Here is a 57671-nt window from a genome sequence, read left to right on the forward strand (position 1 = left end):
CCTATAACTACATTTTTACCATCATAAGCTATAGGTCTTTTTATAAGCATTCCGTCACTTGATAATATATCTAAAAGCTTTTCATCTGATTCGGTTTTAACGATATCTTTTAAACCAAGTTCTCTATATTTTACTCCACTAGTGTTAAAAAACTTTTTAAGCTCATATCCACTTACTTCATACATTTCTTTTAGTTCTTCTTTACTTGGTGGATTTTTAACTATTTCTATATTTTCAAATTCTAAATTATTTTCCTCAAGCCAAGCCTTGGCCTTTCTTACGCTAGATCATTTTGAATATCCATAAAATTTTATCATCTTTATCATCCTTTCTATTATATATCTATATACCCTCAAATAAATAATCTAATCTAATTTATTCCAAGGTACAACTTCGACTTCTCCAAACCATCTTTCTTTAAGTCTATTCGAGTACTCACCTTTATAGCCTATAAAAGAAAGAACTATAAGCTCAATATACTTTGTCCCTATTTGGATTATATTCCACATATCTTCTACTGTTAAATTAGCTCTATTATCTTTTCTAACCGGATGAACTATCTTGTTTCTAAAATATATTACAAGATCTACTCCATCATCAAACTTACCTCTTATCCAATCATCAAATAATTCAAGCTCATCACTTCCATGAGGTATATTACAAGCATTTAAAACCAATTTAATATTTTTAGAAGCATTATTTTGATCAAATTGCTCATCGTCTAATAAACCTTCTTTTTCTACAAGAATTATATATGAAAGAGCTTCTAAGGCAATTTGAATCGATATTATATTATTTTCTAAGGTTATATCTCCAAGTGATTCTATATACCAATCTATAACATGTTTTATAGCTGGTCCATAATAACCATCCTCTAATTTATTACACATAAGTGACAAATACTTTTCTATGTTATGATGATTTGAAATAGTGTCTGTCCAAGTTGGAACAAATCTAAAAGGTGTAACTATATTTTCTATCCATAGTCTATATGTATTATTATTATTTTTATATCCCTTAGCAAGACATATGCCTATATACCTACCACACATAAAACTAAGTGCTGTAGATATTCTATCTAAGCAATTTATAATACTATTAGTTTTAAAAGGTCTATTATCTTTTCGCCTAATGCGACCTATATGAGTTATTAGGAAACCTGATTTAGATTTTAGTTCATCATTAAGCTCTCTTCTATAATCATATCTTTTATCTATAGTAATATGAAAATCACCTATATCAAACTTTATTCTGCCTGCAAATAATTTATCAACATGCTTTATCAAATCACCTGGAAACTTATCTAAATTAACTATATTAAAATCAACATAATCTACAAAAGAATTTTTCGATTTTATATGATTGTCATTTATATAACCCTCCATATTAAAATCATTTCTAGAATTTATAGTTATTGAGATTGGTTTATATCCATACATCTCAAGTATTGCATTGTCATAATCTAATTCTAAATCAACATCCTCGTCTTCAACGAATAGTATTTGTGCTTTAAAATTTATAGATATGGGAGGAGTCATTTTGTAATAGATTATACCACTACATCTATATTTTCTGTCTAAGTAAATACAGAAACGTCCTTCATAAATGCTTATATCTTCATCTATTTTGTACCTTAAATATTCAGAAGATATTGCATTTTTAATTACTTTAGCCATTTACCCACCCCTGTAATATTATAGTATATATTATTATATCATAATAAGTAGTTTAATATATAGATTTAAATTTTTAATATTATGGTATATAATTAATAAAATATGAAAATAAGAGGTGAATGACTTGATAACTATAATATCTCCTGCAACTACTATGAATTTTGATAAAGATAGTAATTTAGAAAACTCTTCTAATCCAGTATTTAAAGAAGACGTAAATTATCTTATAAGTATACTAAAAGAACTAAATATAAAAGAAATAAGCGATTTAATGAATTTAAGTGAAGATTTATCTAAATTAAATTATGATAGATATCAAAACTTATTAGATTCTAATAATAAAAAGCTTCAAAGTATACTTGCTTTTGACGGAGAAGTATTTAATTCTATGAATACTTCAGATTTTAATGAATATGATTTTAACTTTGCAAATGACCATCTAAGGATTTTATCTGGTTTATATGGAATATTATCCCCTTTAGATTTAATAGAGCCTTATAGACTTGAAATGAAAGCTAAACTTGAAAATAAAAATGGAAAAGATCTATATAAGTTCTGGAAAAGTAAAATAACAGATTACATCATTAAAGAATTAGAAACTCATGAAAATAAAGTACTAATAAATTTAGCCTCATCAGAATATCTAAAATGTATAGACTTAAAACCTATAAAAAAAGATTTTAAGTTTATAGATGTAGTATTTAAAGATTATGATTTAAAAACAAATACATATAAAGTAAAAGGACTTTATGCTAAAAAAGCTCGTGGATATATGTGTAGATTCATAATAAAAAATAAAATAGATTCTGTTGATGATTTATTAAAGTTTAATATTGAAGGTTACACTTATAATGATGAACTATCGAACGGGGAAGTAATAACATTTACAAGAAAAAATATATAAATAGAAAGAGTGTCTATTATTATATTAACCATATTTAGACACTCCCTTTTTGTCTTTTTAGTTTTCTAAAGTATAATCGTACGTTTACTTCTAATCCTATTAATATAGACCAACTACTTAAATAAAGCCATGTTATTAAAACTATAATTCCACCAATACTGCCATAGATAACTTCATAATTTGAATAATTGTTAGTATAGTAAGAATAGAAAAAAGATATTAAAAACCATGCTAATGTAGCTATTATAGACCCAGGTATTACATCTTTTGTTTTTATATTCTTATTTGGTGTGTACTTATATAAATTAATCATTATAATTACAAGTGTAGATACACCTACTACATATCTAAGAATATTCCAAAGATATATAAATATCTTATCTAATCCTATAAGATTAAATATAAAGTATCCTATGGATTCTCCAAAAACCAATAGTATTATAGATGAAAAAATAAGAACAAAAATACTTATAGTAAAAATAAAACTAATTATAAATACTTTTATAAATGATCTTGTTTCTTTAACATTATAAGATTTATTCATCCATCGAATTAATGATCTAATACCCCTTGACGATGTCCATAAGGTAAAAATAAAACTTAATATTAAAAATCCTAAACTTTTATTCTCAATTGCTGAATTTATTATAGACAATATTATATAAAATGCACTTTCTGGAATAACATTTTTTATTATTAAAATAGACTTATTTAAATGAAACGTTGGTATATAAACTATAATACTTATAGTAAATATTAAAAATGGAAACATAGATAATAATAAATAAAAAGACAGTTCAGCAGCTTTGGAATTTATTTCACTATAATTAAATTTTCTAGAAACACTCCTAATATATTCTGCATTTAATTTCTTCATATATTACCCCTATAAAATTTGTATCTATATTATACATAGTATTTTAGATTGTATATATTAATTACTTATATTTTAAATTAATTTATATTATAAATTAGACTCTCTATTTACTTATATATCATTTAAAATAAAAGAGTTCTATTTAGTGAAAAGCAACACTATATAGAACTCTTACTACATATTATTATATTAAACTATTAACAGAAAAGCTTACTAGCAGCTTCTTTGTTTTCTATAACTAGACTATTAACAGTAGAATCTATGTATTTATTTATATTATTAAGCTTATTAGTAGCTTCATTTTCATCTATACCTTTTACGGCTATATAGAATTTAAGCTTCGGTTCAGTTCCAGAAGGTCTTATAGCAACCCAAGATCCATCTTCTAAGAAGAACTTTAACACATCAGCTTTAGGAAGACCATCTACACCCTTTGAGTAATCTTTCATATCAATCACTTTAAAGTCTCCCATAGAACTTACTTCATTTTCTCTAAAGTAGCTTATAATATCTTTTATTTTAGCTAAACCTTCTATACCTTTTAATGTTATTGATATAGTTTTTTCTTTAAAGAATCCATATTTTTCATATAAAGACATTAAACCTTCATATAAGCTCATACCTTTTGAGTAGTAATAAGCAGCCATTTCAGATATTAAAACTGAAGCAACTACACCATCTTTATCTCTAGCATGAGTTCCAACTAAGTATCCATAACTTTCTTCATATCCGAATAAGTAAGTTTTTTCATTATTATTTTCTTCAAATGACTTAATCTTTTCACCTATAAATTTAAATCCAGTTAAAACATTTAATACTTCTACATTATTAGCTTTAGCAATATCAGCACCAAACTCAGATGTAACTATAGTTTTTATAAGTGTAGAGTTTTCTTTTAACTCACCTTTTTCTTTTAATCCTTCTATTATGTAGTCAGTTAAAAGTCCTCCTATTTGGTTTCCAGTTAAAAGTGCATAATCTCCAGTAGTAGTCTTAACAGCTACACCAACTCTATCACAATCAGGATCAGTTGCTATAACTAAATCAGCACCATTTTCTTTAGCTAATTCTATACCTCTAGTTAAAGCTTTTTGCTCTTCTGGGTTAGGATATTCTATACCAGCAAAGTTAGGGTCTGGATTTTCCTCTTCTTTAACAACTAATATATTTTCAAATCCAACCTCTGATAAAGCACGTCTTATTGGTTTATTACCAGTACCGCAAAGTGGAGTAAACACTATTTTAAATTCTTTTCCTACTTTTTCTATTAACTCTTTTCTTATAACTTGTTTTTTAACAGCTTCAATAAATTCAGTATCTGCTTTTTCATCTAATGTCACAACTAAATTTTTATTTTCTTCTGTTATAGTAGGTATTGTACTATAATCATGTATGCTGTTTATTTCTTCTGTTATAGCATTTGCAATATGTGGCATAACTTGAGCTCCATCTTCCCAGTATACTTTGTATCCATTATATTCTGGTGGATTGTGACTAGCAGTTATAACTATACCAGCTATAGTATTTAAGTTTCTAACTGCAAAAGATAACTCAGGAGTAGTTCTTAAAGAGTCAAATATATATGCTTTTATACCACAAGCCGCTAATGTATTTGCTGCTTCTATACAAAACTCTCTAGACATATGTCTATTATCGTGAGCTATTACAACACCTCTATTTTTTTCTTCTTCAGTAGTGTTCTTTATTATGTAATTAGCAAGACCAAAAGTAGCTCTTCTTACTGTATATATATTAATTCTATTAGTTCCAGCAGCTATAACACCTCTTAATCCTGCTGTACCAAATTCTAAATCCTTGTAAAATCTATCTTCAATTTCTTTTTCATTACCTTCTAAATTTAATAGTTCTTCCTTAGTTTCTTTGTCAAAGTATGGATTATTTCTCCATTCATTATACTTATCCATATAGTTCATTATAAAAATGCCCCCCTTAAATTACTTATATTTTGATGTTATCTATTTATGTATATTTTATACTGTTTTAATATTTTAGTAAAGATTTACTTATATAGTCAATAACTGGTACTTACTTTTAATTTAATATGTATATGTCAATTGTTCGTCTTCCCCAGCTATATGCATCTGTTTCACTTCCCATAAAGATATCTATTTTATTTCCTTTTATAGCTCCACCACAATCTTCTGCAGTAAATGTCATATTAAATTTTGGAATATATACCTTAGTTCCATAAGGAATTACTTTTGGATCAACAGCTATTGTTCCCCATTTAGGTTTTGTACCTGTTGCAGTTATTGTGCCTGTTGCATAAGCTGTTGAAACAACACTCATTTGCCTCGAGTTACTTCCCCTTGAAGCTACCATAATCTCTTCTTTTATTCCCTTTTTTATAACTTTATTAGTTGGACTCTTTACTACTTTTTCTGATACTAGATTTTTATCAACTAATTTACCATCTTCATAAATTAGTTCATATATCATTTCTTTTTCTCCATCTTTTCCTTCCTGATCTATTTTAGTTTCTCCTTTTGATAAATTATCATCTTCATTTATAGTTATTTCAAACGGTATTTTTTCATACTCTTTTTTCTCTTTTATATCAACATTTACTATATTTATTTCCATATAGTCTTTTAGCTCATCATTTAAATTAGGTGTTATCTTGTCATTATTATCGTATTTTATACCTTTTTCATCTAATAAGTCCTTTATATTTTTTTTAAATGATGATGTGATTATAACTTTATCATTTACAATTATTTTGATTTGTTCTTTTTTTAGTGTCCAATATGAAAACAATGATATTATCAGTATTAAAACAGAAAATAAAAATACAACTATTTTATGTTTCTCCTTAATCCTCATATTCTCCTCCTTAAAATTCATATTATTTTCAAATTTATCCGTGCTATAGCTTGTTTTTAAATATATATTAATAAATTAAAAAAATATGTAACAAATTTGTAACGCATATAAAAAAATAAAGAGAATAGAATTACCTATTCTCTTTAAAACTATTTTTAAAATATATTCGTCATAACTACATTTCTAAGAATGTATTTAAGTTTATAACATTTTAGTATACCACTTTATAGTATCTAGTATCCCTTTTTCAAAACTATATACAGGCTTCCAATTAAGAGCTGTTTTTATTTTTGTTGAATCTATAGCATATCTTAAATCATGACCTGGTCTATCATTCACATATTTTATAAGTTTTTCTGATTTTCCAAGTTCCTTTAAAATTATTTTTACAACATCTATATTTGATTTTTCATTATTTCCACCTATATTATATATTTCTCCAATTTTCCCTTCGTGTATTATTAAATCAATAGCCGTACAATGATCATATACATGTAACCAATCCCTTACATTGAGTCCATTACCATATACAGGAAGATTATCATTATTTATAGCTTTAGATATCATTAATGGAATTAACTTTTCTAAGTGTTGGTAAGGTCCATAGTTATTAGAGCATCTGGATATGGTTATAGGTAAGCTATATGTTCTATAGTAAGATTTTACTAGCATATCAGCTGATGCTTTTGAAGCCGAATATGGTGAACTTGGATTTAATGGAGTCTTCTCAGTAAATAGGATACTTTTATCATCTAGTGGTAATTCTCCATAAACTTCATCTGTAGATATTTGATGAAATCTTTTTATATTGTATTTTCTACAAGCATCTAATAATACTTGAGTACCCAATATATTGGTTATAGTAAAAATTTGTGGGTTTAATATTGAATTATCTACATGAGATTCAGCTGCAAAATTTATTACTATATCAAATTTTTCGTTTTCAAATAATTTAAATATAAATTCTTGGTCTACTATATCTCCATGTATGAATCTGTAGTTTTTATTATCTTCAATATCTTTTAAGTTATCTAAATTAGCAGCATATGTTAGCTTATCTAAATTGATAACTTGATAATCATTGTACTTTGATAATATATAATGTATGAAGTTAGACCCTATAAAACCAGCTCCACCAGTTATCAATACCTTTTTCATATTAATAAATCCCTTCTTCGTATTAAATAGTCTTTTAATGCATCTTCCCAATGAGGCAAAGGTTTAAATCCATACTCAATTAATTTATCTTTACTTAATTTACTATTCAGTGGTCTTTTAGCTCTAGATGCATATTCATTACTGTTTATTGCCTTTATATCAATATTTATATTAGCTAATTTAAATATAGTATCTGCAAACTCATACCAACTACAATATCCTTCATTAGTCGCATGATATAATCCATATTTACTAGTTTCAAGCATATCTACTAGAAGCCTTGATAAATCTTTTGTATATGTTGGAGATCCTATTTGATCATTTACTATACTCAATTGATTATTGGCTTTAGAAAGGCGTAACATAGTTTCTATAAAGTTCTTTCCATTAATATTAAATACCCAAGATGTTCTAACTATATAGTATTTATCTAGTATCTCCTGCACATATTTCTCACCAGCTAGCTTACTTTCTCCATATATATTGATAGGGTTTGTTTCATCATTTTCTGTATATTCACCATCCTTTGTTCCATCAAATACATAATCTGTACTTATATAAATCATTGGGATATCTAATATTTTAGCGCATTTAACTATATGTTTCGTTGCAGTTGCATTTATTTTTATACATAAGTCTTTTTCATCTTCAGCTTTGTCTACTTGTGTGTATGCAGCACAATGTACTATAGCTTCACAGTTACTATTTAATATATAATTTCTAATACTATCTTCACTACATAAATTAAATTCAGAGCGATTTGGTGATAGTGTAGAATAACCTCTTTTTAATAATTCTTTTACAACATCGCTTCCTAATTGACCAGTAGATCCTGTAACTAATATATTATTCATTGTAATCAATCTCCGTTGTATTTAAATGGACTATTGAATTCTTTAAAAGTAGAATGGAGTTTATCTTTATCTGATAGTATTATTTCATTTATATCCTTTATTGGCCAATTTATATTTAATGTAGGGTCATTCCAAAGTATTCCAGATTCAGCATTATGATTATAGAAATCAGTGCATTTATATACAAAGGTTGCCGTATCAGATAATACTAAAAATCCATGAGCAAACCCTTCTGGTATATAAAGCTGTCTTTTATTTTCTTCTGAGAGTATTACACCCTCATATTGACCATATGTGGGTGATCCTTTTCTTAGGTCTACTGCTACGTCATATACCTCTCCTTGTGTTACTCTTACTAGTTTTCCTTGAGTATTTTGTGTTTGAAAGTGTAGTCCTCTTAGGACCCATTTTTTAGATTTAGATTCATTATCTTGGACAAAATTCATTTTTAGACCTGCTTCAAAAAAATCTTTTTTGTTGTATGATTCAAAAAAGTATCCTCTATTGTCTCCATATATATTTGTCTCTATTATATATAGATGTTTTATTTTAGTCTGTATAAAATTAAACTTATTCATATTAATACTCCTATATGGATTTTATTGTTTTTTAATATAATATATTTCAATCTTTATTATTTTTATATTAAATCACATCTTTTTTTTAACTCATCAATATATTTTTCCATAATCGGATCATAAACTTTATTACAATCTTTATCTATTCTTGTAAAAAATTCTTGAATATACTCCTCATTAATATGTTTCCCATTTTTTCTTCTACACTTCTCAATACAGTCTTCCCTTGATTTAATGTAATAATGATTTATACGAATTTTATTACAAGTTGAATTCTTGAAAAAGCAACTTTCAATGCGTTTTCCATTTTCACTTACACAATAAAAAGGTTCTCTATATATAGCTGAGTGTGGCTCTATATTAAATGCAATAGTAACTCTTGGATTACATATTGTTTTTATATGCTTATTTAAATCATAATTATCATATGCTCTGTACTTATAATTTTCAACTACTAGCCCATCTATTTTTTTTTCATTATATGAAGATCCGTACACTCTCCAATTAATTCCTATACCCCCACAATTTTCATACCTATAAAATATGTCATCAATAACTTCTATTATATTCTTTCTATTTACAGGTACAATAAACTCATCTACGTCAATAAAACCCATATATTTAGTATCATATTTGTATTTATATAAAGAATCATTATACGCTGCCAATTGAGCTTCTAGCCGAGTAGAGTAAACTCCTTTCGTAGGCCAATAAGTGTAAGTTACAATTCCTTGACTTATATAACTAGATAATTTTTTATATAAATCGTCACTACTTTCATTGTCATAAATATAAAAATGAGTTACTCCTATCATTCTGTGAAATTCAATCCATTCTTTAATATAAAAAGCTTCATTTTTTACTATTAAAGTAAGTGATAAAATATCATTATTAACAATTATATTTTCTTGTACTTTATCTAATAAACTACCCGTTATATTGTCTAATACTATTAAAACATTATCTTTATTATCTTCATTAATTATATGAAGCAAATCGTCATTATATTTATTTAAGATATCTATAATTGTATTATTCTTCAAGCAAGAATATTCTTCTAAATATTGTTTAAATTTAGTAATAATCTTTTGTATATTATCAACAGCTATATTAATTGATAGATTATTGTTGATTAATAAATTTCGTTCTTTCTTAATGGATGATTTTATGCTTAATGTTAGATTAATGATATCATCATATACTTCTTTAATCAAATAGTAAAACTCCTTTCAAATAAATTTTAAATATGTTTTATAAATACTTACATTAAATTAATATCATATTTTTCTACTAATTAGTACGTCTATATACTCTGCTCTTATTCCTAAGTCTATGTTGTCTATAGTAAATATTTGAGTAACCATACCACTTGATTTATATATTAAATCTACTATATCATATCCATAATGAAATGTTACTGGACTACCTTTTGGATTTATAGGATTTCCATGATATTCTTCTTCTTTTAAAAATATAATATTATTATTATCATCTAATTTAGCCCAACATTCAGTAGTTCTTTCCTTATTAATCAATGGAACCGTAAATATATGTGCTCCTCCTGGTTTTAAAGTTCGTGCTATTTCCCTAAAAGCACTTTGTGGATTAAATATATGTTCCATAACATCTTGAGTTATAACCAAATCAAAGCTTTCATCTTTAAATGTCTGTGATTCTAAATTTTCATTCCTATATCCATTAATTATTTTACCTTTATCACTTTCACCATAATATTGAGAAGCTATATAATTAGGACATTTATTTTGTAACTTTAAACTAGCACCTCTTTTGCATGGTGATGATTCATGTATGTCTAATAAATTATAATTCGGATAAAATTTTTCAATTAAATACATTAACGCTCGTTCTCTAGGTATAGATTTGCAATTTGAGCATATATAATTATCTCTATACCAACTATTTGTAGCTATAAATTTTACATTTTTATCGCAACATACACAGTATCCATCATTCTCAAAATAATATTTCATATCACTAGCACTCCTAAACCTTTAGATATTTTTTTACTATAGTTCTGTATAATTGTACTTTATTGGAGATCTCTTTAGATAAATCATATTTATTTGAAATATAATTTTGAATAGCTACTATTTCATTAAAGTGAATTTTATTATTTACTGTTTTAACAATACTATCTTCATGTCTACGATGATAATTTAGAGATTTACTACAGAAATAAATATTTCCTATTTCTAATAAGTTTATATAAAATAGCCAATCTCCTGCTACTTTATAGTTGTCTATTTCTGAGCATATTACATTTATATTATTAACTTTTTTAAATACCACAGCAGAGATATTAGGAATTGTATTTTTTATAGACATACATTGTTTTATTTCATCTACTCCATTATTAACATAGTCTGTAGACCATTTATGAATATCTACATCATTAGTATAATACAAGTACTCATTTGCAATTATACTTCCAGCTTCATTGATTTGCTTAGATTGAGAATATGAAATAACAACATTATCATACTCAAATCCTTTCATTATATTTTCTAAGAAATATCTATCACTTAAGTCGTCTGCTTCAGCTATCCAAATATAATCACCCTTTGCTTTTGAAATGCCTTTTTTCCACTGACTAAATACATTGCCTGAGTTTTCTAAGTTCAAATCTATAATTATATTATTATAGCTTTTATCTATATAGTTAATTACCTTTTCATTACTATTATCTGTGGACGCATCATCTAGATAAATAATTTCATATATAGGATAAGTTTGATTATCTATACTCTTAAGCCTTTCTATTATATAATGTTCATAGTTATAGTTAGGAACTATAACTGATACCTTCTCATATTTATGTTCAAGTAATTCTAGTAATTTATAAATATAGTCATAAAAATTAAATTTTTCTTCTACTATACCCATACATTTTTGTCCCATAAGATTTAATTTAGTTTTATCAAATATATTTTCCATTATTATTTTCTCAGTCATAATTAAATCTTCAAAATCAACAATAAATCCAGTGTCATTATGCTTTACTATATCTACAAATCCACCTGCATTATTAAATCCAACTAAAGGTAATCCATAATACATACTTTCTAATACTACAGAAGGGAATGGATCTTCTCTTGAAGTTAAAAGATATAAATCAGAACTTAAATAATATTTTTCTAGATCATTAGTAAAATTTTCAAATATTAAATTTTTATTTCTAAGACTTTCACTGCTACAAACTTTAGATACATAATTAGTATCTATAGGACCTATCCAAATAAAATATATATTTTTATTTTTTTTGCTAATTTCATTAGCTATATCTATGAATAAATCTATTCCTTTTCTTTTATCTCCATACCCAACACCTAATACAATCTTTGAATTTTGACTTATATTTAACTTTTCTTTTAAATCTTTTGTACATATTTTTTTATCTTTATATTCTCTTTTATTATTGAATACACCTTGAGGTATAATTTTAGACTTATTTTCAATATTTTTATCTACTATATCTTTAAATTCATCTTTAACATATTTAGAAGGAAATATTATTGTATCTGAGTAAATTGATATATTACGTGCTTTTTCTTCAGCATTATATGCTTTTATTGTTCCACTCAATTCATGTATCAAAGTTATAACTTTATAATTTTCATTTTTTAGTAGTTTAACTAGATCACCAGAAATAACAGTGTTGCATATTGCTATATCAACTCCTGAGTTTCTTAATTTTTTAATTATACTGTGAGCCTTTTCTAAATTATTATCTACATTATAAAAATCACCGTATTTTTTAAACTCATCTTCAAACCAACCGCCATTTATAGCTATTATACTAATATCATACTTGAATTTTTCTTTTAAATACTTAATGATATTTAATGATAATAATTGAGCTCCACCATATTTAGTGTCATGAGATACATAAAGTATTTTTTTATTTAATTTTCTAGTTTCTAAAATAGCTTCTTTCGTTGAATTTAAATAAGAGTATCCATACTTTACATCTGGTTCAAGATATGCTCCTTCGCCCCATTCATTCCATGCATTTATAAATACAAATTGCTCATCTTTATTTTTTTTAGTTTTAGTGTAGATAATAATATCTTTAAGCCACTGTTTATATAATTCAGGAGAGGAATTATAAAATATTGTTGATTTATTACCTCTTCTAGGTGTGTTATCCCATGATGGTATTATTGTTTTAAATAAATTATATTTTTCTTTATCCTCTTTTAAGTATAATTTATTATTTACATAGTAACTATAGTCTACTATATTACCTTTAAAATTTGGATTTTTAAATGAAACTTGGCTAGAGATATAATTGTATTTATACATTCCATTTGGCGGAAATTCAACAGCAGCATCTAGTCCATACTTTGTTGGATTTTTACAAGCAAATCCTTGTGCTCCTATTAAATAAATTCCCTTATAGCCATGATCTTCCATCCATTTTCTCCATCTAACTATAGTATCTTCTGGATTTGGAAATAGTTCTATTCGATATACTATTAATACTGGTTTTTCATCTATTTTTATATATCTAGTATCGTTAAAATATTTACTTATATCTTCTATAAAATTAATATCATCTTCTGGTGAGTGCTTTTGTGCTATTAATACTTCATTATCTAAACCATCCCATCTTCTAGTCCAATTCTCATTTGCCCAACATAAGCAAAATGGAATATCTAAATCTTTATTTTCTATAAGCATATTTACAGGCTTTTCTAATAATCTCTTCCCTGCAAACCAATAGTGATGAAAACAAAAACCATATACTCCGTATTGTTTTGCCAATTCTATTTGTCTTTTCATTACTTCTTTATTTGTTAAGTTATAATATCCAAGTTCTCCTGGGATATGAGGCTGATAGTGACCTTTAAATTGTGGGATGGCTTTTTTTACATTTGTCCATTCTGTAAATCCTTCTCCCCACCACTTATCATTTTCTGGTATTTGATGAAATTGAGGTAGATAAAATGCAATTAACTTGACATCATCTGATTTTAATCTAAATATAGTACTATTTTCACTAATAGATCTATTTCCAAGGTTACTTTCTTCATTTAGAATGGAATTTAATAATTTTAAACTTGGTTCATCATTTACTTTAATTTTATTAAAGCTTTCTGTATCTTTTGAATCCTTTCCTCTGTTTAATATTTTCATAACTCAATCCTCACCTTTTATTATTCATTTTTGTAAAGATATAGAATAAACAATATATTAACTTTTTTATATATTTTATAACTCAATACATACTATATTTTATTAAATAAAAACAAATCTATAAGAAAATATAAGTTTATTTATTTTTAATAGGATTATTTTCATTATTACTTCTTAATAAAAGTAAACTTTCTTTTTGCTCTATAAATTTCCTTATTCCAGATTCTATATCCGTATTACATGTATAATTTAATATTTTTTTAGCTTTGTTTATATCTAATACATTAGATTTAACATCTATAGCTCTAGAGGGTAAATATTCTACATTTGCGTGTTTTTCAGTAATTTTTTCTATTGTTTTTAATATATCATTAATAGAGTGTCCGACTCCACTCCCTATATTAAATATAGGACATACATCTTGTTTAAATTTATATGAAATAACAGATTCTATTGCTTTACAAACATCATCAATTTCAACATAGTCTCTTACTGTATTTCCATCTCCATATATAATTACTTCTTTATCCTTCATAATTCTATCTAAGAAAACTGAAATTATACCTATATTTTTTTGTGGATTTTGCCATACTCCATATGGATTAGATACTCTTAATATAATATTTTCCATATTATATATTTCATTGTACATTAATAATATTTTTTCAATAGTTAATTTAATTATCCCATAATTATTTATAGGATTAGTCTGCATATCCTCAGAGTACTTTTTTATATTTATATTTCCATTTCCATAAATAGTTCCACCAGATGATATAAATACTATCCTTTTTATACTATTATTTTTGCATAACTCACATAATTCAATTGCCTTTTTTATATCTTTTTCATATCCACTATATATATCACACATAGATGTTTGAGGTGATACACTGCTTATTAAATGTACTACACAATCTACATTGTTTACGTATTTTCCTAAATTATTATCCTCAAAAAAATTTCCTTCTACGATTTGACACTTTTCTAGAATATTAGTATCTAAAATTTTTTCAGATATATTTCTATCATAAATTATAATTTGATTATTTGTAGTTAGCAGTAATCTAGCCAAGTTTTGACCTATAAAACCTGCTCCACCTAACAAAATATATTTTCCCATCTAATAACCTCACTAAAAAATTTATAGTAATTTTTCTTAATTATATTTAATGTATTTTATGAAAATTAAATATTAATACTTTTAAGCTTTTTAATTTTATACATATAGTCCGAAGCTTTCTTTAAATTTTCAAAAGTCCCAGCATCAAACCAAGCTACATCTTTATCTAAAATTTCAACCTTTAACTTATTAGCTATTAAATACTCATTATTTATTGAAGTTATTTCTAATTCTCCTCTATCAGATGGTTTAATACTTTTAGCTATCTTTATAACATCATTATCATAAAAGTATAGTCCTGGAACTATATAATTAGATTTTGGTTTTTCTGGTTTTTCTTCTATTGATAAAACATTGAATTTATCATCAAATTCAACTACACCAAAAGATTTAGGATCATCTACTAAGTAGCCAAATATAGTAGCTCCTTCTGTAAGCTTAGAACATTTTTCTAATATTGAAAGTAAGTTTCCGCCATTAAATATATTATCACCTAATATCAAACATACACTATCACCGCCTATAAATGTTTCACCAATTATAAATGCCTCTGCTAAACCATTAGGTTCTTGTTGGATTTCATATTTAAGATTAACACCAAAGTCATTTCCATCTCCTAACAAATCTTGAAACATCAATATATCTCTTGGTGTAGATATTATAAGAATATCTTTTATCCCAGCTAATATTAAAGTAGATAATGGATAATATATCATGGGTTTATCATATACAGGTAATAGTTGCTTTGATATCACTTTAGTTAAAGGATAAAGTCTTGTTCCAGATCCACCCGCTAATATTATGCCTTTCATAAATTGTCACCTTCATTAAATTATATTTTTATGCTTACATCTATCTTCCTATTGAGTAGTATTTAATATCTAATTTTGCTACTTCATTTAAGTTATAGCAATTTCTACCATCTAGTACTATAGGATTTTTCATTAAATTTTTATATTTATTTAAATCGTAATTAACAATTTCATCCCACTCAGTCATTATTAAACATAACTGAGAATCTTTTATAGCATCATCAATGGTATTTGTATAAATTATTTTCGGTTCGTTTTTAAATATTTTTTTACAATTATCGGTTCCTATAGGATCATATACTCTAACATTTGCTCCATTATCAATTAAGTATTTAATATTTGATATAGATGGTGCCTCTCTCATATCATCTGTTCCAGGTTTAAATGTAACTCCTAAGATGGCAACATTTAAACCATCGAAGCTTTTTACAATCTTATTAGCCTTCTCTATAAGTTTAAGTTTTTGGGATTCATTTACATCTATAGCTGCTTTTATAGTTCTTAATTCATAATCACAATTATTTGCTATGTTATAAAGAGCTTTTGTATCCTTTGGGAAACAAGAACCACCATATCCTATACCTGCATTAAAAAATTTATCTCCTATTCTAATATCAAATTTCATACCTTTTACTACATCATCTATATTAGCTCCAACTTTTTCACATAAATTTGCTATATCATTTATATATGATATTTTTAATGCTAAAAAGTTATTAGATGCATACTTTATCATTTCACTACTTTCTCGATTTACGCATACTATAGGAATATTAAACGGTTTGTATATTTTTCTTAATATTTCTTCTGCATATTTACTTTTTACTCCAATAATTATCCTTGAAGCATTTAAAGTATCTTCTACTGCTGTTCCTTGTGATAAAAATTCTGGATTTGATGCTACCTCTACAGATATATTATTGTTTAATTTTTCATTGATATATTTTTCTATACTATTACATGTACCTATAGGAACAGTAGATTTTACTACTACTAATGTATCTTTATTTATAGTACTAGCAATTTTATCACATGCATCAAATAAATATTCTAAGTTTGCAGAACCATCATCCCTTTCTGGAGTTCCTACTGCTAATATTATTACATCTGCATCTTTATATGCATATTTATAGTCTGTAGTAAAATCTAAATTTCCTTTTTTATAATTTTTGTTTATTAACTCTTCTAATCTATTTTCATATATTGGTGATATTCCTTTTTTTAAATTATTAATTTTAATATCATCTATATCAACGCAAATAATATTTCCTGCATCTATTTCAGCCAAACATGTACCTGTTACTAATCCTACATATCCAGTACCAACTATAGCAATTTTCATTAAAATCCCTCCATGTAAGTATAAAATTGTCTGTTAATGAGATTTTAACCCATTTTTTCTTAAATTTTTCTTTATTTTTCCTAAGTATTTTCTTATAATCTAAGTCGTTATTCTTAAAAGAAATATTCCCAAAATGATGTATAAAAGTATCCTTACTAAGTACAAGTTTATACTTAGCTTCTAATATTCTCATACAATAATCATCATCTTCAAAATTTCCTGGAAAAAATTGCTCATCTAATAATCCAACTTTATTTATAACTTCTCTTTTTATTAATAAGCAAAAACCAATAAGTTTATCTCTTGATTCATATTTTCTTGAGTCTTGTATATTAAACTCACTTGCAAAATCTAACATAGATGTTATATCACTATAACCAACTTCTATTCTTTGTTTATTCGAAACATGATTTGATAAGCAACTAACAGCACCAATTTCAGAATTTGACCATAAACAGCTATCTAAGTTATACAACCAGTTCGGAGTAGCTATCACATCATTATTAAGAAGTAATATATTTTCTCCTTTAGATATCTCTATACCTTGATTCCACCCTTTTGCTACTCCATAGTTTTCATTATTTAATATTAACTTAATATCATCTTGTTCTTTTAACCATGCTACAGTACCATCTGTCGAATTATTGTCAACTACGATTAATTCATATCTATTTTTGTATGTGAATTTTCTTATGCTTTCAATACATAGCTTAGTGTATTTTAGTTGGTTATAGGTGAGTATTATTATACTAGTTAAATGTATATTATTTTCTTTGCTTATATCGATTAAATATGGGTAGTTCAAGAGTTTATTAATATCAATCATACAAAAAACCTCGCTATTGGATAGTTTTCTTTTTATTATATGATATAAAATTTTAATTTGACACTTATTCTATTTCACAACATTTCAAAATATATCACTTTTTATCTGACTTAAGCATACTATATTATAAACTTACTTAGTAAAATTCTACAGAAAGTTAATTTATTTTACTTAAAAATTCTATTAAATTAGATTTATTTTAACATCTCGCATATTGTATTTAGTAAAAATATATACTCATCCTTATATGTTGTTGATATAGAAACAAACTTCTAATAAATATTGCTATAAATTATACTTTCTCAAATACGGTTAATATAGATTTATATAATAATAATTAAATTCAAATTAAGCACATTTATAAATAAGTTAATACTTTTATTTTAGAAAGGATTAGATATGTATAAAAACGGATTTTCTATTATAACTGTAACTAATCGAGACTATTGTATAGAAAACATGATTAATAACTTTTTAAGACAAGAATTTAACGATAAAGAACTAATTATAGTAATTAACAATGATAAAATTAATATAGAGGATATATATAAATATATAAATAAAGAATTAAATATATTTGTTTATAAATTACCTGAAAAGACTTCTTTAGGAGCATGCTTAAACTTTGGTATCAATAAATCAAATTATAATATTATATCAAAATTTGATGATGACGATTATTATGGGCCTTATTATTTAGATGAAGCTAATAAGGCTTTTTTAAGAGAAGGATGCTATGTTTTAGGTAAGCAAAAGACTTACTACTACTTAGAACAATATAAAAAACTTATTTTAAAAAGGGTTGCAACAGAGAATGCATATTCTCAAAATTTAATGGGATCTACTATATGTTTTAAAAGAAAAGTTTTTGATAATATAAAATTTAAGGATATTTCTATTAGAGAAGATTATAATTTTAATAACGAATGTTTAAAATATGGCTATATGCTTTATTCAACTTCATCTTATAATCACTTAGTATTTAAGCATGCAGATATAAGTAAACATACATTTAAATCCAATATAAATACGTTAATAAATAAATGTATTGAAATTAAATCTAATATTGAATTTGAAGATTGTTTTGACATAATAAATAAAAAAGCTATCTAAATATAGATAGCTTCAGATTGTAGACAAAATAGCCATTTTTAACTTATATAAAATGGCTATTTTCTTTTTTATAAAGATTTTTAGTGATAATATACTAAAAATAGGCGTGAGCCTTAGATTATTGGATGTATCTTTCCACATCCAATTAGCTAATTTTTTTAGATTCATGCATGAGAAAATAAGACTCACCTCCATCTCAATTTTCGACAAGCCTCTTAATTTTGTATATCTCATACCATGTTTCTCTTTTGCATCTGCAAAAACTCGTTCAATTGTTTCTTTACGTTTACTGTAAACTTTTTTTACATATGGCTTATGTCTAAGATGATCAGCTTCTTCTAAATAATTTTGCCATATATGCCTTGTAACTAACTTTTGTTTATTTTTACTATTAGTGCAAATATTTAAGTGTTCACAAGATTTGCAATCACTTGGATTAGATTTATACTCTCTATACCCATCTCTATTGGTAGTTGAATATTTTAAAATTTTATTATTAGGACAAATATAACAGTCATAATACTCATCATATACATATTCATATTTCTTAAAAAATCCTTTTTTAGTCATAGGTCTTTTATATGGAATAGCAGGAATTATACCATCATCTAAAATAGTTTTACAAATATAAGGAGTTATATATCCAGCATCTATAGCTATCGCTGTTGTATGTTGTTTACTATTATTTTTTATCTTTTGATATAAATCGGAAAAAGCTACGCTATCATGTATGTTACCAGATGTAATATGAAAATCTAATATGAAATTATTGTTATCACAAGCTGTATGCGCTAGATATGCGAAGCATTTTTCTTTTTCATTTTTGAAGAACATGCCACTATCCTTATCTGTATTACTCTCTATTTTTTCCTTTTTTTTTACCTCTTCATTTTTCACTTCACATAATGGACTTTTTCCATGTTTTAATCTATCTTCATTTATCTCTTTTTCTAGTTTTTCTTGATAATGCTTAGCTTGAATATCTACCTCTACTTTAGTATATTTTTTCTTATTAGCACTAGCTTTTATATGTGTTGAATCTATATAGATATTAGAAGAATCTACAAATCCACATTTTGTAGCTCTCGCTAAAATTTCTTTAAATATTGATTCAAATAAATCTGTATTTTTAAATCGTCTTTCATAGTTTTTATTAAAAGTTGAGAAATGAGGAATTTTTTCAGTTAATGAGTAACCTAAAAACCATCTATACGCTACATTTACTTCTATTTCTCTAATTGTTTGCCTCATTGAAGGTATGCCAAATAAATATTGAATTAAAACTATTTTTATTAAAACAACAGGATCTATACTTGGAGCTCCTAACGGAGAGTATAAATCTTTTACTTTATCATAAATAAAACTAAAATCTATTGCATTTTCTATTTTTCTTACTAAATGGTTTTCAGGAACCAATCCATCTAATATAACATTTATTTCATCATCTCTAAAATTTTCTTTTCTTATAGTTAACATATTTATCACCTCATAAAGAGTATTGACAAAAATAAAAGAGCGTAGACTTTGTCTACGCTCTGAAGCTATCTAAATATAGATAGCTTTTTTTATCATTTTTAGTTATTTTCTGAAACTGAAGCACCATTAAATACTTCTTTATCTAACTTTTTAAGAGACTTTCCAACTATTACAGCTGTAGTAGTTGAACCATTTACATTTAACATTGTACGTCCCATATCAAGTATTGGATCTATTGCAAGTATTCCACCAGCTAGTGGGAAGTATGATCCGATACCTACACCTGATAAAACTACTGAAACTGCCATTGTTGCTGTTCCTGGAAGTCCTGCTATACCTAGCGAACTTATAGTTATAACAACTAAAAGCATTGCATAGAAGCTTGCATTCATTTCAACACCAGCCATATTAGCTATTGTTACTGCCATTAATGCTGGATATATACCAGCACATCCGTTCATACCCATATTAGCACCTAAACTTGCAGTGAAACTTGCAACACCTTCTTCAACACCTTGCTTATCAGTTAAAGCCTCTATTGTAACAGGTAATGTACCTAAACTTGATCTAGATGTAAATGCAAGAAGTAATGGCTCTGCAGCATTTTTTATATAAGTTATTGGATTTAATCCATTTAGTGCTATTATTATTAAATGTATAACAAACATTATAGCAACTGATATGTATAATGCTACTATGAACTGAACAACAGATATCATAGATGCTAATCCACGAGCTGTTATAGTATTTGCTAGTAAAGCAACTACTGCATATGGCATAAACTTAATTACTGTCATAGCAACTGATACTATTATCTTATAGAATGCTTCTACTAAATCTATAAATGGCTTTATAATATCTAAGTACTTTTTGCTTAATCTCTTTACTGCAAGTCCTAAGAATGTAGCAAATATTATTATAGCAACTATATTTCCATCAGCCATAGATGCAACAGGATTTGATGGTAATAATCCTCTTAAAGTATCAACTAAAGGAGTTATTTCTCTAAGCTCTGTATCTGCAGTAGCTACTACATCTGTTCCTACACCTAGTTTCATAACATTCCCTACTACTATACCAACTACTGCAGCAAGTGCAGTTGTCATAAGTAACATTCCTAATGATTTAAATGTTAATTTTCCTAAGTCATCACCTTCACCCATATTTATGATAACTCTTAATATTGATACAAATACCATTGGAACAACTAACATCTTTAATAGATCCATAAATCCTGAACCAAATAATCCATACCATTTAGTAACTTCTTGTAACCAAGTAACTTCTGCTGGATTTTCTGGAAGTCCTGCTACTAATTGTATAATAACCCCTAATATAAGTCCTATTATTGTTGCATATATTGTTCTTGTAGAAAATTTAACTTTTTTCTTTTCGAACTGCTTAACAATAAAAAATGTTCCTATAAGTACAGCTATAAAAATAACAGTTTTTAAATCTGTAATCATAAGGAATTGTGATAAGAATGAACTCTCTCCCATTTTATAATCTTCCTCCGTGTATATGAAATTTTTATGTCAATTTAGTCTTTTGACAAAAACTATGATATATTATTAACTTAACAAAGTCAATACATTTTATTACTTTTTTTTACTTTTTTAGTATAAAAAACACATCTATATTCTATATTAACTAAATTTTATATGTATAATACTCATTTTTACTTTATTTTTTATTATAAACTTGTTTTATTTTTACTTTCTTTTTTTTAAATTTCTTTTTTTTCTATGTCTAGATTTTCTAACTAATGTTGACTCTACCTCTTCAGATGTTTCCTCTGTAGTAGTGTCTATACTAGTACTTTGTGCAGCTTGACTTGCAGCTAATCGACCCTTTTTTATAAGTAGTAGAGCTAGATCAGCAGATATCATTCCAAGAAAAGTTACTAATATTTCTAAATCTTCTACGCTTACTTCTTCTGCTATGGCATATGATATTGTTGATGATAATAATACAAAGTCTGCATAACTAAAGCTGTTTAAACCTGTATTTATATTTTGAGAGATATTATCAGAAGCGCCCGTACTAGCACTTGTACTAGCTATACCTGCACCAGTTTGGCGATTGTTACTTTTAATATCCATAATAATCCTCCCTTCTTACCTATTTACATTAGTAAATTATATGCACTGTATTACAATACTTTCATAAAAAAATCTCTATAAATATTTATTTATAGAGATTTTTTAACCAAAAGTTCTTAGGATCTTGATTTTCATTTATTGGTAAAATATCATACCCTTCTTCAATTAAGTAATTTATTAAAGAGTCTAATGCTTCTACTGTTTGTTTTTTTTCATGTATCAATAGTACTATTTCATTTTTATTTTTAGAATATGTTTTTGCATTTTCTACTATTTCACTAGATGAAGATTTCCAATCTTGTGTATCTATATTCCAATCCCATATCTTATATCCTGCATTTACTAAGTTATTATAACTCTCTTTAGATGCATATGGTTTACTTCCATATGGTAATCTAACTAAGTTTGAATATCTTCCAGTAATTTCATAAAAAGTTTGATTGTTTAAATCAAATTCTTCTTTTGCAGAAATACCTGTTTTATACAACTTATGAATATCATGTGATACACTATGAAGGCCAGCTGTATTTCCACTTTCTACTATTTTCTTTACTTTCTCTGGATAAATATTCATATTTCTATCTATCAAGAAGAAAGTTCCTTTGACTTTATATTTATCTAATATTCTTAATATATCATCTGTGTACTTTGATGGACCATCATCTATTGTTATATAAGCTACTTTTCTAGAATTATATGATTCATTTATAGTTTCTTTTTCTTGACTATTTGTTGTAGTTTTATATTTAACAGAATATGCATCACAATAAGAACTATTAGAACTTATAAAAAAGATTACTGCTATACTTAGCATTATTAAAACTTTACTTTTCTTAGTTTTCATAAGTATCCCTCCAGTGTTTATTTAGCTTTTATGTCTTCTTACGAATTTATTTATTTCTCATTTATATTATTAGTCAAATTTCTTCTTTTATCATTTATTTGCTAAATAAAAATATATAAATAAATGGAAATTCATAATATCTCATTTTAACTATATAAGATAATTTATATATAATAAAAAATTCGCTTCGCTCATTTCGCCAACGATATATTCTTTCTACCGCTACAGATACATCCGTTGCTCAAAAATGTTATTTTTTACGTTTATAAAGTCATTGATATTACTTATATTCATAGGTTATTCACAAATATAGTTATGATGTAATTTCCGTATACGTAAAAAAATAGGAAAACATCGTTTATAGTTGTTTTCCTATTTTTCCTATTTATTATTTAGTGTATTTGTACTCATATAACAAAATCACACTTAGTTTATTTTATAAAGTCTTGCTTCCCAAGGTTTTAATTCAAAATTATTTAAGTCTTTATGAGCATCTACATTATAATTAGATAATATTAAATTTTCATACTTTAACGTTAATTTCTCATATTTATAATTAGAAGATTCGCTTTTTAAATTGCATATTACTAAGAATTTTTCATCATTTAATATTCTTTCATATGCAAATATATTTGTATCATCCTCTAGTATAAGATTGTATTTACCATATATTAGACATTCACTACTCTTCTTAATTTTTATCATTTTTTTATAAAAGTTAAGTATTGAGTCATCATCTTCAAGTTGTTCTTTTACATTTATATATCTATAATTAGGATTTACATGAATCCATGGATTAGATTTACTAAATCCCGCATTTAAACTATCATCCCACTGCATAGGTGTACGAGTATTATCTCTTGATGTATTCCATATATGTTCTAATGCATCTTTTGGACTCATCCCTTGATTTATAAGCTGATTATATTCATTTATGGATCTAATATCATCATATTCGTTTATATCATTAAATTTAACATTTGTCATACCAATTTCTTGTCCTTGATATATAAATGGTGTCCCTTTATGCATAAAGTATAGTAATCCTAACGCTTTAGCACTTTCTTTTAAAAATCTAGTATCATCACCCCAAGATGATACTACCCTAGTTATATCATGATTTTCTATAAATAATGCATTCCATCCATCATTTTCAAGATTAACTTGCCACTTATTCCATACTTTTTTTAAATTTGGTAAATTAAACTCTGAGCTATTCCATAAATCTATATGCTCAAACTGAAATAGCATATTAAACTTTCCATCATTTTCTCCAACCCAATCAGTAGCTTGTTCAGCTTTTACACCATTTGCTTCTCCTACAGTCATTATATCATATTTACTAAATGTATTTTCTTTTAACTCTCTTAGATAGTCATGTATTCCTTCAACATTCATATGTTTATCAAAAGATGGCACATATTTTAAATTATCAGGATTGTCCATATCAACTAATCCTTCCTCTTTATTTATATGACTTATAGCATCTACTCTGAATCCATCTATTCCTTTATCTAACCACCAATTTATCATCTTATATATTTCATTTCTCATATCTTCATTTTCCCAGTTTAAATCTGGTTGCTTTTTACTAAACAGATGTAAATAGTATTCCTTTGTATTTTCATCATATTCCCATGCTGATCCTTTGAATATACTTTCCCAATTGTTTGGTTCTTTATTATCTTTTCCTTCTCTCCAAATATACCAATCTCTCTTTGGATTTTGTTTAGATGACCTAGACTCTATAAACCAAGGATGCTCATCGCTTGTATGATTTATTACTAGATCTATTATAATCTTCATATTTCTTTTATGAATTTCACTTAATAATTCATTAAAGTCTTCCATAGTTCCAAAATCGCTCATTATATCTTGATAATCGCTTATATCATATCCGTTATCATCATTTGGAGATTTATACACAGGACATATCCAAATAACATCTATTCCTAAATCTTTTAAGTAATCTAATTTTGATATTATTCCTTGTAAATCCCCTATTCCATCATTATTTAAATCCATAAAACTGCGTGGATATATTTGATATGCAACTGCTTCTTTCCACCACTTTTTTTCCATTATATCCCCCTTAAACAATGCAATCGTTTGCTCTTTTATTAAAAAATAAATGCCAATTAATTTGACATTTATTTTTTCTTAATTTAAATATATCATTAAAGAAAAATGTTTTCAATATATTTATTTTATTTTATATTTATTCTCTGATACTAATTCTTCCCTTATTTTATTATTTTCTTCTCCTAAAAATACTCTATATGTCTTTACTATTATTTTGTCTTTTTCACGACTTTCTTGTGTTCTTATATATAATTTTTCTCTATCTTGATTACAACCATATATTTTAGAAGTAATCGCTCCATTTGCAACTATATTTTTTATATATATAGGATGAGCAAAGTTGTTTTTAAATTTTAAATCTATATATCCATAAGATACTGCTGCATCCCTTCCCTTTGACACATAGTGAGATGGATATGTATGATTATGAACTTCTTGTATTTCAAGACCTGACATTAAAGCAGCATTATATATTGTAGTTGATACTTGACATACCCCACCGCCTTCGCCATTAACATATCTTCCACCTACTATTACCTTTGCAGTTTTATATCCATTACTCCATGTTCTTGCTCCAGTGGATTTATTATATGAAAATGTATCACCAGGCATTATAAGTATATCACTAGTGCTCTTTCCAGCAACATATATATTACTTCCCCTTGCACTATTTTCATTAAAACTTGTACTAAATTGACCTAATATAGTATTTATAGATTTTACTTGTTCTGTAGTAATTGTTGGCTTTATAATTTTTACAGGAAGTTTTATATCTTTTATATCTTTATTTTTTATCATATCGTATATTTGCTCTTTTAAGGAAGCAATGTCGACTTCTAATCCTTCCTTTGATGGAGTTGTTATCATCTGCCCACTATCACTTATTTCTAATGTAGCTTGTTGAACTTTCTTATTTATATCATTTTGAATATATGATAATTGTTCGCTTAATTTAACTTCATTATAAGTTGCATTTAGCTTAATTTTATATGGTTTATTTAGGTCCAAATTACATTTTCTTTTTATATTTTCTATATTACTATCGCTTCTAGTATAGCTATATGCATTTTTAACTGCATCATCAGTATTATAGCTTAGGTCTATATCCTGTGGGTTTATACACCATGTTTTATCTTTATATTTCATGTATATTGGTTTAAGCAAATATTTTTTATCTACTGCATCTTTAGCTTCATCTAACTTCATTTTTCCAACATGTACTTGTTCAATATATATATTCTTAAATATTTTACCACTAAAACTATTATTTTGATTTGACATACCTGTAGTTAAAATTAGTATTATAAATAAAGATGATATTAATGTGAATTTATTAATTAATTTATATTTACCCATTATTATACGTACTCCTTGATATATTTTTATAAATTTATGTTTGCCTATAATTTGTTTTATATTCTTATTATTGCTATATATCTTTATGAATAAATATGTTTATTTTGCAAATACTTTTAGTGTATATTTATAACATTTTATATGGAGGTATTTATGAAAAATTCTAAACAACATTTAACTGATGCTTTTTCTAGTCTTCAAGATGCTCAAATTAATTTAAGACATGCTCTAGATAATTCAGAGAAGTTAAATAATACAGAAAGAATAAAATCTACTTTATCTTTAGTAAATGAAGCAGTATTTGCTGCAGCAAACACTGTTGCAAATTACCAAGACTCTCACGATAGAGAAAAATAAATATCTAAAATTAAAGGCTTAATTTATATTAAGTCTTTTTTTATATTTTAAAATCAACATTTTTCAACAAAATACTACTATTAATCCTTATTTATGTGTTATAATATCATTGTTAATTATAAAGTATTATTTTTACTTACAAATATATATTGAAGACATAGTCTTCTTATTCTATAGAAAAGAGGTTAATTTAAGCCTCGTATGTAGAGAAATCTGCATAGGACACAACTTGAATTGCAGGTAATTCCTAAAGCCTAAGTGCCACAACGTAAAAGCGAATAGCTTTAAGCGTGAAGGAACGAAAGTAGAAAAAAGTCTTAGGATGGCATATGGTTAAACCCTAAGTGCTGTTAAAAATGGATGTTCATGCAGGGAAATCCTGAATAGGGAGACCTTCAACGACTAGACCTAAAAGGTCGTACACTATAAGCGATTGATAGTGGAAGTAGGTTGCCCCTAACGAGTAATGTCGAGGGTGAAGAAATAGTCTGCTCTCATATGAAAGTATGAGAAGTTCATAAGAGAACTGCATAAGAGTAGCGACCTTATGTGAACACAAGGTGTTTATTTTGATAAAGACTGTAAAATTATCTAAATTCAACGGAGAGCTTTGCGAAAATTTATATGCTAATGTAGTTTTAATTGGTGCATCTAATTTTAATGACATAACAGTTTTATTTAATAAGGTAATTAGCTCAATTTCAAATAAAAACTGGCTTAAATTTCGTGATACAGATTACTTACAAAATGTTTTAAACAATGGTGGATTTATTGTTGGATGTTATGTTGAAGATACATTAGTAGCATGTGCACTTTGTGAACCTCCAAGTGGAGATTATTTAAACAATCTTTATGATATTGGTATGAACGATGATGAAGTTAACTCAACTTATGTATCTGGATATGTAATGGTGGACCCTCTTTATCGTGGTAATTCATTACACAAGATACTACTTGAGACTAGAATCGAAGAATCTATAGCTAGAGGTAAGAGTCATATACTAACTGCTGTTGCAGCTGAAAATATATTTAGCTTAAGAACTATTTTAAGCCTAGGATTTGAAATGCAACTTCAAAGAGAGAATCAATATGGTATAAATAGATATATTTTATTAAAAAAATTAGACTCTACTTCATCTAAAGACAAAGAAATAATTGCATAATAAATTATTAAAAAGTGGCTATATAAAGGTAAATTTAACATTTTTTGCTTTTATATAGCTACTTTTTACATCTAATAATACTTTATTATAATTAATCTATTACAATTTTATTACATTTTATATTTTCTTTGACTTATTTGTATATTTTTACGTATAATTAAATCTATATAGGTAAGTAATTAATATATTGGAAAAATATATTAATTACCTACATCTAAGTTTTATATAAAGGGGGGGAATATCTATGTCTTTTTTAGAAAAATTAAAAAATAAAAAGATTAAGATAGTTGTTGGAATTACAGTTGTATCTAGTTTATTAATAGGTGTTTACTATTTGCATAATAAGAAAAGTAATACTATTAACTCTGAAGAAAATTATGTAGAAACTTATACAATTGCAGATAATGAAAAAATATTTATAAACGGAGTTATACTTCCAACGAAATCTAAAGAGTTTAGCATGCCAACTGAAGGCGAAATAAGTAAATTAAATGTTACAAATGGAAAGATTGTCAAAGAAGGAGATGTTTTATTTACTGTAAAAAATGAGTCAGTAATAAGTGAAATAGACTCTTTAAAAAGCCAAATAAATGAGTTGAAAAAATCAAATATAGATAATGATCCAATAATAAACGCTGAAATAAATAAATTAGAATCTCAGGTTTCTACATTAAATAAAAAAGCGTATATAGACACTACTGCTCCTTTTGCTGGAAAAGTATATTTAAATGATCAAGATGGTAGTTCAATGATAACTCTTCAAAGTAGTACATTTTATATGAAAGGTCAAACTAGTGAACAAGATTTACCAAAACTTCAAATAGATGATCCTGTAACTGTTACAATTTTATCTACAAGTAAAAAAGTTACAGGTAGAGTTAGTGCAATATCTGATAGACCAACATCGAGTCAAGGTGATAATATGAATAATCCTACTCTATCTTATTATGATATAGATATATCATTTGAAGATCAAGAAGATTTAGTTAATGGATTTCATGTTCAAGCTTGTATAGAGATAACTGATAGCTTATGTAAAATACCAAGTTCATCAATACTTAAAGATGAAAATGATAAACCATATGTATTTAAAAGCTATGACGGAATATTAAAGAAACAAAAAATTGAAATCCAAAGTCAAAATGATGAATTTACAGTTGTAAAAGACGGACTTGATAAACAAGATATTATTATTAGATACCCATCAGATAAAATGAATGAAGGTGATGCAATTCCTGTAGATACTTTAGGAATTGATACTGAAGGTATGCAAAGTGAGTAGTTTAATAAAACTTAAGGATATAAATAAATATTATAAGGTGGGTAAAGAAAAATTTCATGTTTTAAAGTCATTAAACATTAATATAGAAGAAGGCGACTTTGTAATGATAATGGGTAAATCAGGTAGTGGTAAAACTACTCTACTTAATGTATTAGCTTTTTTAGATAAATTTGATACTGGTTCATATTTTTTTAATTATGAGAATGTAAGTAACTTAAATGAGAATCAACGTTCAGTTTTTAGGAATAAATACATCGGATTTATTTTCCAACAATTTAACTTAATAGAAACATTAAGTATTTATCAAAATGTAGAACTACCTCTACTTTACGATGGAAAATTAAATAAATCTGAAAGAGAAAATATAGTTAAAGAAAAATTAGAACAAGTTGGTCTTTTAGATAAAATAAAGAGTATGCCACTTCAACTATCTGGTGGGCAACAACAACGTGTAGCTATAGCTCGTTCTTTAGTAAATAATCCTAAACTTATATTTGCAGATGAGCCAACAGGAGCTTTAGATAGTGAGACTAGTAATGAGATTATGAGTTTATTAAAAGATTTAAATAACCAAGGTAAAACTATAATAATGGTTACACATGATGCTGACTTAATAAAGTATGCCACTAAGGTTGTACGACTTAAAGATGGCGTGTTATATGAGGAGGCTTATAATGAGTATAATTAAGAGTTCTTTAATTAATTTAAAAGGTCATAAGCTTCGTGTTTTTGTTACCTTACTTTGGATTATAATGGGAATAACTTCCTCTATATTAGTAAGCTCTATAGGAAATGGATTAAAAAAAGAAGTTACTGATTCAGTTAGTCGTGTAAATCCAAACAAAACTAGAATCTATTTTGAATCAAGTGACTCTAATATGGCTAATATGGAAACATTTTTAAATCCATTTAAATTAGAAGATATTGATGAGTTATCATTTATAGAAGGTGTTGAAAGAATAGGAGCTAGTAAAGATGATTTTAGTATGGGCTCTATGTATTATTCGGATGCATACTTTGATAAAAAAACTACATATGTAGATATTAAGGAGTTTAATGGGGATGATAAAATAGTACCTGTATTTGGTAGAAGCTTTTCTTATGATGATGATAATAGAAAAGTTATAATCATTACTATGCAAAATGCTATTGATTTATTTAATGCACCTGAAGAAGCTTTAGGCAAAGGAATAACTATAAACAATCATATTTACGAAGTAATTGGTGTTATTGATGAAAATTCCATTAGAAATAATGCTGAAAGTAATGTAGACAATATGTATTATGGTGATATGAATTATATATATTCATATATGCCTAGTAAAGCATTCAATGATTTAATGAACCAATTTTCTTATCCTCAAGATATATATTCTCTTGATTTAGTTGTATCTAAAGGATATGATATGTATGAAGTTTCAAATAATGTTATAAACAAACTATATGAATTACATCCTGATATAAATGGTTCTTATAATATAGATGATCCTACAGAGGCAACTAAGGAACTTGAATCTATGGTTTCTACTATAAATAAATTTGTAACACTTATAACTGCTATATCCATGTTTGTAGGTGGTGTTGGAGTTATGAATATAATGTATGTATCTGTAATGGAACGTCAAAGAGAAATAGGTATAAGACGTGCTATAGGAGCTAAACCTTTAGATATATTAATACAGTTTTTAGTTGAAGCTATATTTATTACGATTTTAGGAGGTATAATCGGTATAGTAATTGGATTTATTGTTGTAAATTATGCATCTAATTATTTACCATTTAAAGCTATTCCTAATATAAATAGTCTACTATTTGCAAGTGTAACTACTGTAGTTACTGGAACTATATTCGGTATTGTTCCAGCTATTAAAGCATCTAAACTAGATCCAATTAAAGCGATTTATAAATAAAGTTTTCTTTACTATAAAAAGAGATTACTTAAAATTTAAGTAATCTCTTTTAAATTTGTCTATTTACTCATGCCATCAAATACTATCTTCCCTCTACATATAGTATAATTAATCTTTCCATATAACTCATGTCCTATAAATGGTGAATTAAAAGATTTTGATTCAAATTTACTTACTTTATAACTTTCATTAGGATTAAATATTACTAAATCAGCTACAGAACCCTCTTTTAAAAATCCACAATCTAGATTGTAAAGTTTTGCTGGGTTTATAGTCATTTTTTCAAGTAATGTCATCATACTTAAATAGCCTTTTTTAACTAAATTAGTTATACCAAGAGCTAATGCAGTCTCAAGCCCTACTATTCCACTTGGAGATTTAGCAAATTCTACATTCTTTTCTTCATAAGTATGAGGAGCATGATCTGTTGCTATTATTTCTATTGTACCATCCTGTAATCCTTCTATTATTTTTAATTTATCATTTTCAGTTCTAAGAGGAGGATTCATCTTAGCATTTGTACCATAATTTAATACATCCTCTTCGGTTAAAGTAAAATGATGTGGTGTTGCTTCTGCATATACATTAGCACCTAATTTCTTAGCCATTCTTACAGTTTCAACAGACACTCCAGAACTTATATGTTGTATGTTTACCTTTGCACCTGTTTTTATAGCTATCATACAATCTCTTGCTACCATAACATCTTCTGCTACATTACTTGCCCCAGATATACCTAACTTTTTAGATATTTCCCCTTCATTTATACCAGCTACAGTTATAAGAGATGGGTCTTCTTCATGAAAACTTAAAGGAACATCAAGCTCTTTTGCTTTTAACATAGCATTATATATAACATCACTATCCATTATAGGAAGTCCATCATCAGTAAATCCTACTGCTCCACATTCTTTAAGATATTTCATATCAACTAATTCTTTTCCTTTAAAACCTTTAGTTATAGCACAGGCTTGTAAAACATTTATAGGAGATGTTTTAGCTTTTTCTTTTATGTATTCTAAAGTTTCTTCATTATCAACTATAGGATTAGTATTTGCCATACATACGACTGTTGTAAATCCACCTTTTGCAGCTGACTTTGAACCAGTTTCTATATCTTCTTTATGAGTAAATCCTGGATCTCTAAAGTGAACATGAACATCTATAAATCCAGGGGCTACTATACATCCGCTAGCATCTATAACTTTTTCATATTCATCTGTTAATGAGCACTTACCTATTTTTAATATTTTATTATCTCTTATTACTATATCTACTACTTCATCCCTTTTAGAGTGGGGATCTATTATTCTCCCATTTTTTATAAGTATCATTTTCCTAATTCTCTCCCTTTAAATATTAATATATAACTTTATCTTCATCGTACATATTTAACGATAAAAAATCCCAATTTATTTCATTAATTTAGTATATTATACAATATTTAATTTAGTATATTATACAATATTTAATTTAGTATATTATACAATATTTAAGTTATATATTAAATACAATAACGAATACTTTATTATTTTTCTTTATAATAATACGATTAAGTGTTGTAATTTTATAGTAACTATAATTTTGAAAGAAATTCTCTCTAAAAGTATAATTTTTAATTTTATAAATAATTGATATAAATAAAAATAGGTATACTTTTTTAGAGTATACCTATTTTTATTTATCTTTCATTTGATTTTCTAAATTTAATAATTTCCATTATTAATGTAGATATTATAGCTAGTAATACACATATTCCTAATTGATAAATTCCAAATTCTAATGGGATATCAAATATAGGTCTCATAAATGGAAGTAATGTAAGGCCGTATATAAGTAAACAAGCTATTATTGCATATATAACATACATATTTGAAAATACTCCTATTTCCTTTAATGTATACTCATTTGATCTTGCTGGTAGTGTTTGTAATATTCTACATAGTGTGATAGTAGAAAATGCCATTGCAGTTCCAACATACGGAGATATTTGCCTTCCTATAAATTGAGCTATTATTACTACAATACCTATTATTGTACCTCTAAATAAAACTGCTTGTATAGTTCCTCCAGCTAATATACTTTCATTTGGGTCTCTTGGTGCTTTTGTCATAATATTTTTTTCAGGCTTTTCAAATCCTAGAGATATAGCAGGAAGAGAATCCGTTATTAAGTTTATAAATAATAGTTGTAATGTTGTAAATGGATTTGCCCAGTTAGCAAATACTGCAAATAATATAGCAAGTATACCTGCAAAGTTTCCTGCAAATAAGTAAGTTATAGACTTTTTAATGTTTTTATAAACAGTTCTACCTACTTCAACGGCATTTACTATTGTGGCAAAGTTATCATCAACTAATATCATAGCAGCTGCATCTTTAGCAACATCTGTACCACTACCCATACCTATTCCTATATCTGCTTGCTTTAAAGCAGGAGCATCATTTACACCGTCACCTGTCATTGCTGTTATTTTTCCTTTTTTCTGCCATGCTCTAACTATACGTATTTTATTCTCAGGTGACACTCTTGCATATACTGGGATATGCTCTAACTTTTTATCTAACTCTTCATCAGTAAGTGAATCTAACTCTTGTCCTGTTAAGGCAATATCACCCTCATCCATTATACCAATATCTTTTGCTATAGCCGCTGCTGTAGTTTTATGGTCTCCAGTTATCATAACAGTTTTTATTCCAGCACTTTTAGCTTCTCTAACAGCTTCATATACTTCTTCTCTAGGTGGATCTATCATTGCCATAAGACCTATTAAAGTCATATCAACTTCATCCTCTAATGATGGAACAAAATTATCATCTTCTACATCTTTTATAGCAAAAGCTAAGACTCTTAGTGCTTTATTTGAAAATTCTTCGTTCATACTTCTATATGAATTTAATATATCATCATTTATATCTACAGTATCTCCATCAACCATTGCATATTTACATCTACTAAATACTACATCAGGAGCTCCTTTAGTAAACATATAGACATTTCCATGAATATTATTTACTGTAGACATAAGTTTTCTATCACTATCAAATGGTATTTCACTTAGTCTATTGTATCTATTTCTTAAGATATTATAATCTAGATTTCTGCTATTAGCGAATTTTATTAATGCAACTTCTGTTGGATCTCCTATTTCTTTTCCTTCATTATTTATATTTGAATCATTACATATAGCAGATGCTACAATTAGTGTTTTAGATTGATATGAATATTTAATATTTTGTGTACTCATATCTTCTTTAGGTGTTTCATACATATAAAAATCTACTACTGTCATTTTATTTTGCGTTAATGTACCAGTTTTATCTGTACATATAACACTTGTAGATCCTAATGTTTCAACTGCTGGTAATTTTCTAATTATAGCTTGTTTTTTAGCCATATCATTTGTTCCAACAGATAAAACTATCGTTATAATAGATGATAAAGCTTCTGGAATAGCTGCTACTGCTACTGCAATTGCAAACATAAATGAATCTGCTATAATTTTTGCTTTCGGTATATCCACATCACTCATAAAACTTCTAACAACTTGAATTATAAATATAAGTGCTGCTATAACTATTATTAATCNATGCTCTAACTTTTTATCTAACTCTTCATCAGTAAGTGAATCTAACTCTTGTCCTGTTAAGGCAATATCACCCTCATCCATTATACCAATATCTTTTGCTATAGCCGCTGCTGTAGTTTTATGGTCTCCAGTTATCATAACAGTTTTTATTCCAGCACTTTTAGCTTCTCTAACAGCTTCATATACTTCTTCTCTAGGTGGATCTATCATTGCCATAAGACCTATTAAAGTCATATCAACTTCATCCTCTAATGATGGAACAAAATTATCATCTTCTACATCTTTTATAGCAAAAGCTAAGACTCTTAGTGCTTTATTTGAAAATTCTTCGTTCATACTTCTATATGAATTTAATATATCATCATTTATATCTACAGTATCTCCATCAACCATTGCATATTTACATCTACTAAATACTACATCAGGAGCTCCTTTAGTAAACATATAGACATTTCCATGAATATTATTTACTGTAGACATAAGTTTTCTATCACTATCAAATGGTATTTCACTTAGTCTATTGTATCTATTTCTTAAGATATTATAATCTAGATTTCTGCTATTAGCGAATTTTATTAATGCAACTTCTGTTGGATCTCCTATTTCTTTTCCTTCATTATTTATATTTGAATCATTACATATAGCAGATGCTACAATTAGTGTTTTAGATTGATATGAATATTTAATATTTTGTGTACTCATATCTTCTTTAGGTGTTTCATACATATAAAAATCTACTACTGTCATTTTATTTTGCGTTAATGTACCAGTTTTATCTGTACATATAACACTTGTAGATCCTAATGTTTCAACTGCTGGTAATTTTCTAATTATAGCTTGTTTTTTAGCCATATCATTTGTTCCAACAGATAAAACTATCGTTATAATAGATGATAAAGCTTCTGGAATAGCTGCTACTGCTACTGCAATTGCAAACATAAATGAATCTGCTATAATTTTTGCTTTCGGTATATCCACATCACTCATAAAACTTCTAACAACTTGAATTATAAATATAAGTGCTGCTATAACTATTATTAATCCACCAAGCTTTTTACTAAACTCATCAAGCTTTTGTTGTAATGGAGTTTGTTTATTCTCTGCAGTTTCAAGTAAATTGGCTACTTTACCCATTTCAGTATTCATTCCAGTAGATGTTACTACAAATGTTCCCCTTCCATATACAACCAAAGATCCACTAAATACCATATTTTTTTGATCGCCTATACCAACATCTTCATCTATTTTTTCACTATGTTTTAATACTGGTTCTGACTCACCTGTAAGCATTCCTTCTACTATTTTTAAAGTTTGTGCTTCTATAATTCTTCCGTCTGCTGGGATATAATCTCCAGCTTCAAGGATTACTATATCTCCAGGGACTAATTGGCGTCCTTCTATAGTTTGCTTTTGATTATCTCTTATTACTTTTGCTTTTGGTGCAGATAACTTTTTTAAGCTTTCTAATGACCCCTCAGCTTTTTTAGTTTGAGTTACTCCTAATATTGAGTTTAGTATTATAACTATAAATATTATTATAGATTCAACAACCTCACCTAAAAATATTTGTACAAGTGCTGCTATTAAAAGTATTATAACTAATGGATCTTTAAAGCTTTCTAAAAATAGCTTCCAAGTTGGAACTTTATCCCCTTCTTTAAGTTCATTATATCCATGTTCTTCTAATCTTTTTTTTGCTTCATCACTACTTAATCCATTTATATTTGATTTTAAAGTTTCTATAGATTCTATATACTTTTGTTTATAATACATTTTTCCCTCCTATATTTATTCTCTTACTTATTTATAGTATTTCTTAATATTTATGAAGTTATTAGCTTAAAAAATAAAATAAACATAAAGTATATAAAATATACATCATTTTTATATATTATATAGAGTACATTAATTGTATTAATAATAATATATGATATGAACCTATAAATACATACACTATATTAGCTGTATATATAAATAGTTTTGTTATTTTTGATAAGTTATCTTTAATATTTAATACTAATAAAATTAGGCTCTGTTAGATAATTGTGTGATAAGTAATCAATAAAAATAGCTAGACATATTGGTATTTCCATTGTCTAGCTATTTTTATATAAATTAGTTCGTACTATATTAATTAGACGCAGTAGATGAGGCTGATGATGTACTAATCACTGCTATCATACAAGCTATCTCTATTGCTATTATTATATCTAAAATAATATTATTACTTATAACATCTATATTACTTTTTTCTTTTAAATAATCAGCATAAGCTAATGACACTATTGCGCCACTTATCATATTTCTATTATATTTTCCCAATGACCAGTCTCCAAACCCTTTTACTTCTTTTAGCTTATTAGATACATTTTTTATTTGATTTACTACTATATCCTCACTACAATCTAATAATGCAATTGCTCCTATTATAGGATAAGCATAACTATCTATTTTACATTTTTCTTTATCCAATAAATTTTTAAGTCTTACAATTTTATTTATACTTTCATCATTTCTCTCTTTATCAAAACACATTATCTGAGATAAAGATTGAAGATTATTTGACTTGTAAAATCCATTTTTACTAAGTTTTTCATAACACTCCTCAATATATTCTAAATCTTCATCTAAATTTCTTGAATTTATTGATATAAGTGCTATTCTACAATAATCATCACTAGATGTTAAAAATGGATGGTGTTTTTTCATAAAATCATACACATACTTCATATTATTTATACAATTATCTATATCTATCTTATCTTTATTTTCATACAATGTTATTGCTACAAAAGGTAAATAGGCATCATTCCAGAATCTCTTTTCTTTTAACAATTGAAATATATCCATTATTTCCTTGAATTCACTTTCCGCATTATCTTTAGTTGATAGTAATGTAGCTATATAATACATACTATAACCTCTAAAGTTAGAAAAGATTCCTGTATTATTTTTTATAATTTCCATGTTTTTTTCTATCTTTTCTATATTTACATCTTGATTTCTCATTGCTAAAGATAAAGCACAGCTATATTGTATCATTCCCATACTCCATGAGCCTTTTAGTTTTTTTATTTGTTGATAGTTTTCTATAAATTGTTTTACTTTATTTTGTATTACATATTCTTTCATAAAATCCCCCACTTTATAATCATTTACTCTATTATTTTTCCTCACATTATATAACTTGTTAAATAATATTTCAATCAATAAACAGTCTTATCAAAAGTTTTCTTAGCTTTAAGCTAATTCAATATATCTATTCCTAATAGTGTTTATAGTTATGTAAGTTTCTTTAGTTGCTACATTAACCAACATATCCTTAATTCTATCGCTATTTTTATTCTTCTTGCTTAATTGCAAGAATTTAAACCAAGCCAAGTAATTTGAAATGTATTTGGTAGAAACTCCATTAAAAGGCATTAACCATCTCTTTAAGCCACTATGAAGAGAATTTACATGTTGTAGGTGGTAAACACTATCGAGCATAGATTTACCTCTTGGAACTCTTTTTAACTCAACATTTAGGTCTTTATTTATACTAAAATAAGATTTGTGACTATCAACTACGAAAGTAACATCTTCTCCTATTTTTCCATCAAAAAATCTAACGATATCATTAGTTGTAATTCTACCATTGCAAACTGCTCCCATTACTATATTCCCTTTACGGTCAATACCAGTTTCAATGCAAATTTGGTCGTTAGAAATACCTTTTTTTTTCTTATCCTTTTTTCCTTTACCTCTTTTTCTAGATTCTCTAGGCATTTTAAAAGTTGTACTTTTTGAATGATTGCCTTTATATGAATGACGAATAAAAACTTCGTCTACTTCTACAATACCTTCAACCATATCATTTTTTAATGATAGATTAATAACATCTAAAATTCTATGTCTCATATAAAAATATGTTTTAACTCCAACTCCAATTTCAGTTGCACATTGTCTTATAGAAAGTCCTAATATCATTAATTCACAGTATTTAAGCCATTTATCTAATCCTAAGTTAGTGCTAGAGAAAGGAGACATAGTAAACTCATCAAAAGTACAACGACATCTTTTACAAATATATCTTTGTCTACCTCTAATCTTACCATTTTTATTAACATCCTTACATTGACATTTAGGACATTCGTATCCTTTAGAAAATCTACTTTCCTTAATATTATCCTTGATTTCATCACAACTAAATAAAGCACTTAAAACTCCTTGTGCTACTGAAATTAAGTCTCTAAGTTCTTCTTTATTCAAATTTTTAACTATGGCTTTTATAGCTGCTTTTTGCATAATATAAGTAATCCTTTCTATATAATATGGTGAAGTATAGTTTCTAGCTATATTATAACCTATTTTCTATATAATTAATCACACAATTGTCTAACATAGCCTAAAATTAAAATAGCGGTAGGTATTATTACTTTTATTAATAAGAATAAATTTGAACTATAATTATATATATTATTTACAAGCACATTCATTTCTTGGTAAAATCCAAATTCTAAACCTATATATGTTATTAACCCATCAAATATATTTAAAAGAAGAAGTAGTATTAAACTATGTCCTTTATAACTTTTAGGTTCATTAATATGTATTTTTTTCATAAATTCTCCTTTATATTTCTAAATTAAAACTTATAATTATTTGTAAGTTTTTAATATTACTTATAAGTATTAACTATTATTAATATTATTTATACTCAATTTAATTAATTTAAGAATTAATAAATAATTTATATAGTAATAAATATAGAAATATATAGTATAAAAATTACATCAACTAAATATATTTGATAAATAATAAAGAGGTATGAAGCTATTTTCTTCATACCTCTTTATTATTTATTTTTAGAATTTATATTTTTAATTATAGTATTTAAATCTATAGTCATATTAATATTTAATCCTGTTGATTCTACTTTAAGTTTATCTAACTCTATTCCATTAAAGTTATCTTTATATATTACTACAACTCCGTCTTTAAATTCCACATTAATATTTTCATCTTTTGGGAACCAATCTTTTATAAAGCTCTTTAATCCCATATTAACTATCCAATCTGCTACTTTTAAATCTAAAAACTTAACTTCTTTTATTTTAAGTTCTAAATCTTTATTATTGTTTAATGTAGGAATTATTTTTACCTCTATTGGTGTAGCTATACTCTTAGTTATTTTGTAATCAACTCTTATAGCTATATAACTATCTCCTATATCTACTTTAACATTTGTCATTTTATCATTTTCAGTATGTTTTAAGAAATAATCTACTCCATTTAATATAGATTCTCTTGGTGCTAAAAATTCACCTTTAATTCCTACTGGATTATCTATTAATTCTATATTTTTAGCTTTTAATCCTGATATAGATTTAAGGAATTCTATTGTTGGAATAGTTTCTTTATTGTCGGTAGCTTCTATTTTATTATTAGGTTTATAGCTTATATCTTCGTCTTTAAAATTATTAATTGGTACAAACAAGTACACACCTAATAATACTGCTATTATTAGTATAATTATAATAGTTATTCTTTTTAAATTCATATTACTCTCTCCAATGTCTAAATTTCATATCTATCATACAACATACTGTGAATATTAGCAATATAACCTCTTGTAGGATTTTTTATAACTATACTTCTTAATCCACCTACAATTTTATTATCTTGTATTATTGGAGATCCACTCATACCTACAACTGCTCCTCCTCTATATTTTATTAGATTTTCATCAACTATCTTTATTTGAGAAGATTCTTTGCCAACTTTTGTTATTTCTATCTCGTGTAACTTTAGTTCATTTGTAACTGGCGTTTTACAATATATATATGCTTTACCCTTTTTAGGTTCTGCTATTTCTAAAGACTTTTTCTTAGAATATTTAAAATTATCATACTTTCCTTTAACTCCATATTCTCCCATTGAGTATACACTACCTATTTTTTTATCAGTTATATTGGCTATTAAACTTCCTACTCTATCCTTATAAGATTTTATTTCTTGAACATATGACGTTTCAAAAACTTCACATTTATTAAACTCTATTGCTCTATTTGCCATTTTTATACTATGAGATATCCCAACAAATTCTCCACTTTCATTTGTTGCTGTTATAGTACCTATTCCAGATACACTTTCTTTTAATACATACATCCTAAGTTGATCTGTAGTCATCTTTTGTGTATAGTTTTTTCCTTCTCTAGATAATTCTACTATTATATCTTGATTTTTTAATTTCATAATTTCATTTATTTTATCTATTGATTTTGCTTTTTTAAGTTTGTATTTTACTGATAATATTATATCTCCATATTCTAAATCCTTTTCATCTTCACTTAATCTTTGATACACATAAGGATGCTTTAATTCTATATTTAACCCAACAACCTCTCCGCTTGGAACCAACTTTATTGTTTCCTGTTTAACTGTATCCTGACAAAATATTTGTGATGTAGTGAATATCAATGTTATAACTAAAGTTAAAATTAACGATTTAAATAATTTCATTATGTCAACTCCTTTAATGTCTAGGTTTAATTTTAGGATATGTAATATTTCATATTTTACTTTGTCAAATATTTGGATATATAATCTGCATAAAAATAATTTTTTATTAATATAATGTAATAATTCTTGAGGTGATTTCTAATGAATTGTGAACAAAGTCAGTTGTTTATTACTCCTGAAATATTATTTTTATCACTTATTCTTTTTTTACTTATAACTAAAGTTGATTGGGAAACTATACTTTAAATAATAACATATATCTATTTTATAATTTTTTTTATAATTTTTTTTATAATTTTTAATAATAAGTATCGCATTTTAAATATTTACATAAGGTAGGTGGTATAAAATGAGAACTTGTAAACAATGTGATTCTGAAATGGTTAATGGTTTTGATATTAAAGTTGATGGTGCTTCATATGGTATTAAAATTACTAAAAATAGTGCTATATTTGCAGAGAGAATAGAAAAACCTAAAGTTGCAATTTGTCCAAAATGTGGTGAAGTATCATTATACATTGAAAAATTAGATAAAATTTCAAGTAGATAATATTAGCAAAAATAAAAAGGATAATTAATGTAAGTTTTAATTATCCTTTTTGTTTTAGTTTTTTTTAAATCTTACCATTCTTAATATATGTATTAACACTTAGCTTATATAAAAATAAACTAGTTTAAAGCTTCTCTATTAAGAGTTATACTACCTCCTATACCTCCACTACCTAACATTAAACTTCTGCTTCCTGTTCTAAACTTATAAAAATTCACATTATAATGTATAGTAGGTCTTTTAATGTCAAATATTTCTTCATCAAATTTTATACCCTTTGGTATTTCAAATGTTATTTCTTTTTCACATCCTGAATCTATACCATATATTTTCTTATCATCAAATTGATCTACTTCAAATCCTTTTATATAAACATTATTTTGTATATAGTAACCATTTTCATCGACATTTTCTTCATTATCAAACTTATAATCAAAAGAAAGCTCCATATCATTTAAAGATGCTATATCTTTACTATTATTTTTAACTAATATACTTATTGTGTATCTATTTTTATTTTCTTTATAACCGTTATATTCTATTGCTATTTCTTTTTCAGGTTCTTCAAAAGGTTCATCATTTATACTTTTAACTGTTATAGCGAAAAAAGATATTAATAATACTATAGGTATACATATTATTAAACTTATTTTTATAAACTTTTTATTCATATTAATCCCCCTAGTTTGCTATTTCTTTTTTAGTGTATATTTTAGTAGATATATACATTGAAGCTAAATATATTACTATGCATACACCTGTAGTTAAAAATAGCTTTAAACTATTATATAAAAGCTTAGCTCCTCCATCTGATGAACGCATAATACCTATAGGTTGCATTGAATAGAAGATAACAATAACTAAGGTAATACCTGTAATTAAATTTATAGCTATATAGCTTTTGTTATATCCATATTTAAAGATTATAGGTAATGTTATAGATACTAATAGTAATAATAAATTTAAAATAATTAATATAGATTCTATAGTTAGTAGATCTACATACCATATACTTTTTATTACATAAGAGTATATATAACTAAATATTAATGATATTAGAATTATAATTGTTGAAAGTATGTATTTGCTATAAACTATATCTTCTTTATCTATAGGCATACTATTAAAAAAATAATCACATTTATTTAACTCATCTATTTGAAAGCTTTTAATTATAAATATATAACTTAAAAACAATGGTATTGCTACAGTTGCAAATGGCATAAGTATAGTTGAAAATATAACTATTCCTACAAGTAATTTTATTATCATTTTAAAATCAGTCTTGAAGCATGCCCTTATATCTTTTTTTAGTAAATTAATCATTTATAGTCTCCCCTCCCATGTAGTAAAGTATATCCTCTAGTGTTGCTTTAGATATATTATCACTATTTTTATATCCTGATTCTATAAATATTCCTTCACTAAAGTATCGTTCATCTTTTCTTTTTATAAAATCTATGTTAGTGTTATCAAGCATTTCTTTACTACCTCTTATGATTTTGTAATTTTCATCTATAAACTCTTTACTTTCACTAAATACAAGCTTTCCTTTATTTATAAAAGTTATATAATCTGCCATATGTTCTAAGTCTTGTGTTATATGTGTTGAAAATATAGCTGACTTATCTCCACTTTCTAATTCTTCTTGAATAAGCTTTATCATATCCTTTCTAAATATAGGATCAAGTCCTGATGTTGGCTCATCTAGTATTAAAAGCTTTGCCGAATGAGAAAGTGCTTTTGCAAGCATCAACTTTATACTTTGACCTTTTGATAGATTCTTTATTTTCGTCTTTTTAGATATTTGAAATTTATCTAGATACTCTTTAAACTTTTTATTATCAAAATTCTTATAAAATGATGCTACTATCTTTTCAAAATCAGATACATTTAAATTTTCATAAAAATATAAATTATCATATACAAAACCTATATTTTCTTTAAATCTCATAGGATTATTTTTTACATTTTCTCCCCTAAAGTATATATTGCCTTCATCTTGATTTAATAGATTCATTATAATTTTTATAAGTGTAGTTTTACCTGATCCATTAGGTCCAATAAGTCCCATTATAAATCCTTCTTTTAGTTCAAATGATATGTTATCTAAGTAAAATCCATCAAATCTTTTACTTACATTTTCTAATCTAAGCATATTAATCCCCCTCATATAAGCTTTCTAATATTGATATTAATTCACTTTTTTGTAAACCTATTATTTTTGATAAGTTTATAGATTCTTCTAATTTATCTTCAATCTCTCTTAATTTAGCTTCATATACTAGCTCTTTATTAAAAGATGATACATAGCACCCCTTTCCAGGTACTGTATTTATAAGATTTTGCTTTTCTAATTCTTCATAAGCTCTTTTAGTTGTTATAAAACTTATATTTAAATCTTTTGCTAATGCTCTTATTGATGGTAATTGTTCATTTTCCTTTAAATTATTTGATAGTATAGCTTCTTTTATTTGATTTACTATCTGTAGATATATTGGTAACTCTGATGAATTAGATATTATTATATTCATTTTGACCCCTTTCTGTATCAACTATATAATAACAGTATATACAGTTGATGTGAAAAAATCCAGTATTTTAAATATTATTCGTGATTTTTTCTATATAAAAGTCAGTTTATTGTCAGTTTTATTTATAAATTTATATTTATCAATATTTTATCCACAAAGTTATCAACACCTCTTATAGTAAGGAGTATCGTTATGAGAATAATAGCAAATGAAAATTTTTATTACTTTGCCAATATAGAAAAAATAGGAATAATAATAGAGTATTTAAGAATTATAGATACTAAAACTATAATATTAAAAAATTGCAAGGTAGAAGGTTCTAGTATAATTTTAGATTCCATAAGAATTAAATCAGTTAAAGATATCTTATTTGAAAATAATAATAAAAAGATAACCGTATATACAAATAATAATAAACCAGACTTGAATCCTATTATTATAGAGCTAGATACACCATAAAAATAAAATTTTATATATAGACATGCACTTTTTTATATTCTTTTTGCATATGCTATAACATGCGTAGCGAATATGTAGCAAGTGAAACGTAGTAAGCTTGTGGAATATGAGCGAAGTGGTTATGTTAGTCTATAGCAACCTAGGCAAAGTCTATGTATTTTTAAACTATAAATAAAACAAACAAAAAGAAGGATTTTATCCTTCTTTTTTACTTTAATAAACTTTTATATCCTCTTGCATTTGCAAATAAATCCTCTATCTTAATAATATTACTTATTTTCTTACTTAATACAGAATTAAGAAGATCCATTCCTCCACCTTGAAAAACAACTGCTGATGTATTAATAGGATAATTAAGATTAAGTTCTGTATAAATTTCTTTAAATAAATCATTACAGCTCTTTATAGCAAAATTTATATTTTGCCTTTCTCCTTTATAGTAAAATCCGTTTTCTAAATATTCTTTTATATCATCTAAATTGATCTTAGCATCAAAATATTTAGCTTCTAAAGAGTTCTTTATGCAATTATATATATCTATAGTACCAGTATTTACTTGAGAGCTTTGTATTACCTTTTTATTTTTAATTAAAGCTATGTCAGTTGTTTTTCCTCCAATATCAACTGACACTATATCTTTATGTTTAACATCAAATAAAGTACTGTTAAAATGAGCAATTATTCCTGATACAGACTCCGGAAAGACTTGAACATCAGTTATTCTTATTCTCCTTCTAATATTATTAAATGCTACATCATAAGTTTTATTAACTAGATTACTTATTAATTCATCCTTAAATGTATAGTATTGTTTTATTGGTAATCCTAAACCTATTTTATTTTCTATCGAATTACTACTTTTACATATAGCCCCTAATAACAGTGGAATATAATTATCTTTATCAAACTTTCTATAATCTATTTCTAACCTACCAGTACCAAGATAATAAGTTTTACTATCTATTTCAATTTTATCAAATTTATTGCCATATTCTATATTTTCACTTACTGCACTCTTAAATATTATACCTTCGCTTGTTTTAACATTATAATTACCTATATCTATACCTAAATTCATTTAGATCCCCCTTAAAATTCCCAATCAACATTATCTATTTCATTAGTTTCGCTTCTACGATCTTCTTTTGTTGGTAATTTCATATCTTTGTTATCTAAATAAAATCTAATACATTCTTTAATAAATGCACTCTTATCATAAGCCTTTATAACTTCTTGATATAGCTTATTTTCCGTGTCATTATTTTTAAAGCTAACCTGTATTCTAGCCATATTTTTACTCCTTTTTAAGGTACTTAACTCAAAAGTGTGTAAAGTTTGATAGCTATAATAGTGTATATTTACACACTTTTAAACATTATTAAGGTAATTTACATACAATATTATTCTATTATTATAGATATATTTAAATTTTGGTAACTTTGTATAGACTTCTCAAATACTTTTAACCCCATTCTATTTTTTATAACTATCAAATCCCCATCTATCTTATATGTGTATGTTTTTTCTTCAAATTTTCTAGTAGTTATAGTATTCTCTGTAATACTTATAACCTTATGTCCTGCTTCTTTAAATATATTATTTATAGCTTTTACTACTCTATCGTTCATTTTAATTCATCTCTTTTCTTTATTAATTATTTTTAAGTTCTGGAGGAAGTTTAGTTATAAAAGATTGATATCCATCCTTAGATTTAATTAATCTATTGTGCTAGTTAAAATTTTTCCAAATAAAGTAAATTGCTTTTCGCAAAAAATAATACCTTATTATAGGTTGGTATTTGTAAATTTTAACCAAATACTAACCTTTTTATTTTAGCTATAGAATCATAATTTCCCATAAGTTTATTTATTAAAAATGAAATATTATGAGCTAAAACTTTTATCGAAGTTCTAGTTATAAATCCTAGCATTGATTTACTTTTAACTTTATTTAAATTTAATTGCTCTGTTAATTGAGAAAAGCTGGTTTCTATCCTTCTTCTGATTTTAAATATTAGTTGTCTTATTTCTTTTGGATAGTTATCTTTGCTATTACCTCTTTTTAAGAATAATAAATTTATATCTCTTTCACCTTTTAACTCAGGCGTTAGCCTTTTATTGACATATCCTTTATCACCTATAATAGAAATAGAATTATATTTATCACATAAATCCCACACTGTATTTCTATCATCTATGTTGGCTGGAGTTATAACATAGTCAGTTAAGAAACCGTCTACTGTAGTAAGTGCATGAAACTTAAATCCAAAATATGTTTGTTTCTTTGATGGACATCTACCATAAGAGGCTTCGCCTTTAAAGCACTTGCTAAAATGAGCTCTACCAAACTCACATACAGGAATAGGCATGCTGTCTATAATTCTTATATTATTAGAATACGCTTGAATATATTCTGAAATATATTCTCGTATTTCTTTAATTACAGCATGTAGATTTCGTTTAGTTCTATTAAATCTAGTTCTATCTCCTAATTTAGGAAATAGTTTTATATATTCTCTGCTCAATAAACTAAAGAATGCTTTTTCTGAGTCAATAGTCAGAAGTTCTCCAACTATACTTATAGTGATTATTTCACTATCTGAAAGCTTACACTCCTTAATATTACGTCTATTTCTAATGCTTATAGGAATAATATCGTTGTACACATCATCAACTATTGTATAAATTATAGTAAATAAATCAGTTAAATTTTCAATTTCTTGGATATAATAATTATTAAGCTCCAACATTATAGTAACCCTCCTTTAGATTAATGCTACTAATCTTAGGGTGCTATATTTGTTGGAGTTTTATTATTGTAAAAATTAACTAGCACAACGAGTTAATTAAATTTAAGCTATGATATTGTTTTAAATTAAGTAAATCATCTAAGCAATAACCATGAATATTAAACTCTTCCTCTAAAGCTTCAAATGCTTTTTTATCTACTCCCGATATTAACATATAACTTGCATTAGAATTTTTAAGAGCTGATTGAGCTTCTTTGGATAATTGATCCATATAATGTAGTGTTAAAACATATTTTAATCCAAACTTAGCACTCTGTACAAACTGCTTAGTTAATAACTTTTGCGATGTAGGAGATTGAAATACTTCATCTATAAGTACTGTACATCTTCCAGGATGTTCGTGCATAGTACCTCTTACTTTAGTTGATATCCAAATTTTTTGAATAAAAAATGTTGTTAGTATATCTATTGATATATCATCATCAAAGTCTATATCCCTCATTCTTATTAATATAACTTTACCTTGTTCCATAGCTTTTACAAAATCAACGTTATCTTTAGGATCCTTTGATAACATGCTATCTATAACTAAATTTTCTCTTAATAAATCAATTCTATCTATTATACCCTCTATCTTGTTATCTTTAGTCCCACATATCATTGGAATAGGATTATCTTTTGTTACTTTACTATAATCATCCAACTCCTCTAAAGCTATAATACTATCTTCTAAATCTATTTTTAACTCATCTGATAATTTATCAATAAACTCATGTCTAACTGTATGACTTTGAAGTATCTTTAATATATCTTTCATGCTAGTTCCAGGGCTACAAAATGCAACTCTTGCAGCTGCACCTAAATACTTTCTCATTTTAGGTGCTAACTGTTTATCATCATTATTAATAATATTTACTAATTGTAATACATAGTTAGCTTGCATCCTAGCTATTTTAAGTATTTCATCTTTGCTCATACCTTCTTTAATTTTTATCTCATTATACGTTAATGATTGAATACATTTAGGATTAGATAAATCTATTTCTATAAGTCTATCAACTGGAGTAATACCTTTTATTTTTTCTGCTAATTCTGTATTCTTAATAAAATCTATTACTATAAGACCTTCTCCTGCATCTATAATATCCTTACACATATTTATACTAAAAGTAGATTTCCCACTTCTAGAACCTCCCATAATAGCTAGAGGTAATGATTGTAAACTTTTATCATTGCTTAAATATGCACATTCTTTATTGTCCTTGTATTTAACTTCTCCTAAATTAACAACTCCTGTTTTTAATTCTTCTGGTACTGGATTCTCTTTAGTTTGTTTATGTTCTATATTTTTATATTGATTTAATAAACTCGCTCCAGGTAAGGCTATAAAATTATTACATTCATCTTCGCTAGTCATATTTACAGTTACATCATTTATAATTGTTGAATATATATTAATTTTCTTATTGATTTTTTTACCTACCAACTTATTATCCTCAGATATTTCATCAAAACTATTACAAGCTGATAAAGATAACTGTTTTTCACGCTCTTTTTTATCACTTTTACTTAAAATTATCACTTGAGATTTACATATATTGTTTTTAGCCTTTCTAACAGTGCTAGGAGATTCTATTTTATTTGTAGATATAAATAGTTGATGATTAATTTTAGATGTGCTTAAAATCGAATTTACAAGGTCATCTAAAAAGGTTATTAAAAATTTAAGTGTAATAATACCTAAATCGATAACATTTTTACTCTTTTTTAAGTTTTCTCCATTTTTATATCGTTCGATAGCTTCTTTATATGTTATCTTAAAATAATTACTTTCTTGTTCGCTAGTTGGAATAAAGTTATAAAATATACCTACGCATTCATTTTGCTCTAGAACTTCTAAAACTGACATATTAGAAGATAATAACTCATTATTTCTTTTATCTACGCTTAAACTCAAAGAATCATTCATACTATATCTAAGTTGATACTTAGTGCACTCATTAGGATCAATAGGAATACTATCAACTTCCCTTATCTCTATATTCTTCCAAACTTCTGTAAACTTGCTTTTAAATTTTATAAAATGTACTTTTGGTATTATAAAATAGAACCCAACATCTTTTTTAGTTATATGAATGTAATAAGAAGCTTTTAATGTATTTTTTATTATGAGCTTTTTATTCTCTATAGTTATAAGTTTATTAACTTTAACATACATGCTATTAATTAATGTTGCTATGCTACTTGTAGAGTTATTTTTATTTGACTTAGTTGGTATTAACTGTACTGTTATATATTCAGCTTTCTTAACTTCTAATAATTTACTCATAGGAATACTTTTAGTTTTCTTAAATTCCAATTAAAACACCACCTAATATTTTAAGTATCATATAAATTGCAGGTGCTATAAAAGCAAAATCTTTTCCTTTTTTAAGACCAAACAAGTATAGTATTAATCCAATTACACCACCTATAACACATATCCAATAACTAGAAAGTACAATATTTTTAAATATCTCAGTTAAAATCATATTTATTTTATTATGTGCTCCTTCAATCATTATTTCGCCCCAGCTTAAAGGATTCCATAAATTTAAGTTGTTCATATATACCCCTCCTTAGAATTTTATTTTGCTAAATAAATCAAATAGTTGAGGATATAAACTTATAAATACATACGCTAGAATATATATTAATCCATTGTTTATAGCATTTTTAACATTTCCACCATTTAAAACAGTTACTATCATATCTTTTACTCCAAATCCTATGCATCCCCATTTTGCAAATGCCATTAATAACTCTAAAATTTGCATACCAGCGGCATCTAAGCTAGTGCTAAAGTCATTTGCAAATACAAAGTTTATATTAAAGTGTAATAATAAAGCAGTAATAAAAACTAATCTAGTATACATAATTTTATTATTTTTTATATTATCTATAAGTCTCTCTACTAAAGTAATATCTTTACTTGTGTACTCTTTTCTAAATTCCTTTAAAGTGTAACTTTTAACCCTATATCTATTTAATAACATGAATAATCCCCCTTAAATTTGTAAATAATAATCTTATAATTTTTTATCGGAGGTGTTTTTAATATGCCATCGTTTGTATATTGGTTTGGAGCAGCTGCTCTTATAGATATTGTTCAGAAAATACTTTTCTAATTGTTAATCTTTGATATGCTTTAATTTATCGTTAGTTTATGTGCAGGCGCACTTGAATAGATTTTTAGAATTTAATTGAAGGGTTCTAAAATTTTTTATCGAATTGTATAACAGAATTATATTTTTATAATTCATTCACATTTGAGCTCTATGGATGGCGGTCCTGGAGCTCTTTAATTTTACTCACTCTTTTGCATAAGTTCAAACATATGCATCTTTATAAATCCACTTGGACCTACTCCTTTAGATTTTCTTTTAATCCATTCATATAACTCTACTTCATCAGGATCTAGACTCTTAAAGGATACATTAATTCTTAAATCTTCTCTGCTATTACTTTTATTCTTAGAATTCATTATATTGTGCTCCTTTCTGTGTTGCTATACTTCATTCTATGTTAACGGGAGCATATTGATGCACGTCCTAGTTATATTTTTTATAAATTTTGGAAATAAACTTTATGAGGTGATATTATGAATTTAAATTATTTAGGATATGGATTATTAATAGGACCTGCTATTTTAGTTATAGGAGGCATAGTTTGGTGCTGCTTAGTGATAAATAATGATATATAAACCTATTTATTATGTTTTTTTCTTAAATAACTATAAATATAAACATAAATCTGCTACAATCCATTTTGTGGGGAAAATTATAATATTAGGGAGGATTATATGTTACAAAAATTTAAAAGTTTAAGTAAAAGAAAGAAAATTATATTTGGTGTTTTAGCTTTCATTTTGTTACCAGTAACATTGTTAGCTTTAAGTTTTGAATTAGCTATAAACGGAGCTAAAAATAAAAAAATAGGTAAAATGATACTAGGTATTTGTGCTTCTGCATTTTTAATATTCTCATTTATAGTTTCTGAAAATCAAACAGATACCAACACTACATCAAATAACAATGAGAATGTCGAAGTAGCTAATGATGATACTAATACTAAAGACAATTTAGAAAAAGAAACTTTAAGCAGTGAAGAACTTATAAGTAAACTAGAAACATATGAAGGAATCTATGCAGTGATACCTGCAGCTATACAAGAAGCATCACAAAACAATGATAAATTAGAAATGCAAAAGACATTTGCAGATGGTCGTGATATTCTTGAAAAATGTTGGCAAGAATTAAGCGATTTAAAAAGAGATTATAGTAGCGAGAGTAATGAATATAAAGCTATAGATAATCTACACTTAGCTTTCTTTACTCTTAGAGATGCTTGTAAGTCTGGTATAAAATATTTAGACAAAAATGAATATAAATACTTTGAAAAATACGAAGACAACTGTAATTCTGCTGGAGCATGGATCAACGATTATTTAGTATATAAAGAAAAAATTCAATAATATAAAAATAAAATGCCAAGTATAAAAAACTTGGCATTTTATTTTTATTGTTGATATTATGCAAATTTGGTTATCAGTTACCACCTGTAGTAGCTAAAGAATCTCTTATGTGTTCTACTACTAACACGACGAGTTGTTACTTATATTATAACATACTATCTTGGAATTAAATATGTATCTTTATAACCTTTGTTTATTAGTTCTTGTTGCATTTTTTTAGCATTTTCATATTCACAAGCAGTTACGCAAACTGCATATAGTTTTTTATCAATAGATGAAGTGCTAGAATTATTATTTTCAGTTATAGTCTTATCAGCTATTCCTTCTGCTATTAATTTAGCTATCTTTTCTCTATTAGATGTATATTTATCAGTATCACTTTTATTAGATACAAAGCAAGTTTCTATTAATATTGCAGGTGGATTAGTTAATCTTAACCAACCTAAATCACGTTTTAGATCATTTATATCATGTTTTATTTTTCTGTCTTTAAATTCAGTCTTTAGTTTATTTTGAACTCTTTGAGCATACACTTTTCCCTTACTGCTTCTATATATAACCTCTGCACCATTAGCTGTTGCATTGTCTGAGCGATTAAAGTGTATTTGTACAACTAAATCATAATTTTTAGAATTAGCTTTTTTAGCTTGTTGATTTATATAATCACTTCCACTATTTACTTCATGATAATCTGCTTCATAACCTAGCTTTTTAAGGTATTCAACTATAAATTTAGCTAATACTCTATTTTCTTGACTCTCATTTATAAAACCTACTGCACCAGTACCTTTTCCAGTAAGAGTATGTCCTGCTGATATTAATATTTTCATAACTATACACCTACCTTGTCTAATATTTTGTCTACCTTAACAGTTAAATCTTTAGCTAGTACATCATTTGTAGCTACAACTTTTGCTATGACCTCTCTGTTGTATGCTATTTCATTTAACAGCCTGTCCTTATCTTCTTTAGAATCTTCCCTTAATATCTCTATAGTTTTTTGAGTATCTTCTCTATTATTTTTTATTTGTTTATCTACCCATATAGCAAGAGCTACCATACAAGCTCCATAAAATCCTATACTACCTACTATTTCTGTAAAATTCATAATACACCACCTTTTGAAAGAATAAAAGGCTAGATTAATTTCTAGCCATAAAAAAAGAACCTCTCCTGGTCCTATAATCTATACTTCTGGAATTGTAGTTGGGATATCATATACTGGAGGATATAATAAATCGAATAACTGGTCATATTCTTCTTGAGTTATTCTTGGTCTAGATCCTGCTGCATATTTATTTAATATCCTTTCCATATCCTCTTTACTATCATAGTTTTCCATTTCTATCATTTGTTTTAATTGATTAAAGTAAGTTGAACTTCTTCCAAACATAGTAAATACCTCCGTTAAATTTATTTTTGCTGTTGGATTTATACTTGTTATTAAGTCCTCTAAGGCCCATTCTAAATCCATCATACGCATATCATTTTCAACTATAGTTCTATCTTGAACTTTCTGACTTTCTAATAGAGCCGAATTTTCGGCTTCTAAAATGGATATTTTATCTTGCATTAATTCAATTTCAGTAGGCTCTTGTGGTAGAGTTGGTAATTCTTCGTAACTAAATATTAATTCTTTAGTTTCTAAGTTTACCATAACTCCCGTACTATCTTTAGATAATTTAGGATATTCACCATAGCTAAACTGTAACAACCCTATAGTATTTTTGTCCCTCTCTTTTAACTCTGTATATATTTCTATATCTTCATCAAAAGTTGTTTCTTTTACATACCCTTGCATATCACCAATTATTTTTATTACATTTCCTGTAATAGTGCAATAATATATTTTAGTTCCTATTTGTTTTATCATTTTATCACCTCTTTATTCAAAAGCTATCCATGAGTATGTACTTCCTTGAGAAGTACTTGGAAGTCTTACATTACCATTACTTAGAAAAACTTTCTCATTTGCTCTAATTGAATACATATTAGAAGTCCCTGCATTGAGAACTTGATTAGCTCCAAATTGAATATATGGAGAAAAATTTGTATAATATTGGCTTAAGTTAGAAAGAAAACCGAATCCAACTGAATTATTTTTTGCTATATATATAATTGAAGTAGGGACAAAATCCAAACCAACTATATCAAAATAAGTCATATTCGCAGAATTCCCCCCAAGATAAGGGAATTGATAACTCGAAGTCCCAGTTGTGGCTTCACCCATAGCCCATTTTTTACCTATAGAAATATCTTTAACTTTATTAATCAAACTTAACATTCCATCAATTTCATTACATTCTATATCTTTATCAATAAGTACATTTTTAAAATAATCTTTTGTAACTTGTAAAGAATTTTCAATCTCTATAACTTTATCTTTAACATCTTTTAAAGAGGAATTTTCTTCTAATTTATCTATTTCTTTTCTTAGATTTATTATTTTACCTTCGCTAGTTTCATAGTATTTTCCCTCTATAGCACAATCAAAGACAGTTATCCAATCTTGACCATTTACACTTACTTCTGTCTTAGTTTCATGGTATTGAGTTGTAGTGTTAGCATTTGGGAAATATCTTCTTATTCTTATTCTATCTATATCGTAAATGCCACCTAAGTCAATCGTGACATTTCCTAAGTCGGAGAATGTAAATGATATATCATCACTTCCATCTGTAACAATAGAAGGATCATTTGTTCCTACTTTTGAAGATGTTACAGTTTTTCCTAAGGCTATATTTACATTATCATAATCATAAGCACATATTTCATTCCAGTTATTATTAGCCCCGTTTGTATTTCCGTTTGACCAATCCCTTATATATCGTATTCTCATATTTCACCTCCTATAATAAATCTATAATTTGATTACAAGAAGTTATCAAACTTTCCCTATTTGTTCCTAACTCACTTTGTAAACTTAAAATACTTGTTTTAACTGATGAACCATCAGGCATAAGTATATTATCAGCAGTTAATCCGCTACCAACTTTATTTTCTAATTCTAATATCCTGTTAGCTAATTCCCCTGCCACATCCCCACTTAATATATCTTTTATAGTTTCAAACCAAGTATTAAAGTCTATTTCCCATTGTGTAATTGCAGTCTCCATCCAGTACTGCACATCTTGTCCTCTTTCATCTATGTAACCTTGTAGCTTTCTATATAATTCAGAGGTTTCTATTTCTTTTACTGTTTGTGTAACTATACCACATACACTTTCATCTAACCTAGTATCAGTTATTTTACTTTGTTGTATAGATATAATACCATTTTCAACTAATATATCAGATATAGATAATTCATAAGCATTAACACCTCGTTCTAAATCAGGAGCAATAGGATTAGATGCAAATATACCTTTTTTAACATATGCTCTTATTTCTCTGTTTATAAAATCACATCTTAATACCACTCTATCAATTCTTTTTAATGCACTATCTGCATATTCTACTGTTAAAGTTAAATTATCAGTATTATGATACATATAACCATTTATCCAAGCATAACCGGGAGATAGATTTATAGTCATATCTCCATTAGCTGTTACTAGTAAATTAGTGCTTGGATTAGGGAAAACTCCATTTCCTATAAAAGTACTAAAGTATTCTGCAAAGTCACTAGATTTATATTTTCTATCTCCATTTAATGAAGTAAAAAATGAACTTTTTTCTGCCATGCTATCGCCTCATTTTTCTTTTTATTTTTTCAATTAAAGTAGGTATATTATTACCTATTTCTATATCAATATTTAAGCCTTCCTCATCATAGGTTTCTGTTATTGATACAATTCTTTCATTAAGCATTAATCCCCATTTTTTATTAATAATGCTAACTTTATCACCTAGATCATAATCCGTTCTATATATTAAATTATTAGTATTAGATATAACACAGTCAAAAGTTTCTATTTTAGTATATTCTGATAGCTTATCATTTCCTCTAGCTTCTAACAATTTATTGTATGTTTCAATAGGTATTTCCACTTCATAAGTTTCTTCTATTTCTTCCCCTGTGAGTTCATCTGTAACTATTCTAGTTTTACTTTCTTTATCTGAAATATCTCTAGCATCTACAAATAGTTCATATCTATTTAGCCCTTCGTTTTCAATACCTAAAGTTAAAGTTTTTCTATTTTCATCTTCGCCAGCTCCTGCAACTAAAACCATATTTCTATAATTATTATCGCTATCTACATACTTTTGTTTGATTACATTTTCAAATTCAGTACTAAATATAGCTTTTGAATTAAGATTTTGATTAACTGTCCTATCTAGACCTTTATAAACTTCAAATATGTATTGTTTATTAGGTAAATCTAAATCTATTTTATAACCTAGCTCATTTGTAGTTGCTATCGATTCTATTTCCTGTAATAAAGGTTTATAATGACTGTTATAATCTACTTCTTGACCTAAGTTGTTATTAACTCCTTGAATAAGGTTAGGAAGCTTTCTATTAATGTCTTTTGTATCAATGCAGTTAGTATTAATATAATTCCTTATAACAGTTTCTGCATTTCCTTTTTCAAGTTGCTTATATAATGTAATTCTTCTATCTATCCATTGAGTTAGTGAATACCCTTCTACTAATAATACTTCTTCACCATCTTCATTTTCTTCTAACTCTCTATGATCTATATACATAGCTTCTTTTGTATTATCATTTTTAAGAAGTATGTTACCTTTTTTAAGTAGTTCAAACTGTTCAAAAGTAGGTATTATTTGCATAGAGAAAATACTAGATTTATAATAATTTCTTTTCCACATTAAACATTCATAATTATCAATAATTCCTAATACTGTAAAGTTTCTATCTAGTACGTATAATTGCATATTATCACACTCCTAAGTAATAGTTAGTGTAATATATGTACACTTCTAATTGTTCAATCATAGTATCAGAGTCATATCGAATCACATTATCACCTATA

At 26.2% G+C, this 57671-nt stretch carries 56 protein-coding genes and 1 pseudogene (2 of these 57 running past the window's edge); 10 read left to right on the forward strand and 47 right to left on the reverse strand.

Annotation, left to right across the window (positions count from 1 at the left end):
• Both BN7997_RS08700 and BN7997_RS08705 read right to left on the reverse strand, forming a co-directional pair.
• A pseudogene (locus tag BN7997_RS08700) lies at positions 1 to 275 on the reverse strand (Spx/MgsR family RNA polymerase-binding regulatory protein); its annotated part reaches 37 nt to the left of the window's first position; the annotation flags it as partial.
• Between the two features lie 90 nt (positions 276 to 365).
• The gene (locus BN7997_RS08705; RefSeq protein ID WP_071120418.1) at positions 366 to 1676 is read right to left on the reverse strand and encodes a YopA family protein; all 1311 of its coding nucleotides are present in this window, start codon (positions 1674 to 1676) and stop codon (positions 366 to 368) included.
• Between the two features lie 124 nt (positions 1677 to 1800).
• Between BN7997_RS08705 and yaaA the strand changes: the two genes are divergently transcribed.
• Positions 1801 to 2580 (forward strand): peroxide stress protein YaaA, encoded by a 780-nt coding sequence (yaaA, locus tag BN7997_RS08710; protein WP_071120419.1) that lies wholly within the window; start codon positions 1801 to 1803, stop codon positions 2578 to 2580.
• Between the two features lie 34 nt (positions 2581 to 2614).
• Here the strand turns inward: yaaA and BN7997_RS08715 are convergent, their stop codons facing one another.
• From BN7997_RS08715 to BN7997_RS08775, 13 genes are all read right to left on the reverse strand, one after another.
• Complete coding sequence (locus BN7997_RS08715) at positions 2615 to 3457, reverse strand: YihY/virulence factor BrkB family protein (RefSeq protein WP_071120420.1); 843 nt, start codon at positions 3455 to 3457, stop codon at positions 2615 to 2617.
• A 197-nt stretch (positions 3458 to 3654) separates the two neighbouring features.
• Positions 3655 to 5391 (reverse strand): phospho-sugar mutase, encoded by a 1737-nt coding sequence (locus BN7997_RS08720; protein WP_071120421.1) that lies wholly within the window; start codon positions 5389 to 5391, stop codon positions 3655 to 3657.
• 118 nt (positions 5392 to 5509) lie between these two features.
• Entirely contained in the window at positions 5510 to 6301 is a 792-nt protein-coding gene (locus BN7997_RS08725) for a 3D domain-containing protein (RefSeq protein WP_071120422.1), read from the reverse strand.
• Positions 6302 to 6502: 201 nt separating this feature from the next.
• On the reverse strand, positions 6503 to 7459 hold the full coding sequence (gene rfbB, locus BN7997_RS08730; protein ID WP_071120423.1) for a dTDP-glucose 4,6-dehydratase: 957 nt from the start codon (positions 7457 to 7459) through the stop codon (positions 6503 to 6505).
• Positions 7456 to 8313, reverse strand: a complete 858-nt coding sequence (rfbD, locus tag BN7997_RS08735) for a dTDP-4-dehydrorhamnose reductase (protein WP_071120424.1) — start codon at positions 8311 to 8313, stop codon at positions 7456 to 7458. Before rfbD ends, rfbB begins: the two co-directional genes overlap by 4 nt.
• A gap of 5 nt (positions 8314 to 8318) precedes the next feature.
• Positions 8319 to 8891: a dTDP-4-dehydrorhamnose 3,5-epimerase gene (gene rfbC, locus BN7997_RS08740; RefSeq protein WP_071120425.1), complete on the reverse strand. Its 573-nt coding sequence runs from the start codon at positions 8889 to 8891 to the stop codon at positions 8319 to 8321.
• A gap of 62 nt (positions 8892 to 8953) precedes the next feature.
• Positions 8954 to 10105 carry a glycosyltransferase family 92 protein gene (locus BN7997_RS08745; protein ID WP_071120426.1) on the reverse strand — a complete coding sequence of 384 codons (1152 nt, stop codon included), beginning with the start codon at positions 10103 to 10105 and terminating at the stop codon, positions 8954 to 8956.
• Positions 10106 to 10168: 63 nt separating this feature from the next.
• Positions 10169 to 10882, reverse strand: a complete 714-nt coding sequence (locus tag BN7997_RS08750; RefSeq protein WP_071120427.1) for a class I SAM-dependent methyltransferase — start codon at positions 10880 to 10882, stop codon at positions 10169 to 10171.
• 13 nt (positions 10883 to 10895) lie between these two features.
• Positions 10896 to 14048: a glycoside hydrolase family 99-like domain-containing protein gene (locus BN7997_RS08755; protein WP_071120428.1), complete on the reverse strand. Its 3153-nt coding sequence runs from the start codon at positions 14046 to 14048 to the stop codon at positions 10896 to 10898.
• Between the two features lie 136 nt (positions 14049 to 14184).
• A complete protein-coding gene (locus BN7997_RS08760) occupies positions 14185 to 15171 on the reverse strand; it encodes an NAD-dependent epimerase/dehydratase family protein (RefSeq protein ID WP_071120429.1) in 987 nt (328 codons plus the stop codon).
• 65 nt (positions 15172 to 15236) lie between these two features.
• Positions 15237 to 15983 carry a glucose-1-phosphate thymidylyltransferase RfbA gene (rfbA, locus tag BN7997_RS08765; protein ID WP_071120430.1) on the reverse strand — a complete coding sequence of 249 codons (747 nt, stop codon included), beginning with the start codon at positions 15981 to 15983 and terminating at the stop codon, positions 15237 to 15239.
• 40 nt (positions 15984 to 16023) lie between these two features.
• The gene (locus tag BN7997_RS08770) at positions 16024 to 17325 is read right to left on the reverse strand and encodes a UDP-glucose dehydrogenase family protein (RefSeq protein WP_071120431.1); all 1302 of its coding nucleotides are present in this window, start codon (positions 17323 to 17325) and stop codon (positions 16024 to 16026) included.
• The gene (locus tag BN7997_RS08775; protein WP_071120432.1) at positions 17264 to 18151 is read right to left on the reverse strand and encodes a glycosyltransferase family 2 protein; all 888 of its coding nucleotides are present in this window, start codon (positions 18149 to 18151) and stop codon (positions 17264 to 17266) included. Before BN7997_RS08775 ends, BN7997_RS08770 begins: the two co-directional genes overlap by 62 nt.
• A 399-nt stretch (positions 18152 to 18550) precedes the next feature.
• Between BN7997_RS08775 and BN7997_RS08780 the strand changes: the two genes are divergently transcribed.
• A complete protein-coding gene (locus tag BN7997_RS08780) occupies positions 18551 to 19264 on the forward strand; it encodes a glycosyltransferase family 2 protein (RefSeq protein ID WP_071120433.1) in 714 nt (237 codons plus the stop codon).
• Between the two features lie 12 nt (positions 19265 to 19276).
• Here BN7997_RS08780 and BN7997_RS08785 read toward each other — a convergent pair whose 3' ends face one another.
• The 6 genes from BN7997_RS08785 to BN7997_RS08810 form a co-directional block, all read right to left on the reverse strand.
• Complete coding sequence (locus BN7997_RS08785) at positions 19277 to 20740, reverse strand: IS1182 family transposase (protein WP_071119372.1); 1464 nt, start codon at positions 20738 to 20740, stop codon at positions 19277 to 19279.
• Positions 20741 to 20838: 98 nt separating this feature from the next.
• The gene (locus BN7997_RS08790; protein ID WP_071120434.1) at positions 20839 to 22239 is read right to left on the reverse strand and encodes a cation:dicarboxylate symporter family transporter; all 1401 of its coding nucleotides are present in this window, start codon (positions 22237 to 22239) and stop codon (positions 20839 to 20841) included.
• 213 nt (positions 22240 to 22452) lie between these two features.
• The gene (locus BN7997_RS08795; protein ID WP_071120435.1) at positions 22453 to 22842 is read right to left on the reverse strand and encodes a hypothetical protein; all 390 of its coding nucleotides are present in this window, start codon (positions 22840 to 22842) and stop codon (positions 22453 to 22455) included.
• A gap of 85 nt (positions 22843 to 22927) precedes the next feature.
• Complete coding sequence (locus BN7997_RS08800) at positions 22928 to 23686, reverse strand: polysaccharide deacetylase family protein (protein ID WP_071120436.1); 759 nt, start codon at positions 23684 to 23686, stop codon at positions 22928 to 22930.
• A gap of 426 nt (positions 23687 to 24112) precedes the next feature.
• Complete coding sequence (locus tag BN7997_RS08805) at positions 24113 to 25768, reverse strand: glycoside hydrolase family 13 protein (RefSeq protein ID WP_071120437.1); 1656 nt, start codon at positions 25766 to 25768, stop codon at positions 24113 to 24115.
• Between the two features lie 120 nt (positions 25769 to 25888).
• A complete protein-coding gene (locus BN7997_RS08810) occupies positions 25889 to 27124 on the reverse strand; it encodes a VanW family protein (RefSeq protein WP_071120438.1) in 1236 nt (411 codons plus the stop codon).
• 153 nt (positions 27125 to 27277) lie between these two features.
• On the opposite strand from BN7997_RS08810, the gene BN7997_RS08815 reads away from it, so the two are divergent.
• From BN7997_RS08815 to BN7997_RS08835, 5 genes are all read left to right on the forward strand, one after another.
• A complete protein-coding gene (locus BN7997_RS08815) occupies positions 27278 to 27481 on the forward strand; it encodes a hypothetical protein (RefSeq protein ID WP_071120439.1) in 204 nt (67 codons plus the stop codon).
• Between the two features lie 569 nt (positions 27482 to 28050).
• Positions 28051 to 28644, forward strand: a complete 594-nt coding sequence (locus BN7997_RS08820; protein WP_071120440.1) for a GNAT family N-acetyltransferase — start codon at positions 28051 to 28053, stop codon at positions 28642 to 28644.
• 244 nt (positions 28645 to 28888) lie between these two features.
• Positions 28889 to 29926: an efflux RND transporter periplasmic adaptor subunit gene (locus tag BN7997_RS08825; protein WP_083335060.1), complete on the forward strand. Its 1038-nt coding sequence runs from the start codon at positions 28889 to 28891 to the stop codon at positions 29924 to 29926.
• Entirely contained in the window at positions 29919 to 30614 is a 696-nt protein-coding gene (locus BN7997_RS08830; protein ID WP_071120441.1) for an ABC transporter ATP-binding protein, read from the forward strand. Before BN7997_RS08825 ends, BN7997_RS08830 begins: the two co-directional genes overlap by 8 nt.
• On the forward strand, positions 30601 to 31836 hold the full coding sequence (locus BN7997_RS08835) for an ABC transporter permease (protein WP_071120442.1): 1236 nt from the start codon (positions 30601 to 30603) through the stop codon (positions 31834 to 31836). The genes BN7997_RS08830 and BN7997_RS08835 overlap by 14 nt, the downstream gene beginning before the upstream one ends.
• A gap of 59 nt (positions 31837 to 31895) precedes the next feature.
• Here the strand turns inward: BN7997_RS08835 and BN7997_RS08840 are convergent, their stop codons facing one another.
• From BN7997_RS08840 to BN7997_RS08870, 7 genes are all read right to left on the reverse strand, one after another.
• Positions 31896 to 33170 (reverse strand): dihydroorotase, encoded by a 1275-nt coding sequence (locus BN7997_RS08840; RefSeq protein ID WP_071120443.1) that lies wholly within the window; start codon positions 33168 to 33170, stop codon positions 31896 to 31898.
• 347 nt (positions 33171 to 33517) lie between these two features.
• A complete protein-coding gene (locus BN7997_RS16325) occupies positions 33518 to 37198 on the reverse strand; it encodes an HAD-IC family P-type ATPase (protein ID WP_071120444.1) in 3681 nt (1226 codons plus the stop codon).
• Between the two features lie 357 nt (positions 37199 to 37555).
• A complete protein-coding gene (locus BN7997_RS08850; protein ID WP_071120445.1) occupies positions 37556 to 38557 on the reverse strand; it encodes a DUF4003 family protein in 1002 nt (333 codons plus the stop codon).
• A 108-nt stretch (positions 38558 to 38665) separates the two neighbouring features.
• Positions 38666 to 39712: an IS1595 family transposase gene (locus BN7997_RS08855; RefSeq protein ID WP_071120446.1), complete on the reverse strand. Its 1047-nt coding sequence runs from the start codon at positions 39710 to 39712 to the stop codon at positions 38666 to 38668.
• A gap of 74 nt (positions 39713 to 39786) precedes the next feature.
• Positions 39787 to 40029: a DUF5658 family protein gene (locus BN7997_RS08860; RefSeq protein ID WP_071120447.1), complete on the reverse strand. Its 243-nt coding sequence runs from the start codon at positions 40027 to 40029 to the stop codon at positions 39787 to 39789.
• A 233-nt stretch (positions 40030 to 40262) separates the two neighbouring features.
• Positions 40263 to 40967: a hypothetical protein gene (locus BN7997_RS08865; RefSeq protein ID WP_071120448.1), complete on the reverse strand. Its 705-nt coding sequence runs from the start codon at positions 40965 to 40967 to the stop codon at positions 40263 to 40265.
• A gap of 17 nt (positions 40968 to 40984) precedes the next feature.
• Positions 40985 to 41929, reverse strand: coding sequence for a SpoIVB peptidase S55 domain-containing protein (locus tag BN7997_RS08870; RefSeq protein ID WP_071120449.1), 945 nt, complete (start codon positions 41927 to 41929; stop codon positions 40985 to 40987).
• Between the two features lie 349 nt (positions 41930 to 42278).
• Here BN7997_RS08870 and BN7997_RS08875 point away from each other — a divergent pair, with 349 nt between their 5' ends.
• Positions 42279 to 42479, forward strand: coding sequence for a nucleic acid-binding protein (locus BN7997_RS08875; RefSeq protein WP_071120450.1), 201 nt, complete (start codon positions 42279 to 42281; stop codon positions 42477 to 42479).
• Between the two features lie 119 nt (positions 42480 to 42598).
• On the opposite strand, the gene BN7997_RS08880 is transcribed toward BN7997_RS08875, so the two are convergent.
• From BN7997_RS08880 to BN7997_RS08895, 4 genes are read right to left on the reverse strand one after another with little or no spacing between them, the layout of a single operon-like run.
• Positions 42599 to 43150: a hypothetical protein gene (locus BN7997_RS08880; protein ID WP_071120451.1), complete on the reverse strand. Its 552-nt coding sequence runs from the start codon at positions 43148 to 43150 to the stop codon at positions 42599 to 42601.
• Positions 43151 to 43160: 10 nt separating this feature from the next.
• A complete protein-coding gene (locus BN7997_RS08885) occupies positions 43161 to 43805 on the reverse strand; it encodes an ABC-2 transporter permease (protein WP_071120452.1) in 645 nt (214 codons plus the stop codon).
• A complete protein-coding gene (locus BN7997_RS08890) occupies positions 43798 to 44637 on the reverse strand; it encodes an ABC transporter ATP-binding protein (protein ID WP_074010967.1) in 840 nt (279 codons plus the stop codon). The genes BN7997_RS08885 and BN7997_RS08890 overlap by 8 nt, the downstream gene beginning before the upstream one ends.
• 1 nt (position 44638) lies before the next feature.
• Positions 44639 to 45013 (reverse strand): GntR family transcriptional regulator, encoded by a 375-nt coding sequence (locus BN7997_RS08895; protein ID WP_071120454.1) that lies wholly within the window; start codon positions 45011 to 45013, stop codon positions 44639 to 44641.
• Between the two features lie 192 nt (positions 45014 to 45205).
• Here BN7997_RS08895 and BN7997_RS08900 point away from each other — a divergent pair, with 192 nt between their 5' ends.
• A complete protein-coding gene (locus BN7997_RS08900) occupies positions 45206 to 45472 on the forward strand; it encodes a hypothetical protein (RefSeq protein ID WP_071120455.1) in 267 nt (88 codons plus the stop codon).
• A gap of 208 nt (positions 45473 to 45680) precedes the next feature.
• On the opposite strand, the gene BN7997_RS08905 is transcribed toward BN7997_RS08900, so the two are convergent.
• The 8 genes from BN7997_RS08905 to BN7997_RS15585 form a co-directional block, all read right to left on the reverse strand.
• A complete protein-coding gene (locus tag BN7997_RS08905; protein ID WP_071120456.1) occupies positions 45681 to 46550 on the reverse strand; it encodes a ParM/StbA family protein in 870 nt (289 codons plus the stop codon).
• An 11-nt stretch (positions 46551 to 46561) separates the two neighbouring features.
• Entirely contained in the window at positions 46562 to 46762 is a 201-nt protein-coding gene (locus BN7997_RS08910) for a hypothetical protein (protein ID WP_071120457.1), read from the reverse strand.
• A 110-nt stretch (positions 46763 to 46872) separates the two neighbouring features.
• Positions 46873 to 47100 carry a hypothetical protein gene (locus BN7997_RS08915; protein ID WP_071120458.1) on the reverse strand — a complete coding sequence of 76 codons (228 nt, stop codon included), beginning with the start codon at positions 47098 to 47100 and terminating at the stop codon, positions 46873 to 46875.
• A gap of 179 nt (positions 47101 to 47279) precedes the next feature.
• Positions 47280 to 48221, reverse strand: coding sequence for an IS982 family transposase (locus BN7997_RS08920; RefSeq protein WP_071119283.1), 942 nt, complete (start codon positions 48219 to 48221; stop codon positions 47280 to 47282).
• A 79-nt stretch (positions 48222 to 48300) separates the two neighbouring features.
• A complete protein-coding gene (locus BN7997_RS08925) occupies positions 48301 to 50580 on the reverse strand; it encodes a type IV secretory system conjugative DNA transfer family protein (protein ID WP_071120459.1) in 2280 nt (759 codons plus the stop codon).
• Positions 50570 to 50827: a hypothetical protein gene (locus BN7997_RS08930; RefSeq protein WP_071120460.1), complete on the reverse strand. Its 258-nt coding sequence runs from the start codon at positions 50825 to 50827 to the stop codon at positions 50570 to 50572. Before BN7997_RS08930 ends, BN7997_RS08925 begins: the two co-directional genes overlap by 11 nt.
• A 12-nt stretch (positions 50828 to 50839) precedes the next feature.
• Positions 50840 to 51256 carry a hypothetical protein gene (locus BN7997_RS08935; RefSeq protein WP_071120461.1) on the reverse strand — a complete coding sequence of 139 codons (417 nt, stop codon included), beginning with the start codon at positions 51254 to 51256 and terminating at the stop codon, positions 50840 to 50842.
• A gap of 311 nt (positions 51257 to 51567) precedes the next feature.
• The gene (locus BN7997_RS15585) at positions 51568 to 51744 is read right to left on the reverse strand and encodes a hypothetical protein (protein WP_154665243.1); all 177 of its coding nucleotides are present in this window, start codon (positions 51742 to 51744) and stop codon (positions 51568 to 51570) included.
• 318 nt (positions 51745 to 52062) lie between these two features.
• Here BN7997_RS15585 and BN7997_RS08940 point away from each other — a divergent pair, with 318 nt between their 5' ends.
• Positions 52063 to 52734, forward strand: a complete 672-nt coding sequence (locus BN7997_RS08940) for a hypothetical protein (RefSeq protein ID WP_071120462.1) — start codon at positions 52063 to 52065, stop codon at positions 52732 to 52734.
• Positions 52735 to 52889: 155 nt separating this feature from the next.
• On the opposite strand, the gene BN7997_RS08945 is transcribed toward BN7997_RS08940, so the two are convergent.
• From BN7997_RS08945 to BN7997_RS08975, 7 genes are all read right to left on the reverse strand, one after another.
• Positions 52890 to 53564 (reverse strand): N-acetylmuramoyl-L-alanine amidase, encoded by a 675-nt coding sequence (locus BN7997_RS08945; protein ID WP_071120463.1) that lies wholly within the window; start codon positions 53562 to 53564, stop codon positions 52890 to 52892.
• A 2-nt stretch (positions 53565 to 53566) separates the two neighbouring features.
• Positions 53567 to 53842, reverse strand: a complete 276-nt coding sequence (locus BN7997_RS08950; protein WP_071120464.1) for a hypothetical protein — start codon at positions 53840 to 53842, stop codon at positions 53567 to 53569.
• A 78-nt stretch (positions 53843 to 53920) separates the two neighbouring features.
• Positions 53921 to 54607 (reverse strand): hypothetical protein, encoded by a 687-nt coding sequence (locus BN7997_RS08955; RefSeq protein WP_071120465.1) that lies wholly within the window; start codon positions 54605 to 54607, stop codon positions 53921 to 53923.
• A 12-nt stretch (positions 54608 to 54619) separates the two neighbouring features.
• The gene (locus BN7997_RS08960; protein WP_071120466.1) at positions 54620 to 55573 is read right to left on the reverse strand and encodes a discoidin domain-containing protein; all 954 of its coding nucleotides are present in this window, start codon (positions 55571 to 55573) and stop codon (positions 54620 to 54622) included.
• 10 nt (positions 55574 to 55583) lie between these two features.
• On the reverse strand, positions 55584 to 56417 hold the full coding sequence (locus tag BN7997_RS08965) for a hypothetical protein (protein ID WP_071120467.1): 834 nt from the start codon (positions 56415 to 56417) through the stop codon (positions 55584 to 55586).
• A 1-nt stretch (position 56418) separates the two neighbouring features.
• A complete protein-coding gene (locus tag BN7997_RS08970; RefSeq protein ID WP_071120468.1) occupies positions 56419 to 57573 on the reverse strand; it encodes a siphovirus ReqiPepy6 Gp37-like family protein in 1155 nt (384 codons plus the stop codon).
• 4 nt (positions 57574 to 57577) lie between these two features.
• Positions 57578 to 57671, reverse strand: partial view of a phage distal tail protein gene (locus BN7997_RS08975; RefSeq protein WP_071120469.1) — the end only. Its footprint extends 791 nt past the window's final position; the window shows 94 of its 885 coding nt (coding positions 792–885); the start codon falls outside the window, past its right edge; its stop codon occupies positions 57578 to 57580.

Origin of the sequence: Romboutsia timonensis (assembly GCF_900106845.1) — a bacterium.
Lineage (GTDB): Bacteria > Bacillota > Clostridia > Peptostreptococcales > Peptostreptococcaceae > Romboutsia > Romboutsia timonensis.

Coding starts and splice junctions, on each gene's coding strand:
- BN7997_RS08840 (WP_071120443.1), bottom strand. CDS start 33,170: ATGATACTTATAAAAAATGGGAGAATAATAGATCCCCACTCTAAAAGG.
- BN7997_RS08965 (WP_071120467.1), bottom strand. CDS start 56,417: ATGGCAGAAAAAAGTTCATTTTTTACTTCATTAAATGGAGATAGAAAA.
- BN7997_RS08880 (WP_071120451.1), bottom strand. CDS start 43,150: ATGAATAAAAAGTTTATAAAAATAAGTTTAATAATATGTATACCTATA.
- BN7997_RS08760 (WP_071120429.1), bottom strand. CDS start 15,171: ATGGGAAAATATATTTTGTTAGGTGGAGCAGGTTTTATAGGTCAAAAC.
- BN7997_RS08890 (WP_074010967.1), bottom strand. CDS start 44,637: ATGCTTAGATTAGAAAATGTAAGTAAAAGATTTGATGGATTTTACTTA.
- BN7997_RS08705 (WP_071120418.1), bottom strand. CDS start 1,676: ATGGCTAAAGTAATTAAAAATGCAATATCTTCTGAATATTTAAGGTAC.
- BN7997_RS08770 (WP_071120431.1), bottom strand. CDS start 17,325: ATGAAAATTGCTATAGTTGGTACTGGATATGTAGGATTAGTAACAGGT.
- BN7997_RS08900 (WP_071120455.1), top strand. CDS start 45,206: ATGAGAATAATAGCAAATGAAAATTTTTATTACTTTGCCAATATAGAA.
- BN7997_RS08725 (WP_071120422.1), bottom strand. CDS start 6,301: ATGAGGATTAAGGAGAAACATAAAATAGTTGTATTTTTATTTTCTGTT.
- BN7997_RS08850 (WP_071120445.1), bottom strand. CDS start 38,557: ATGAAAGAATATGTAATACAAAATAAAGTAAAACAATTTATAGAAAAC.
- BN7997_RS08775 (WP_071120432.1), bottom strand. CDS start 18,151: ATGATTGATATTAATAAACTCTTGAACTACCCATATTTAATCGATATA.
- BN7997_RS08905 (WP_071120456.1), bottom strand. CDS start 46,550: ATGAATTTAGGTATAGATATAGGTAATTATAATGTTAAAACAAGCGAA.
- BN7997_RS08895 (WP_071120454.1), bottom strand. CDS start 45,013: ATGAATATAATAATATCTAATTCATCAGAGTTACCAATATATCTACAG.
- BN7997_RS08915 (WP_071120458.1), bottom strand. CDS start 47,100: ATGAACGATAGAGTAGTAAAAGCTATAAATAATATATTTAAAGAAGCA.
- BN7997_RS08795 (WP_071120435.1), bottom strand. CDS start 22,842: ATGGATATTAAAAGTAACAATCGCCAAACTGGTGCAGGTATAGCTAGT.
- BN7997_RS08930 (WP_071120460.1), bottom strand. CDS start 50,827: ATGAACAACTTAAATTTATGGAATCCTTTAAGCTGGGGCGAAATAATG.
- BN7997_RS08950 (WP_071120464.1), bottom strand. CDS start 53,842: ATGAATTTTACAGAAATAGTAGGTAGTATAGGATTTTATGGAGCTTGT.
- BN7997_RS08920 (WP_071119283.1), bottom strand. CDS start 48,221: ATGTTGGAGCTTAATAATTATTATATCCAAGAAATTGAAAATTTAACT.
- BN7997_RS08855 (WP_071120446.1), bottom strand. CDS start 39,712: ATGCAAAAAGCAGCTATAAAAGCCATAGTTAAAAATTTGAATAAAGAA.
- rfbD (WP_071120424.1), bottom strand. CDS start 8,313: ATGAATAATATATTAGTTACAGGATCTACTGGTCAATTAGGAAGCGAT.
- BN7997_RS08875 (WP_071120450.1), top strand. CDS start 42,279: ATGAGAACTTGTAAACAATGTGATTCTGAAATGGTTAATGGTTTTGAT.
- BN7997_RS08720 (WP_071120421.1), bottom strand. CDS start 5,391: ATGAACTATATGGATAAGTATAATGAATGGAGAAATAATCCATACTTT.
- BN7997_RS08885 (WP_071120452.1), bottom strand. CDS start 43,805: ATGATTAATTTACTAAAAAAAGATATAAGGGCATGCTTCAAGACTGAT.
- BN7997_RS08910 (WP_071120457.1), bottom strand. CDS start 46,762: ATGGCTAGAATACAGGTTAGCTTTAAAAATAATGACACGGAAAATAAG.
- BN7997_RS08860 (WP_071120447.1), bottom strand. CDS start 40,029: ATGAAAAAAATACATATTAATGAACCTAAAAGTTATAAAGGACATAGT.
- BN7997_RS08865 (WP_071120448.1), bottom strand. CDS start 40,967: ATGAATTTAAAAAGAATAACTATTATAATTATACTAATAATAGCAGTA.
- BN7997_RS08790 (WP_071120434.1), bottom strand. CDS start 22,239: ATGGGAGAGAGTTCATTCTTATCACAATTCCTTATGATTACAGATTTA.
- rfbA (WP_071120430.1), bottom strand. CDS start 15,983: ATGAAAGGCATAATATTAGCGGGTGGATCTGGAACAAGACTTTATCCT.
- BN7997_RS08940 (WP_071120462.1), top strand. CDS start 52,063: ATGTTACAAAAATTTAAAAGTTTAAGTAAAAGAAAGAAAATTATATTT.
- BN7997_RS08935 (WP_071120461.1), bottom strand. CDS start 51,256: ATGTTATTAAATAGATATAGGGTTAAAAGTTACACTTTAAAGGAATTT.
- BN7997_RS08835 (WP_071120442.1), top strand. CDS start 30,601: ATGAGTATAATTAAGAGTTCTTTAATTAATTTAAAAGGTCATAAGCTT.
- BN7997_RS08825 (WP_083335060.1), top strand. CDS start 28,889: ATGTCTTTTTTAGAAAAATTAAAAAATAAAAAGATTAAGATAGTTGTT.
- BN7997_RS08715 (WP_071120420.1), bottom strand. CDS start 3,457: ATGAAGAAATTAAATGCAGAATATATTAGGAGTGTTTCTAGAAAATTT.
- BN7997_RS08945 (WP_071120463.1), bottom strand. CDS start 53,564: ATGAAAATATTAATATCAGCAGGACATACTCTTACTGGAAAAGGTACT.
- BN7997_RS15585 (WP_154665243.1), bottom strand. CDS start 51,744: ATGAATTCTAAGAATAAAAGTAATAGCAGAGAAGATTTAAGAATTAAT.
- BN7997_RS08755 (WP_071120428.1), bottom strand. CDS start 14,048: ATGAAAATATTAAACAGAGGAAAGGATTCAAAAGATACAGAAAGCTTT.
- BN7997_RS08960 (WP_071120466.1), bottom strand. CDS start 55,573: ATGAGAATACGATATATAAGGGATTGGTCAAACGGAAATACAAACGGG.
- BN7997_RS08780 (WP_071120433.1), top strand. CDS start 18,551: ATGTATAAAAACGGATTTTCTATTATAACTGTAACTAATCGAGACTAT.
- BN7997_RS08785 (WP_071119372.1), bottom strand. CDS start 20,740: ATGTTAACTATAAGAAAAGAAAATTTTAGAGATGATGAAATAAATGTT.
- BN7997_RS08815 (WP_071120439.1), top strand. CDS start 27,278: ATGAAAAATTCTAAACAACATTTAACTGATGCTTTTTCTAGTCTTCAA.
- BN7997_RS08805 (WP_071120437.1), bottom strand. CDS start 25,768: ATGGAAAAAAAGTGGTGGAAAGAAGCAGTTGCATATCAAATATATCCA.
- BN7997_RS08750 (WP_071120427.1), bottom strand. CDS start 10,882: ATGAAATATTATTTTGAGAATGATGGATACTGTGTATGTTGCGATAAA.
- BN7997_RS08800 (WP_071120436.1), bottom strand. CDS start 23,686: ATGAAAACTAAGAAAAGTAAAGTTTTAATAATGCTAAGTATAGCAGTA.
- rfbC (WP_071120425.1), bottom strand. CDS start 8,891: ATGAATAAGTTTAATTTTATACAGACTAAAATAAAACATCTATATATA.
- rfbB (WP_071120423.1), bottom strand. CDS start 7,459: ATGAAAAAGGTATTGATAACTGGTGGAGCTGGTTTTATAGGGTCTAAC.
- BN7997_RS08955 (WP_071120465.1), bottom strand. CDS start 54,607: ATGATAAAACAAATAGGAACTAAAATATATTATTGCACTATTACAGGA.
- BN7997_RS08870 (WP_071120449.1), bottom strand. CDS start 41,929: ATGAAATTATTTAAATCGTTAATTTTAACTTTAGTTATAACATTGATA.
- BN7997_RS08810 (WP_071120438.1), bottom strand. CDS start 27,124: ATGGGTAAATATAAATTAATTAATAAATTCACATTAATATCATCTTTA.
- BN7997_RS08970 (WP_071120468.1), bottom strand. CDS start 57,573: ATGCAATTATACGTACTAGATAGAAACTTTACAGTATTAGGAATTATT.